Raw genomic sequence first — 57,671 nt, forward strand, 5'->3', positions numbered from 1 at the left:
CGAAATTTTTGTTAAATATAATTTTGAAAAGTGGCGTTTAAACTTTTTCAGGATAAAAACACACTCTCAAACCCGCACAATCAAACTCACCATCAGGTTTTTCATCCTTAACACCAAAAAAGCGAACGCCCCGATCAATAAATCAGGCGTTCGCTTCTTTTTTTGATTGTTTTGATGATGCGATTGTATTGAACACTGTGATTCCAAGTATGAGTGCAATCCCGACGACTTGGAATAGTTCTAATACGTCGCCGAGTACGATTACTGTTGTTAACACGGCCATCACGGGTTCGAGTAGTCCTAGAATTCCCGCTTCTTGTGAAGTGATATATTTTAAACTTCCAATATAGAGTAAGAATGCGAGTGTCGTTCCAATTAATATCGAGAATAATAATATACTAATCTCAAATGCCGACCAGTCGTAACCAAAATCTAATGACCAGATCGGTGTTTTAAAGTTTAATAGTATTCCACCGACGAGCATTGAGCCGCCGACGAGTTCTAACGGGTGCATTCTAAGTAGTAAGTACCCCGCGTGTATTGTGTAGTACGCGAGCGCGACACCAGATAAAATACCCCAAAATAACGCGAGTGGTGATACGATTAGTTGAGTGAGATTACCATTTGTTGCGATTAAAACGACTCCGACGATCATAAAGAGAATGACGAGTACTTCTTTGTAAGTGAAATTTATATATTTCTTAAAGACGTAATATAAAATAATATAAATCGGTCCGGTACATTGTAGCACTGTCGCAATCGCAGCATTCCCGTATCCAATCGTTGCTGTAAATGAATATTGAACGAGCGTCATACCGAAAATACTATATATAACGAAGCGAGTGACTAAATATTTGTCCCATACCGTCGTACTCTTCTTTTTAAAAACAATTAAAAAGAATAAAACGAGTATAATACCACTGATTAAAAGCCTTGCTGTCACGTACCAATCGACATTCACAGGTGTGTTTCTAAATAACCAGTCGGTCGCGGTACCACCGATTCCCCAAAGGCTTGCGCCGAGTATAACTGAAATCAGCCCAAACACTCTTTTATCTGAAGCCATCGTATCACCATCTTTCATATTGATATACTATTGTACTCAATATAATTATGGAATACTAGATACATTTTTCTTGTTACATTCTCTTAACGACTTATAGTATTTAAATAAAAAGTTTTGAGATGGTTTTTCTACTACATATAAAATACAATGCGCGAGTAACACTGAAATGATGACCGGAATTATGATCCATATTTCATGCGTTAAACCGTAATTTTCCATGACGTGAATGAGCGCATATCCGATATTTTGGTGAATTAAATATAACGGGTACGAAATACTTCCTAAATAAAGCAGCAATTTATTATTTAAAATCTTCAATTTATCGTTTAAAGCTAAGGCGAAAATCGATATAAAACTCACTGTAAATAATCCATTCACGACACCTTCGAAGATAAAGTCATACATAACGGCTACGATAATGACAGCCCCGTATTTCAACTTCATGCCTTTTATCCAAATTTCGTGCAGCATAATCCCAATGACGAACAACTGAATATAGTTTGCTGTAGAAAATCTCTCAACAAATTGTGCAGAATCAGTACTCATAATTAGGCTGTAAAGTTGTATCGCCATACCTACGCTGAGCATCGTCACAACTACGGGCATGACTTTTTCTTTATCAATAAGTATGATGAGCGCCATCATCATATAAAACGTAAATTCGACGCGAAGCGACCAGTACGATCCGTCAATATTACGAATACCTATAAATTCTTGAACCATCGTCATATTTACAAACATTTCTTGAATCGTTCGTTGAATGTCAATTGACGATGCGCTTAATACGATAAAAGTAATGACTACAGCTGCAATGTATGCCGGATACAAACGGAACGCTCGTTTAATTAAAAAATCACTTGCAGATCGTCCGCGACTAACTGACATAAAAATCACAAAGCCACTGATGATGAAAAATAGCTGTACACCGTAGTGCCCGAAACTAAATAATTCAGTATTATAATCACTTGCTACGTGTCCAAATCGTCTGTCATAGTGAAATGTATAATGATATAACACGACGAGAAGAGCAGCGATTCCTCGTAGTGCGTCAATTTCAGTAATGCGTTTTTTATTCATACAATCATCCTATTTTTAAGGTTGTATTTCCATTAGCCGTATAATCGACACGATAAACGTTTCAGAAAATATTTAATAATTGTAAACGTATCGTAATATGTGATGTTTAAAAATCTCCAAAAAAGGAATAGTATAAAAAACAGTAAAGCGGGGATATTATGGCAAACAATTTAACAGAGTGGTACGACAAAGCGTTATCAGCTGAAGAGATGCGTCAACAGTTTACGGATTTAAAAGAAGGATTCGATAATATTTACGATAATTTTAGCGTAAAAGAAGATGAGTATAAAGACGAGTTACAAGAAAAGAACTTTAAAGTGCTCGGTATTATCGAGCCGTGGTGTGCGCATTGTATGTTAAATACACCAATTTTACTTCGACTCGCTGAAGCGTATGACTTTGAAGCGAAGTTTGTATTAAGAGATGAAAACCTCGATCTCATGGAGCAATATCAAACAAACGGTAAAAACATCATTCCAATTTACGTTGTTTTAGATGAAAATAATAATGAGATTGGAAAATGGGGACCATTTGCACCAGAAGTGAAGAAAGCTTCAGACGAAGCGAAAAAGCATATCCCAAGTAAAGATGACCCAACTTACGATGAGAAGTTTAAAAAGGTCATCGGTGAACTTAGAGAACAGTTTAAATCTGATGAGGCGCTATGGGAAGCGGCATATAAAGATATTCAAAAAACATTATTAGACGCTTAAAATAAACGAAGTCAGATTCTTATTTAAGAATCTGACTTTTTTCATTTCGTATCGTCTTGTATGCCTAAAAATTGAAGTTTTTCGTTAAATAAAAATGGATAAGATAAAAATCCAACTAAAATTGAAGATAGTGCAGCTGCGTTTAATATAAGAAACAGAATGAGTAATTGATACATCACTGCTTCCATCGGATCTCCACCACCGATAATTAACCCACTCATCATACCTGGGAGTTGCACAAGACCAACAGTTTTTTGAGATTCAATCGTCGGAATCATACTCGTTTTAATTGCGGATTTTAACGTGTGGTGAACCGCTTCTTTCGGTGTCCCGCCAAAAGATAAAATTAACTCGATTGTTTCTTCGTTATGACTGAGTTCAGATTTAAATCGGTCTAAAAATAATAAAGATAAAACCATACAGTTTCCGATAATCATTCCGGAAATTGGGATGACGTATTGTGCTTCGAACGGGATGATTTTAAATAATAGTAACGTCCCCATTGAAAATAGTTCGACAAACACAAGTGTCACGATAATAATGATCTTTATATGCGGAATACCTTTACCTTTTTTAACGATATTTTGACTCGCTGCTGCGATAATTAAAACAATCATTAACAACATAAAAATCGTACTCTTACTATCGAACACGAATTGTAAAATATACCCGATAATAATTAGCTGGATTGTCGCTCGTATTGAAGCAATAATAATATCCTTTTCTAGACCGAGCTTTAAAACGACAGCGAGTATAATAGGGATGATTACAAACACTAATGCGAGCGCTAAACTTGTAAACGACATTTAAAATTCCCCCTCTAAAAATTGTTTTAAAGTATCAGTTTTAGGATGAGCGAACTGTTCAATTGATCCAAACTCAATTAACTCGCCCTTTCTTAAATACCAAAAGTCATCGGACACACGCTTTGCTTGTGAGAGATCATGCGTCACCCAAATAATTGTTAAATCAAACTCTTTTTGATTTTTTACGATTAGTCGTTCGATTTCTTGAGCGACAGTCACATCGACACTCGCCGTGATTTCATCGAGAAGTAAGATATCAGGATTATTTACGAGCGTACGTGCTAGTGCGACACGACTCTTTTCACCACCAGATAATTTACGAACCGGTCGGTCGATGAAGTCTTTTGTTAAATCGACTTTTTCTAGAAATTCAATTGCTTCATCTTTAGAAAATGTCTCGTTAAATAAATCTTTTGGAAATTTTAAGTTGTCATATACAGTGCCTTCAAGCATGGGTGACGACTGAAATGCAAATCCAATATTACGTCGTAACTTAATAATATCCATTGCTTTAATGTTTTCTTCTCCAATATATATGTCGCCATTAGTTGGAGATAAAAGACCGTTAATATGTTTTAATGTCGTTGATTTCCCAGCGCCACTTGGTCCGATTAATGCTGTAATACGATTCTTTTTAAACGTTCCGGAAATGTTTTTTAAAATATGTTTATGAGATACGTCTTTAAACGAAATAGACATCATCATTCTCCTTTAGTTTCTATTTTCAAATAAAAATAGTTTCTGTGGTAAAATAAATCTAGGTGATACTATGATTTATATCGGATTAACTGGATGGGGCGATCACGATTCACTTTATACTGATGTCACAAAAGTGAATCAAAAACTTGAGACATACGCCGGTACATTTCCAGTCGTTGAAGTCGATTCGACATATTATGCAATATTACAACAATCGACGATTGAAAAGTGGTGCCGTGAAACACCAGAAGATTTTAAGTTTATCGTCAAAACACACCAGTTTATGACAGGTCATGGTGACTTTAGAACATCTTATTCAAACATAAATGAATTATATAAAGACTATAAAGAAATGTTACAACCTATGGTGAATCATGGCAAACTTGCTTATATATTAATGCAGTTTCCACCTTGGTATGAATGCAATGAGAAAAACATTAACTACGTTCGACTCGCTAAAAAGATGCTTCACCCATTAAAAGTTGCGGTTGAATTTCGTCATGCGTCTTGGCTTACTGATGACAAAAAAGAACAAACGCTACAATTTCTCCACGACAATCGTCTCATCCATACGATTGTCGATGCCCCTCAAATTGGTGAGGGGACGGTTCCATTTGTCAGTCGTGTGACTGATGATATCGGGTTTATTCGTCTTCACGGTAGAAATGCACACGGATGGATGCAGATGAACCGAACGAGAGAAGAGTGGCGAAATGTGCGTTACTTATATAATTATAACCGAGAAGAACTTGAAGCACTGAAAAAACATATAGAAATTTTATCGTTTAAAACAAAAGATATTTACGTTATTTTCAACAATAACTCTGGTGGACATGCTGCCGGGAACGCAGAAACCTTAATCGATATGCTCGGTATTAAATATAAAACTCTCGCTCCAAAACAACTCAAACTATTTTAAAGTAAAGGAGGATAATCATGATCTTAACAATAATTATATTAATATGTATCGGATTATTCTCCTCAATTTTAGGTGCACTCGTCGGAATGGGTGGTGGGGTCATCATCGTTCCAGCACTCGTATTTTTCGGTATTAAACTCGGTATGATCGAAGGTATGACGCCGCAACTTGCGATCGGAACGTCGAGTATGATTTTAGTCATTACGGGATTCTCTGCGATGGTTCAGTATAACAAAAGTAACCAAGTTGACAGATATAGCGGCTCTATTTTTTTAATCGGTCTCGTACCTGGTGCGTTCGTCGGATCATATGCGAGCGCGTCTTTAACTCTAGATTCATTTAATTTATACTTCGGATCATTTTTAATCATCATTAGTATTATACTGATGGTGCGAGATAAAATACCGCCTTTAAAAGTGTTTCAAAACCCTAAATACTTAAGACCGCATATCGATGCTGATGGGGTTGTTCATCAGTATGGATTCCCGGTATGGATTGCGGTAGCGATCACTTTCTTAGTTGGATTTACCACAGGGTTATTTGGAATCGGTGGGGGCGTACTGATGACGCCGTTAATGATTATCGTCTTTAGAATTCCACCGACGATTGCGATCGGAACGTCGATGATGTTAATATTCTTTTCGAGTTTTTCAAGTGCAATCGGGCACGCATTACAATCTCACGTTCAATATTTCTCGCTTATATTTTTAGCGGTGAGTTCGTATTTTGGAGCGAGAATTGGTGTAAAGTTAGCCAGTCGATTTACGAGCGATGGTTTAGTCAAAATACTTCGCACAGTGCTACTGTTAATCGGTTTATATTTAATTTTAGAAGCGATACTTTAAAGGAAAGTGTGTTGTTATGAAAAAGCAAATTCGCATTTACCATACGAATGATATCCATAGTCATTTTGATAATTATCATGCGATTGTCGAGTACATAAAACCGCGTAAAGATGAAAATACACTTTACGTTGATATCGGAGATCACGTCGATAGAAGTCATCCGTATACAGATGCAACGATTGGTAGAGGTAACGTCGAACGTCTAAATGACGCACTCTGTGACGTCGCAACGATCGGTAACAACGAAGGTATAACGTTAACTAAAAGTGAATTAAAAAATTTATATAATGAAGCGGATTTCGAAGTGATTTGTGCGAATCTTCGCGATGAACATGGGTTATTATTCCCACCGTACACGATTAAAAGAATCGGCGATATCCGTATTGGCTTTATTGCCGCAACTGTTGAGTTTACACCGTTTTATAAAGCACTCGCGTTAGATGTTGAAGGCGCGTTTTATTACATTAAAGAATACTTAAAAGAAATGAAACGTCACTGTGACGCCGTTGTGATGTTGTCACACTTAGGTAAATATGACGACGAGAGACTTGCAGAAGAATGTCCAGAAATTGATGTAATTATCGGTGGACATACGCATCACACACTCCCAGAAAATTATAAAGTAAACAAGACGACGTTAACTGCAGCCGGACGATTCGGAGAGTATTTCGGTTGTGTCGATTTAGAATTTACGGATTATAATTTAACAGACGTTTCAACGCGTTTAATTGAAACGGATCTATTATCAAACCGCTACGACGAATTTTATGACGTCGGAAAAGAGATGCTAAATACAACTGTAAAGCACGATGTACTAGCAATTGAACGGACACTATATACGATGAACTGGTTTACGTACACGTTATTACAGATGATTCAAAAGTATACACAGACTGACATTTCTATCATTCACGCAGGGTTAATCGCTGCAGAATTTAGAGGCGGGGAAATGACGAAATACCACGTTCATAAAGTATTACCCCATGCTATTAATCTAATTAAAGTAGAGATGACAGGGCGCGACTTAAAAGATATGTACTATACGGCAAGCGCTCAAGAATATAAAGATGAAATTATAAAAGGACTCGGTTTTAGAGGCGACGTGATGGGTGTGTTTTTAATTGATGGATTATCAGTCGTTGAAAGCAGACGTGAATTTTACGTGAACGGTGAACTAGTAGAAGATGAAAACATATATGAAGTTGGGACGCTCGACATGTATTCATTTGGTCGATTCTTCCCACACTTTAATTCGTTAAATAAGACGTATTACATTCCAGAATTTTTAAGAGATATCGTCGACATTTATAAAGATGATTTAATAATTTCAAAAGAATTTTGACTTTTTAAAACATAAAGTCTATAATGAAATGCAATTCGAAAATAAAGCAATTAAATACAAGTAGAGGTGCACATGACACTGGTAAAAGTTGGAGTAGCCATACTGTGAAGACTTTGAAGAGGGATTGTGCCGAAATGGTAAAGCTGGACACTTTGCTGTTGGGACTTCGTTTAATAGATGAAGTACTGTCATGATTATCATGGTGCGCTACATTTGTTAAACACAAGTGGAAAGCACTTGTGTTTTTTTGTTATATAAGATTAGGAGTAGATTTGAATGGATTTAATTTTAAACTGGACGTATATTTCACTTATCCCACCACTCATTACGTTAATACTCGTCCTATTTACGCGACGTGTAGATTTAAGTTTAGGTGTTGGGATCATTACTTCAGCAATTGTCATAACACAAGGTAACGTCGGAGAAATGGTTGCTAAGATTTGGCAAACGTTTATCGATTTAATTATCGAAGACGGCTGGTTAAATACGTGGAGTGCGTATATTTTAATCTTCTTAGCATTGCTTGGAATTATGAGTGCATTTATGAGTATGTCAGGCGGAGCGAGAGCATTTACGAGCTACGCGATGACAAAAGTTAAAACGCGTACTGGAGCACTTTTATTAAGCGGTATACTCGGCATTATTATTTTTATTGATGACTATTTTAGTGCGATTATTACACCTCAAGTATCTAAGCCGTTAACGGACAAATATAAAGTATCACGCGCGAAACTTGCGTACGTTGTCGACACGACAGCATCCCCAATTGCAGTGATCATGCCAGTATCGAGCTGGGGTGCAACAATTATGGGGCTGACTGCGCCACTACTTATCGCAGCAGGACTCAGTCACATCACACCGTTCGAAGCGTTTTTATATATGATTCCACTAAACTTTTATAGTTTAAGTGCAATTATTTTAATGTTTATCGTCATCCTTACGAATTTTGATATATTCGGTATGAAACGTGAAGAGTCACGTGCTATAAACGACGGAATATTATACGATAAAAAGGTTGAAGACGATGAATTACAAGTCGCGTATCACTCATCTAAAAGCGCGTTAATTGTTCCACTTGTTGGTCTAGTAGCGGGTGTACTTATTGGAATGATTTACACAGGGATAAAAGAAAGTGGATCATTAAATCCAATCGTCATTCTCGAAAATAACTCGATTACGCATTCATTAATTTTTGGTGGTATCATCGGGGTTGTTTTATCGTTAATTTACTATTATAAATTCACTAGGCAAGATGAAAACTTCTCAAGTCGCGACACGTGGATTGGATTTAAAACAGGGCTTCAAGCGATGATTGGCCCGATTATCGTGTTAATACTTGCATGGATGACAGGTGAACTAATAAGTGAACTAGGGACTGGTGAATTACTCGGTCAAATGGTGAAAGATTCGAAAATTTCAGCAGCATTCCTACCGGCAATCGTGTTTGTCGTTGCATGTATTATGGCATTAACAACAGGTACATCTTGGGGATCATTTGGTATACTCGTTCCGATTGCAGGAAATATTATCATTACGTTAGAAGTACCTGAACTATTACTCGCATCAATCGCAGCAGTACTAGCGGGTGGTGTGTTCGGGGACCACTGTTCACCGATTTCAGATTCGACGATACTTTCAAGTACAGGATCTGGATCTGACCATATCGTCCACGTCATGACGCAAATACCATATGCAGTAATTGCAGCCGTTGTTTCATTAGTATCATTTGTAGTCGTTGGGTTTACAACTTCAACTGGATTAGGATTACTCGTGATGATCGGGTTATTCATCGCATTAACACTCGTTATTAAACTCGTGTATACACCGATTCAAGCTAAAAGATAATAGTGAAATTATTCACTTACGATATAAGTATACTCGCTCTTCAAAGTTGTGTTATTATAAAATCAAATACACCACAAAGGTAGGGATTCGAGTGGCAACAAAGAACGAGGAGATTTTAAGAAAACCTGAATGGCTTAAAATTAAATTAAATACAAATGAGAACTATATCGGTCTCAAAAAAATGATGCGTGCAGAAAATTTACATACAGTGTGCGAAGAGGCGCGTTGTCCAAACATCCACGAATGTTGGGCGGAACGTCGTACAGCAACATTTATGATTTTAGGGTCTGTATGTACGAGAGCGTGTCGTTTCTGTGCAATTAAAACTGGGCTTCCAAGTGAAGTAGACTGGGACGAGCCAAGACGTATTGCAGAATCAGTTCAAAAAATGGATTTAAAGCACTGTGTAATAACTACAGTTGCACGTGATGATTTACGTGACGGTGGTGCGAAAGTTTACGCTGAAACAATCCGTAAAGTACGTGAAGTGAACCCATATACGACAGTAGAAGTACTACCTTTTGATTTTAACGGTAACAAAGAAAACATTAAAATTTTAATGGATGCAAAACCAGACATTTTAAACCATAATATTGAGACGGTCGAACGTTTAACAAAGCGTGTACGTGCAAAAGCAACATACCGTCGTTCATTAGAAATGCTCAGATATTGTAAAGAGCTTCAACCGGATATCCCGACGAAATCATCGATCATGATTGGTCTCGGTGAGACGCATGAAGAAATTTTACAAACGATGGATGACCTTCTAGAGCACGGTGTTGATATTTTAACAATCGGTCAATATCTACAACCGACACGTAAACACTTAACAGTGAAAAAGTATTATACGCCGCTCGAGTTCGGTAAGCTACGTAAAATCGCAATGGAAAAAGGTTTTAAACATTGCCAAGCTGGACCGATGGTACGTTCAAGCTACCATGCTGATGAGCAAGTAAATGCAGCAGCACGTCGCCGTCAAGAAGAAGGAGACAGAATTCGTCAAGGTGAATAAAATAACGACAGTCGGTCACATGCATTTTGAACTGATCAAAGAGTACCGAGATGCATTTGACGAAGAGCAGTTTAAAGAAAAATATAGCGACGTTTTAAATAAATACGATTATATCGTCGGAGATATCGGTTATGAAAAACTACGTCTCGTCGGATTTTATAGAGACGATAAGAAAAAAGTAGAATTCGATAAGCGCTATAGTTTAATTCAAGATTATTTACTCGAGTATTGTAATTTTGGATGTGCGTATTTTATCTTACGCAAAATTACTAAAGAAGAACAAAAAGAACTCGGTTTAAAACCAGAAGAAAAGCCTTCAGAATAACATTTCTGAAGGCTTTTAATAATCCATGAACCAGCCGGGTGATATAATATCTTTTAAAAATTCGATGACTTCATCGGCTTGGTCATCAGAAAACTGAAGAGCGTGTGCAATATACCCCGGTTCGTTTAAGTCATCAGTACCAACGATACTAAACGTATTATTTTGCATATTTAACACTAAACTTTTCCCGAAGAATTTAGACGTTTGTATAATCGCAAGGTCATAACGCCCAAAGTCACCGGCAAAGCCGACGTATCGTGCGTTCGGTGTTTCATTATCATCGTATAAGTAATGTTTTAACATAGTTCCCTCCATAAAGGACTTTCTATTTATGATATTATAGATGTATTAGTAATTAAATTAAAGGAGTTTACTATGTTATTTGTAGACAAGAATTTAATATTAAAACGTTTAGACTACATTAAAGGGTTAACAGAAGAGATTGACACGGATAATTCACTCGCATTAGAGCGCGTGTGTGAGATGTTAATTGAAGCGTCTGTCGACGTTGGAAACATGATTATCGATGGATTTGTGTTACGCGATCCAGGAAACTATTTAGACGTAATGGATATTATGAAAACAGAAGGTGTAATTCCAGAAGACGATTTTACAAAATTTGAAGAAACGTTTAAATTTAGAAATGTTCTCGTACGTGAATATGAAGACGTGGACCATGAGGCAATGAGAAAAGTATTTAGGGATAATTTATCTGCATATGCCAACTTTAAAGAAAACGTCTTACATTTCTTTGAAACAGATCCTCAAGCAGTGACCGCTTTTATGGGGGATCAACATGTATAAAGGTTATTTAATCGACTTAGACGGTACGATGTTTAATGGAGACGAGCGTATCGAAGGGGCGGCAGATTTTATTCATCGCTTAAATGATGCTAAAATTCCGTATATGTTTGTGACGAATAGTGGTGCACGAACACCGGAAGAGACGCTTAAAAAGTTTAAGTCACATGGCATCGAGACGTCCATTGAACATATTTACACGTCAGCACTCGCTGCTGTCGACTACGTAAAAGAAAATGATAAAACAAATATTTACGCCGTTGGATCAGATTCATTTAAAGAAACTTTAATGAACAATGAGTTAACACTTGTTGATTATCATGCAGATGCTGTATTATTCTCATATGACACTCATATCAATTATGAAAAGTACGTGAACGCTGTACAAAACGTGTTAGAAGGTGCAGAGTTAATTTTAACGAATCCAGATAAAGTGATTCGTCATAAAGATAAGTTTATACCGGGCAACGGATCCCTCGCTTCCGTCGTAGTAAGCGCGACAGGAGTAGAGCCTATCGTTGTCGGGAAACCAAACACATATATTTTACAAAAAGCACTTGAAAAAATCGGTGTCGATCAAAAAGACGTCGCAATGATTGGTGATAATTACGACACAGATATCATGACAGGCATCCAAGGTAGTATTGACACGATTCACGTCAATACAGGAGTTCATCGTACTGAAGATGTCATGAAAAAAGAAGTGCCTCCAACTCATGCAGTAGAAAACTTACTAGATTGGGCACTTTAAAATTAAAGGAGATTTCTATGAAAACGAAAGATCTTGTACTTTGTGCAGTATTCGTTGCACTCGTAGCAATCAGTGCGATGATTACAATTCCAATCGGACCCGTTCCGATAACACTTCAAACACCTATGGTCATTTTAACAGGCGCACTACTTGGTAGTCGTCTTGGGGTAATGACGATGGTCGTATACTTAATCGCTGGACTTATCGGGATTCCAGTATTTGCTGGTGGCTCTGGTGGATTCGGATCATTACTATCACCAAGTTTTGGTTTCGTCATCGGATTTATACCACTCGCATACTTTGCAGGACTCGGTAACCGTGAAGGACAGTCTGTACTAAAAGCAATACTTACAACAGCAGTTGGCATGGTGATCTTATTCACATTCGGATTCTTATACTTCTACTTCATCATGAACAACGTATTAGAATCACCAAAAGGACTCGCAGAATCAATCATGCTAACAGTTGCGCCTTTCATAGTGAAAGACTTAATCGTAACAGTTGTGACAGTGTTATTTGCACAAACACTCGTCAGACGTGGTATTACAGCGCACGCTTAAAAGATGAAACACTTCCTAGCTGATGTTAGGAAGTGTATTTTTATAGGTTTTTTTATCATTAATTAACAAAAAAATGGTGAAAGTGTTAAATATATGCGGATAATTAACAAAAACTCGGCATTTAGGGTCATTTTTGTTAGATAAAAAAATATAATGAACAAAAAACGGGTCGACGACTCGATATTTGTTAAATAAATCCGGATATCTAACAAAATCACGAAATTATTGTTAAATATAATTTTGAGAAGTGGTTTTATTACTGATTTGGGATAAAAAGACCCAAAATGCCTGCCGGAAATCCGATCTAAACTAGGTTTTTCATCTTAATTAACAAAAAAATGGTGAAAGTGTTAAATAAATCGGGATAATTAACAAAAGCTCGGAATTCAGGGGCGTTTTTGTTAGATAAAAAAATATAATTAACAAAAAACGGGTCGACAACTCGATATTTGTTAAATAAATCGAGATATATAACAAAGTCACGAAATTATTGTTAAATAAAATCTTAAGAAGAAGTCTTATCTCTGTTTTAGGATAAAAAAACACAAACCACGCCACAAAAAAACGCTCACCGAAGTGAGCGTCTCGTCCCACACGACACAGTCTTATTCAACACCATTTTTTTCAAACCATTTTGTGATTGGTTTTAATTGGACGTAACCGTCTTGAATGACTTCGTCGTTGATTGTGACGAGTGGATAAAATAACTCGTCGTTGTTGATTTGTTCTATTAACTCTTCGTCGTAGTCTGAAAAGTTTTCGTCGCGGTCGATGTCGATGTAGTTTACACGAATGTCCGCGTCTGGATATTTTTTACTGAATAATGCTTCTAACCACTGATACGTATCTTTTGAACTCGGTGCGTTTACACAGCTCGCGCAAATGACGTCTCTTCCGTAGACATTTACTGAATAGCTCATATACGAATCCTCCTATATACCGATAGATTTTTATCTTTTAATCTATTATAATATATTTACAGAGTGATTTCTCTATAAACGTTTTTGGAGTGATATATATGGCAACAACAAAAGACACTATGTATGAACAAGTTGATGCGGTTTTAGATAAATTACGTCCGTTCTTATTAAGAGATGGCGGAGACGTTGAACTCGTTGACGTTGAAGATGGCGTCGTTATGTTACGTTTACTCGGTGCATGTGGTACATGCCCAAGTTCAACGATTACACTTAAAGCGGGTATCGAACGCGCATTACTAGAAGAAGTACCTGGTTTCGTTGAAATTGAACAAGTATTCTAAAACTAGAGAGTCAATTCTCTAGTTTTTATTTTTATGGTGATCATATGAAACTCGTAGAATTTTGCCGATCAAACATTGAAAAAACGTCTAAACACACCTACGAACACTTAATGGATAAAGACGATGTGGACGTTATGGATTACGAATGCACGAATGATTGTGGTGTATGTAGTCGGACTGCGTTTTGTATCGTAGAAGGAAAACGCGTTGCGGCAAAGACAGATGAACAACTACTCGTTCGTGTATTAGAACAATTAAAAAAAGATGACGAGCCAGATATTTTTGATTATATCAAAGATTCATTATAATAAAGATAAGTGAATTAGAGAGGTGACAAAAATGAGTCGAGTGACATTAACAAAAGCTGCTGCAGATAAAGTAAGAACGATGTTAGAAGATAATAACATGCAAGACGGCTATTTACGTTTTAAAGTTGAGGGTGGCGGTTGTACGGGTCTAACGTATGGTATGGCTGCTGAAGAAGAACCTACTGAGCGTGATTTAGTATTTACACATCACGGAGTGAGCGTGTTAGTGGATAAGTTTGATATCGGTGTCGTCGATGGTACGACAATCGATTTTAAAGAGTCGTTACTCGGTGGTGGATTCACGATTGATAACCCTCTAGCGAGCGTTGCATGTGGATGCGGAGCATCATTTAGAACAAAAACAAATAAAGGCACTCCAGAACAATGTTAAATTGTTAGGGAATGCTTGAAATATATGCTTGGAAACGCTAATATTATGTTATATATATTAGCGTTTTTATATTATAAAAATTTAGGAGATGTAGTGATGAGTTTCGAAAGAAAGAAAATTGTAATCCTCGGTGGAGGATACGCGGGTCTTAGCGCATTAGTTGGTCTTCAAAAAGAATTAGGTTTATCTGAAGCAGATATTACTTTAATCAATAAAAATGAGTACCACTACGAAGCAACATGGTTACATGAAACAGCTGCAGGTACGATTAACTGGGAAGACGGCGTTTACCCAATTAATAAAGTTGTAGACAACATGAAAACAAACTTCGTTGTTGCTGAAGTAACAAAAATCGATAAAGACAGCCAAGTAGTTGAAACGACAAAAGGAAATGTCGAGTATGACATTTTAATCGTTGCATTAGGTTTCGAATCAGAAACATTCGGAATTGAAGGAATGGCTGAACATGCCGAATCAATTACGAGCCCACAAACTGCACTTAAAGCACGTGCATTAGTTGAAAAGAACTTCAACAACTACTTAGAGTCTAAAGATAAAAATGACTTAGCAATCGTAGTTGGTGGTGCAGGATTCACAGGTATTGAGTACCTCGGTGAATTAGTAGATTCACTTCCAATCTTATGTGACAACTTAGGTATTAACTACGACGACGTAAGCATTACGTGTGTAGAAGCAATGCCTTCAATGTTACCGATGTTCAGTGAAGATCTCAGCGGTTACGCTAAAAAGTACTTAGAAAGTAAAGGCGTTAAGTTCTTACTCGGAACACCAATCGTTGCTGCAAACGAAGAAGGATTCGTCGTTAAAATTAACGATAAAGAAGAAACAGTTAAAGCAAACAACAGAATCTGGACTGCAGGGGTTCGTGGTAACAAGTTAATGGAAGAAAACTTCGACGGCGTTATGCGCGGTAGAATCATCGTTAACGATGACTTAACAATCGAAGGATACGACAACGTATACGCAATCGGTGACGTTTCAGCGGTTATGAACGGAACAGGCGAAAACGCACGTCCATATCCAACGACAGCACAAATTGCGATGCAACTTGGTGAACACACTGCAAAAATTATCGCTGCAAAATTACGTGGTAAAAAAGTTGAACCATTCGTATATGACGATAAAGGAACAGTTTGTTCATTAGGTGCTAAAAACGGTATCGGTGTCGTTTATGGTAAAGAAATTAAAGGTAAATCAGCTGCATTTATGAAGAAAGTAATCGATACACGTGCAGTCGCTAAAATTGGTGGACCAGTACTAGGATTCACAAAAGGTAAATTCTTGTAAGAAAATTTTAAGCATGAGTATTGATCATACCCATGCTTTTTTAATAGAGGTGTAACGGTGAATATCGTTCAAGTATTTATATCTATCATTTTATATTTCGTACTCTTTTACGGTATTAGTTTTATATTAAATATGATTTTAAAAATGACGTGGATTATGGCTGTTGTTTATCCTGTTATCGTTGTTTTAATCATCGACAGAATTGATACGGTAGAGTACATAAAATCGCCAAACACTGCATTTAAAGAAGCGTGGAGTAATATTATTAACGTCCAAATTTTTGACGTGATTATATTATTAAGTGGTTTTATCGGTATTATATTAGCCGGATTAACAATACGCTACTTACGTAAGCTTGGCTATCAAATGTTCTAGGAGTGAGTATATGAAGTACAATTTTGAAAGTAATTTAAACGACAACAACAAAGCAATAATCATCGGTGTAAAAGAAGACTTTGAAAACGACTCAAACTTCGAAGAACTCGATGCATTATTTAATGGGAACTTTAAATCCTACGTCGATGCTGGAGTCATCCAGTCAAAATTCAAAAAAATCGAATCATCGAGTGCAGTGTTACAAACAAACGTAAGAAAAGTATATACAGTTGGTCTCGGTAAATCAGAAGACTTAACACAATTAAAGCTTCAAGAAGCGTTCGGTACAGTATTACAAGCACTTAAAAAAGATAAAGTAACAGATGCGTATCTATACGTTGACTCATTTAGTTCAGACGACGATTTTTTATACGACGTCGGCTTAATGGGTGAAATTAGTGTATACGAGCCGTTCAACTATAAAAAAGATTTTAAACCTTATGAGTTAACGTTATCTTTTAATAAAGACGTAAATGAAGACAAACTGAAAGAAGGTCAACAAGCTGGAGAGGCGATGAACTTCAGTCGTAACTTAAGCGAAATGCCTCCAAACGTACTATATCCAGAATCACTTGTCGAGTTAATTGAAAAAGAATTTTCTGGAAAAGACAACGTTACAATTTCAGTAAAAGACGACAAAACACTTAAAGAAGAAGGCTATGGTCTCCTTCATTCAGTCGGTGACGGTTCTGAGAGAAAACCAAGACTCGTTACGATTGAGTATAAAAATAGTGATAAAGCGCCTGTTGCACTTGTCGGTAAAGGAATCACTTACGATTCAGGTGGTTATTCATTAAAACCACGTACAGGCATGGTGTCGATGAAATACGATATGAGTGGAGCAGCAAACGTACTTGGTATGATGAAGACACTCGTCGATCAAAAACGTGAAGTGAATGTTGTAGCGGTACTTGCGCTCGCTGAAAATATGGTAAAAGGCAATGCAAACCGTCCAGATGACGTCGTCATCGCTAAAAACGGGTTAAGCGTTGAAATTACAAATACAGATGCAGAAGGACGTCTCGTTCTTGGGGATGCGGTTACTGAAGCAATTACACATAAACCAGTTGTAATTATGGACTTTGCGACACTCACTGGAGCTGTAATCGGAGCACTCGGAGAGTCACGTACAGGTTTATTTACAAACCAAAGTAGACAATACTTAGAAGACGTTTTAAAATCATCAGAAAAAGTCGGCGAAAAGTTATGGCACTTACCGATGGATGAATCCGATGAAGCGGCAGTAAAAGAAACAGAAGTTGCAGATATTTTAAACAGTAACTTACGTCCATACGGCGGTGCATCGTTTGCAGCGGCATTTATTAATCAGTTTACTGAAGATTATCCGTGGTTACACTTTGATATCGCTGGTACATCGCAGTTTGCAAAACAAAATGCATATGGTCCAAAAGCTGCGAGTGGTGTAATGATCCGTACAGTCGTTGACTACATTTTAGACGGTTCTATGTATGACTAATTTACTAGAAGCATTTAACATCGAAATCATTGAGTTAAATAAGAAACGTGCGGTCATTGAAGTCGATATTACTGAAGAAATGCACCAACCATTTGGTATCGTACACGGTGGTATGAATGCTGTCTTAATCGAAACAGCAGCGTCACTTGGTGGTACTGAAAACGTTGAAGAAGGATATGCAGCTGGCGTTGAAATCAACGTCAACCATATTCGACCTGTATCATCAGGTAAACTGACAACAACAGCAGTACCAGTTCATATCGGTAGAACAACACAAGTTTGGACAGCAGAAATTATAAACGATGAAGGAAAAATCACAGCAGTTGGACGAATGACTTTGACGAATATGAAGTAAACTTATACCTCTCTAAATCAAAAATAGGTTTAGGGAGGTATTTTGTAAGGTGAAATTAATTAATAATAATTATCTTCATGGTATAATATTAAAACAACATTTTTATATAAATAGAACATGAGGTGATTTGTATGAAAGTTTTAAGCGAACTCAAAATTAATAATAAAGTTATTAATGTAGAAATCCCAGAGAATGTTTTAAAAGCCTTAGATGTTAATGTAAATGATACAATTCAATTCATTGAAGATAACGATAAAATATCATTAGAAGTTAAGAAAAACAATTTAGATTTAAACTTGATAAATGAAATTTTAACTGAAGATGATGAAATTTTTAAAGAATTGGTAGCTCGATGAGATATTTAACAGAAATGATATAAACCCAAAATTCAATCCACAAAAATACGCCCATTCTAGCCTTCTAGAATGGGCGTTTTGTTATTCATCAAGTTCTTGCTCTTTTTTACGTTGTTCAATTTTTAATTTATCTTCTTCTGTGAGTTCTTCGTATCCAAGTTCGTCACGTCGTAATTCGTTTAAGATTGTTAGTTTATACGGCTCTACATCTGAGTGGAAGGCACTTCTTGCAAGCATATGTGCACCTGTTGGTGCAATGATGTAAATGAATACGAGTGCGAGTAGCAATGTGATTTCAAATCGCTCTTCAAAATACCAAAAGTATAAGAAAACAGCGAGTAGAACGAGTGATACACCGAGTGTTGAACTTTTACTTGCTGCGTGGAGTCGTGAGTACATGTCCGGAAGTCTCACGATACCGATTCCTGCAACGATTGAAAAGAATACCCCACTTAATACGAGTATCGTTACGATACTAGTCATCAGGATCTCTATCATGATCGATCACCCATCCTTTCTCTAAAAACTTCGCCATTGCGATTGTACCGACAGCACCGAGCATACCGATAATCATAATTACAACGATTAAGTACGGAGTGTCAAGTAGGACTGAGAAAATCCCGATTGTTCCCATTAACATAACTCCAAACGCATCTAACGCTACGATTTTATCGTGTAACGTCGGTCCTTTAATAATTCTATACGATGCGATAACGAGCGCGACTGCCATTCCAATAATTGCGATAATGAATATGACTTGTAAAAATGAAATCATGGACGACCCACCTCTTTAATGAGACGTTCAAATGAGTTTTTAATAGCCTCGATTTCTTTATCGGCATCGACTAAGTTTACCCCGTGGATATATAGCGTCTTAAAGTCATCACTAATTGCAACGACGACTGTACCTGGTGTTAACGTGATAAGAGAAGATAGAAGTACGACTTCCCAATCCTTTTGTAAATCACACGGATACGCATAGAATCCAGGGTATACGTTCATTTTTGGTTGAAGGACGATTTTTACAACTTCGATGTTTGCAACGAGTAACTCATAAACGAATACGAAGAATAACTTAACAATTCTCCATACGCGGATGAGGTAAAACGTACCTGGTAAGAAGTTACGTAATATGGATACGGCAATTAGCCCCATTAAATACCCCATCACGAGAGTGCTCACTGTAAAACTGTTGTTCATAAACGCCCAAAGGAATGCGAGTAAGAAATTGAGTAATACTTGTATTGCCATTTACTCCACCCCCATAATATATTCTGAGTAAACAAACGGATCTGCGAGTGCTTGTGCAGCCATTTCAAAGTATGGATATAAGAAATCTGCACTTAAACCGAATACGATGGATACGATAACGAGTCCAACCGCACTAAAGAGCAGTTTATCAGTCTTCATTGGTTTTAACTCTTCTTCTACAGCGTGTTCACCGAAGAACACGTGTATAAATACTCTCATAATACTGTATAGAATCACTAAACTAGAGAATAAAATAATGACGCCTGAAATATAGTGTTCATTTATAAATAATGATTTCACGATATACACTTTACCGAAAAAACCAGGGAATGGTGGAACTCCTGCAAGTGATAATCCTGCTAAGAAGAATGTCCAACCAACGACTGGGTGAACTGACATTAAGCCGTGTATATCTTTTGCGTTATGTTTACCAGTTCTATAAATGATAAAACCAACGAGTAAGAATAACGCTGTTTTAATAATCATGTCATGAATGAGGTAGTAAATACTACCGATCATACCATCTAAATCGAGCATTGCGACAGCTGAGATAATAAACCCAATCGCAATCATAATGTTATAGATGATGACCATCTTCATGTCGTACGTTGAAATCGCACCAATACATCCGATAATAATCGTTAAGATCGATAAGACGAGTAAAACAGTACTAATATAGCTATAGTCTAAATTGAAAAATAGACTGTACGTACGCATGAGTGCGTACACACCGACTTTTGTCAGTAATGCACCGAACGCTGCAAGTATTGGGATTGGTGGTGCGTTATATGAATCTGGTAACCAGAAGTAGAGCGGGAATACCGCTGCTTTAGTTAAGAATACAAACATAATAACGACACCGATTAACGTAATGACCGTTAAATTACCGTCATAATTAGATAGCTTCACGTGGATATCTGCCATGTTTAAACTACCAACAACAGAATATAAAAATCCAATTCCAAGTACTAAAAAGTTCGATGAAATAATATTAACGACTAAATATTTAAAGCCTTCTCGTAACTGAATCGTACTACTACCAATTGTAAGTAATACATATGACGCGATTAAAAACACTTCGAAGAATACAAACATGTTGAAAATATCTCCAGTAGTAAACGCGCCGTTTACACCCATGATCATAAATAACATCATTGGATAATAGAAATAACGTTCGTTATTAACGCCAATCGATTGGAACGAATAGACTGTAACGAAAAACAGTATGATCGATGTCGTTAATACGAGTAAAGCACTTAACATATCGTAAACGACTGTAATTCCAAATGGTGCAGGCCAGTTACCAATATTTGTAACTAACACACCATCTGTATATATACGCTGTACAATTACTATTGAAAAAATTACCATTAAGATACTTGCGAGTGTTGTGATTGCTCGGTGTAACACAGGGTTTCTACCGACGAGTAACATAATCACCGCAGCAAGACCTGGAATGACTAATGGCAATATAAGTAATAAGTTAATAACCATCGTCTCTTCCTTTCATGTCTTCAGTATCATCTGTACCGAGTACTTTATAGTTGTTTAACGCAAGCACTAGACTATAAGCAGTCAGTGCAAACGATATAACGATTGCTGTAAGAATCATCGCTTGTGGTAACGGATCGGTATACACTTCGACACGTTCATCTAGAATAGGAACGTTTCCGCGCTTTAACTGTCCCATCGTGAGTAACATAAGGTGAACACCGTGGGATAATACCGAAATACCGATAATAATTCTTAACACACCTTTAGAGAGGATTAAGTACGTCGCACATCCGATGAGTACACCTGAAAGAATAATCATTAAAAATTCCATTAATCCTTCACCCCTCCAACTGCGATTAAAATGAGTATCGTTGCCCCGAATACGACTAAAAAGACACCGAGGTCAAAGAACACTGCAGAGTGGATATGCACGTCACCTAATAATGGAATGTAAACATCTGTTAAAGCATGTGTAAAGAACGGATTACCGAACATCATTAATAAGAACGGGACTCCAATAGCGAACAGTAACCCGAGTGATATTAATAATTTTAACGGAATCGGTAGCATCTTCTTTAACGTCTTTACATCATAAGCAATCAGTAAGAGTAGCACTGCTGAACTCATGAGTAATCCACCGACGAATCCTCCACCTGGCGTATAGTGCCCTGCAAAGAATAAGTTCAAACTAAACATCGTGATGATGAAAAACGCAACTTTAGAGATGTACTGTAAATGCACATCGTTCATTTGTCGATGGAGTGCCTTATAGCCGGCTCTTTTAAGTGTGCTCTTCATTTTCATCATCCTTTCTTAGGCTTGTCATTCTCATTAAAATGTAAATACCGATTCCGGCGATTGCGAATACCACTGTTTCAAACACAGTATCGTAACCACGGAAGTCAACGAGAATAACGTTTACCATATTTTTACCTGCAGCTAAGTCATATACGTGTTCGATATGATATTCAGAAATCGATTCGAATATACGATGACTGTATGCAGATAACCCAATTAAAATCGAAACTGCTCCGACCATTACTGCAACGATTAAGTTCGTTAATTTAAACTGACGTGTTTCTGGTAACTTACTCACTTTAGGTAAGTGATAGAAACATACTAAGAATAGAGTCGTCGTTACAGTTTCAATCGCGAGTTGAGTTAATGCTAAGTCCGGCGCTCTAAAGAATACGAAGAATAACGCCATACTAAATCCAACTGCACCGAGCATAATAATACTGACCATACGAGATTTTGTAATCATAATAATTCCGAGTGAGACTAATATAACAACAATTAGAATCACTTCTTGAATTCCTATAGGTGCAAGATCTGTAAGACTTAAATTTAAACCAGTTCTAAACATCGTAACGATACTAAAAATTGTTAAGAAGCCGAATATATACAGTAGGTATGTTCTTAAAAATCCTGTAGATAATGTATTCGTTACTTTGTTAGAGTATTTTGTACTGTTTACGAGTGACTGGTCATAGAAGTTATTTAACGTAAAACGCTCCTTAATATAATCGTAAATAAACATCCAGCTTTCTCTAAAGTAGTAGAGTAGTGCTCCGACTAAGACGATTAAAATCGTAGAGAGTAAAGCAGGTGTTACACCGTGCCAAAAACTAATCGATACGTCGACAAAATTTTGACGATCTAAAATTGCACTGGCCGCTGGACTAATAATCGTATTCGATAAAATGTTCGGGAATAAGCCGATAATGACGACGAGCGAAGCTAAAATAACTGGTGAAATTAACATCAGCATCGGTGCTTCAGAAGGTTCTTTTGGAGTATCAAATGATTCTCCAGTAAATACCCCAAATATTAATTTCATCGAATAGACGAAAGTAAATATACTTCCGAGAATCGCAAGTAATGGGAATAAAACACTAATCGTACTTAATATAGTGATGTTCGACTGAGAAATTTCAAACATCGCTTCTAAGAACATTTCTTTAGATAAAAATCCATTAAATGGCGGAAGTCCTGCCATAGAAAATGCAGTAATTAACGTAATTGTAAAACTGATTGGCATAATCGTCATCAACGCACCGAGTCGTTTAATGCTACGCGTACCTGTTTGGTGATCGACAATCCCTGTCACCATGAATAGCGCACCTTTAAACGTCGCGTGGTTAATAATATGAAATACTGCAGCAATGACTGCGACTGTAAATATTTCTTCATTAAAACCAGCAGTGACAGCTAAAGCTCCAAGCCCGAGTAATGACATAATTAAACCGAGTTGAGACACGGTAGAAAATGCGAGTACTGCTTTCATATCATCTTTAACGACTGCGTTAAATGATGCCCATGCGAGTGTAATGAGTCCGATAATTAAAATCGTATTGACCCACGTTAAGCTCCACATAAACACTGGTGTAAAGCGCGCAACTAAATATAGCCCTGCTTTAACCATCGTTGCAGAGTGTAAATAAGCACTGACTGGAGTTGGTGCTTCCATTGCATCAGGTAACCAAATATAAAACGGAAACTGAGCTGATTTTGTAAATGCACCGAGTAAAATTAACACGAGTGCAATGACTCCAACACCACTTGATGCGATCACATCTGATGAAGCAATCATTTCTCGAATGCTAAATGTTTCCGTAATAATGCTAAGTAAAATGAAACCACCGAGCATCATAAAACCACCGAACATCGTAATTAACATCGATTTTTGAGCGCCGTAAGTTGAACGTTCTTTTGTCGTCCAAAACGCGATGAGTAAGAAACTCGAGATCGACGTCAACTCCCAAAACATATATAACATTAAAACGTTATCAATTGTCACAACACCGAGCATCGCTGCCATGAACATTAAGAGGTAGACGTAAAAGTTACCGAGTTTTTCATCTTTTGAAAGATATCCAATCGAATATAGAACGACTAACGTTCCAATTCCAGATATCAAAATGGCAAAAAGTAATCCAAGGCCATCTATGTATACATCGAAGTTCATGCCGATTTTTGGCATAAAGTTTAACGTGTAGTAGATGTTTGACCCACTTTTTACAGTTGGTATTAACGTAAATAAATAAGACACGATAACGAATGGTACTGGTAGTACAAACCATCCGAGATGGATGTCTTTTTGATATTTATACACTACCGGTATAATAACAGCTGCTATTAATGGTAGTAATATTAAAAAATGTAATAACGTCACACCATAACCTCCTTCTCACAATTATATGACTTTATTATACATGAATTAATATCGGTTTTAAATGAACACGATATGTTCTATAATGACTGTTGGAACAAAATGAAGTTTAATCATACAACAATTTAAGTAATGTTGAAATATTGGAGGAAAGATCAATGGCATTTTCACAAATGGACAAAACAGTATTAGAAAACGAACAAAGTGTCGTTATTAAAACAAATAAAGGTGACATTACAGTTCGACTATTTGCAGATAAAGCACCGAAAACTGTAGAAAACTTCGTCACACATGCTAAAAACGGCTATTACGATGGTCAAATTTTCCACAGAATTATTAAAGATTTCATGATTCAAGGTGGAGACCCTACAGGTACTGGTATGGGTGGAGTAAGTATTTGGGATGAGGACTTCGAAGATGAGTTCCACGAAGAGTTATTTAACTTCCGTGGTGCGTTATCAATGGCAAACCGTGGACCAAACACGAACGGCTCACAGTTTTTCATCGTAGAAGCGATTCGTGTTCCGATGAACATGCTCGGTCAATTAGAAGGTGCTGGATATCCTGAAGAGGTAATTAAAACGTATGCTGACCTCGGTGGAACACCATGGTTAGATAACCGCCACACTGTTTTCGGTCAAGTGATCGAAGGAATGAACGTTGTCGATGATATCGCAAGTGTAACAACTGGTCCAATGGATAAACCAGTAGAGGACATCGTTATCGAAACGATTGAAGTTTTATAATTCAGTCGACAAATAATTGTCAGAATTTCATCGTAGGAAAATCCGCATAATTTGTTATACTAATAAGGTAAAGGTGTGTGAATGACTTATGATGGAATTTCTTTATTTCCCTGAAGATAAAACTGAATATATTCCTGGAATTATTACGCTCGTTGTTTGTATCGTATTAGCGTATGTAGCGTTCGTATTAATTCGAAAATATTCAAAAAAGCAAGAACAACGTGCACAAGAGTTCGAACAAGAAGTTTTAAATAAAATAAATTCAGACGTGCATGACGATCATCATAAATAGATAGAATAAATGGAAGCCTCACTTAAAATATGCTATTATACAATAGTGTTATAGAAGTGGGGTTTTTTCGTGACAAAACACTACCGAGCAGGTCAATTTGTTAAAGTAAAAGTAACAAACGTTCGGCCATACGGTGCTTTTGTCAAAACGATGGATGGTGTAGAAGGACTTATCCATATTTCAGAAGTGATGGACAACTTCGTACAAAATATCCATCATTATCTTTCAAAAGGGCAGATTGTAAAGTGCAAAATTTTAGCAGTGAACGATAGGGATGGGAAATTAAATCTGACCTTAAAAGAGAATGAATACTTCAAGCAAAAGTGTAAGAAAAAGGCAGAAAAATCGATATTAGATACGATTGAACAAACCGAAAAATACGGTTTTGACTCCCTACGACAACGTATGCCTATTTGGATTAAAGAGGCAAAAGAACAAATGTATGACCGGTAAAAGACTTAGCAAGCGCTAAGTCTTTTATTTTTTTAGTTTACAAAAAACGAACTAATAATACATAGATTTGTAAGTTTATACAAAACTATCTAATAGCTTGAATACTCATATAGTAATGTGAGATTATAATAGAAGATAAACTATTTTTAGGAGGATACTTTTTTATGGATTACTCTATGAATCACTATAGACACGAACCATTCGTGGACTATACGAAAGAAGAAAACAAAGCATGGGTTAAAGAGGGAATTAAAGAAGCTCAAAAGATCTTCGGTCAAGAATTCCCATTAGTTATTAACGGTGAAAGAATTTTCACTGAAGATAAAAGTGAGGTATACAACCCAGCAAACAAATCAGAAATCATCGGATACGTTTCACAAGCGACACGTAAAGAAGCAGACCAAGCGATGGAAGTTGCAAAAGAAACATTTGAATCATGGAGAAAAACTTCATTCTCAATGCGTTCAGATATTCTTTTCAAAGCAGCACAAATCGTACGCGACAGAAAAGCAGAATTTACTGGTCACTTAGTGAAAGAAGCGGGTAAACCATGGAAAGAAGCGGACGGAGAAGTTGCTGAAGCAATCGACTTCTTAAACTACTACGGACGTCAAAACTTAGAATTAGCGAACGGTAAAACAGTACAATCACGTGCAAATGAATACAACCGTTTCGATTACATTCCTTTAGGTGTTGGATATGTTATCTCACCTTGGAACTTCTCATTTGCAATCATGGCAGGTACTGCAGCTGCAGCACTTGTTTCAGGTAACACAGTATTATTAAAACCTTCTTCAAACACGCCAGTTGTTGCGTACAAATTTGTTGAAGTTCTTGAAGAAGCTGGATTACCAAAAGGTGCAATCAACTTCATCCCAGGTTCATCAAGAGAAATTGGTGACTACTTAGTTGACCATAAAGATACTGCATTCGTATCATTCACTGGTTCACGTGACGTTGGTGTACGTATTTATGAACGTGCAGCAGTTGTTCACGAAGGACAAGTAAACTTAAAACGTGTAATCGCTGAGATGGGTGGTAAAGACACAATCGTTGTAGACAGCGGTGTAGATCTAGACGAAGCAGCAGATGCAATTGTAAACTCTGCATTCGGATTCTCTGGACAAAAATGTTCAGCATGTTCACGTGTAATTGCACTTGAAGACGTACATGATGAATTACTTGCAAAAGTAGTAGAAAAAACAAAAGAATTAACAGTTGGTGACCCATCTGAAGATATCTTCATGGGACCAGTTATTGACCAAGCGTCATTAGATAAAATCGAGAAGTACATCGAAATCGGTAAACAAGAAGGTAAACTTGAAATCGGTGGTAAAATCGAAAATGAAACAGGTCACTTCGTTTATCCAACAGTATTCTCTGGACTTAAACACGATGACCAAGTGATGAGAGAAGAAATCTTTGGACCAGTTGTCGGATTCGCAACAGCTAAAGACTTCACTGAAGCAATCAAATTTGCAAACAACACAGACTACGGTTTAACAGGTGCAGTATTCACTAACAACCGTGAACATTTAGAAGAAGCACGTCGTGACTTCCACGTTGGTAACTTATACTTCAACCGTGGTTGTACGGCAGCAATCGTTGGATACCAGCCATTTGGTGGATTCAAGATGTCAGGTACAGACTCTAAAGCAGGTGGACCAGACTACTTATTACTCCACATGCAAGGTAAAACAACTTCAGAAATGTTCTAATATAATTCATTTCTATAATAGGAGGTGTCAGTATGACACAATCAAAAGATATCATTCAACTTGCTGATAAAGTAGCAGCACCAACATATAAACCTCTGCCAATCGTCGTTGACGTGGCAGAAGGTGTATGGGTAAAAGACCCAGAAGGTAACAAGTATTTAGATATGCTTTCAGCATATTCAGCAGTAAACCAAGGTCACCGTCACCCTAAAATTATCGAAGCACTTAAAGAACAAGCAGATAAAGTAACACTTGGATCTCGTGCGTTCTATTCAAGCAACTTAGGTGAATGGTTAGATAAACTTAACGAAATTTCTGGAAAAGAAATGGGTATTCCTATGAACACTGGTGCTGAGGCAGTTGAATCTGCAATTAAAGCAGCACGTCGTTGGGGTAAAGAAGTGAAAGGTATCGAAGATGGTAAACAAGAAATCATCGGTATGAATGGTAACTTCCATGGCCGTACGTTAGGTGCGATTTCACTTTCAAGTGAAGAAGCATATAAAGACGGCTTCCACCCATTAGTACCAGGTTTCCCACTTGTACCTTATGGTGATATTGACGCATTAAAAGCGGCAATTAATGAAAATACAGTTGCTGTAATCTTAGAACCGATTCAAGGTGAATCAGGTATTAACATCCCACGTGACGGCTTCTTAAAAGAAGTTCGTGAGTTATGTGATGAGAACAACGTTCTCATGATCGCTGACGAAATCCAATGTGGACTTGGCCGTAGTGGTAAATTATTCGCATGTGACTGGGAAGACGTTAAACCAGACATGTACATCTTAGGAAAAGCACTCGGTGGTGGAGTATTACCAGTATCAGTTGTGCTTGGAGACAAAGAAGTACTTGAGTTAATGACTCCTGGATCACACGGTTCAACATTCGGTGGTAACCCACTTGCAGCAGCAGTATCTATTGCAGCAATCGACGTTTTACTCGATGAAAAACTTGCAGAGCGCTCAAACGAACTCGGTGAGTACATGAAATCAGAACTTAAAACTATCGATAACCCAATCATAAAAGAGGTACGTGGACGCGGATTATTCATCGGTATGGAACTAACAGAAGATGCGAGACCATACTGTGAAGCGTTAAAAGAGCGTGGACTATTATGTAAAGAAACACATGACACAGTCATTCGTTTTGCACCACCTCTAATTATCGAAAAAGAAGATTTGGACTGGGCAATCGGACAAATTAAAGAAGTACTTTCTAAATAATACTAGAAGCCGAAACTCTCATACATATATGTGTATGGGAGTTTTTTTGTTGCCTCTCTACGGCTTCATCATTTAAAAGGTGTTATAATATAACAAACGATAATCGGTAGGTGAAACGATGCAGAAATATATCGAATTGTTTACAACTAAAGAAGGGCTGGAGCAGATATTTGAAGCGTTCGATGGCTTAGGTATCTTCGTCGGCTTATTACTCGTCTTTATAGAATCGTTTTTACCGTTTTTACCACTGATCGTTATCGTCATATTAAATACGAACGCGTATGGCTTTTTTATTGGATTTTTGATGAGTTATTTAGGAAGTGTAATCGGGAGTTATTCAGTATTTCTAGTCGTTAGAAACTTCTTAAAAACACCCGCAACGCGCTATATTAATAAACATAAAACGTTAATTAAGATGCGAGAATTCATTGACAAAAGAGGGTTTACGTTTTTATTTATATTAATGTCATTACCATTTACTCCCTCATCTGTTATCAACGTGATAGCTGGAGTATCTAACGTAAAAAAACGCGTCTATTTGTATATATTGATCGGTGCAAAATTTATAATGATACTATCGATTTCAATTGTCGGTCACGATGTAACGACATTTTTTACATCACCAACGAGACTTATATTATCAGTTGTATTTTTAGTCGTATTATATGTGATATCAAAATTATATGAACGTTATTTAAATAGAAAAATGAACAGTAATTAGGAGTGGCAGTATGTTAAAGGAAATTAGAGAATGGGTTGTGACGATAGTCGTCGCCCTTGTCGTCGTATTTTTAGTGAGACAATTTTTACTCACACAATTTGTCGTTGATGGTGCAAGCATGGCGCCAACATTTATAGATGGAGATAGAGTATTTGTAAGTAAAGTATCTTACAAGATGCATGACGTTGAACATGGGGACATTGTCGTATTTGATAATAAGGAAGGCGAAGCGTACATTAAACGCGTCATCGGTGTACCAGGGGACGACGTTAAAATGGTCGACAAAGAAGTTTATGTCAACGGTGAACGTATCGATGAAAGTTATGTTTCGTACAAAGGAGATTCTTATCTAGATAACTTTGAGTTATCAGACCTCGGTGTCAATGGTGAAATTCCTGAAGGCCAATATTTAGTATTAGGAGACAACCGACCAGTAAGTAAAGACTCAAGGCAATTTGGTCTCATAGAGGATGATCAAATTATCGGAAAAGTATTCTTAAGATTTTGGCCATTTTCTGAAATATCGAATGATTTCTCTGATTAATTAGGAGGTATACGATGATTAAAGTATGGACAGGTATAAGTGGTGCCGGTAAATCTAAAGAGATGTTTAGACAAATTAATGAGAAAACGGATAATGATCCACTTGGACATCGAATTTATATCATAACACCAACGCAAAACACTTTAACGTATGAAGAAATATTAACGACAGATGAAGATAAAACGTACAAAGGAAGTTTAAGAACGACAGTCTTAAGCTTCTCTCGTTTTATTTGGCATGTTTTTAATGAAATTGGACATCGAGAAAAAAATCATATTAGTGAAGTCGGACATATTATGCTTATACATAAAATCCTTGAGCAGTTCGAACCCGACACGTTAAAGTACTATAAAGATTCAAGGCAATATATAAAATTCTCGCAAAAGCTTTTAAAGACGATTCAAGAGTTTATTAACTATGATATTAGTGCTGAGGATATTGAAAGCTTAACGTTTAAAGATAACCGTACGAAAGAGAAGTATGAAGACCTCGTAAAAGTCTATCGCGCTTGGATCGATACAATTGAAGACTATTCAATTGAAAACATTAACTTAATGCCACATTTTTTAGAAGTACTACAGACAATTGATGTGAATGAAGTTGAAAGTTTAAATCATGCGACGATTTATATCGATGGGTTCCATAACTTTACAGAACTAGAACTTCAACTTATTAAGACGCTCACTCGATTTACTGATGACATTACACTTTTACTGATGCATAGCGGGGATAATTTAGAGCTCTTTAGAAAGACAGAAAACGTCATCGATAGTTTAAAAAGAGAGGAATTGTTTGGTAGCGATGGAGTTAAAGTCATCGAATTTTCTCATGAAAACTATCGTGCAAACAGTGAGGGGTTATATGAAGTTGAACGTTTTCTACGTAAAGGTACACCGATAAATAGTAATGACGGCGTTAAACTTATAAAAGCACCAAATATGAGAGTCGAAGTCGAAGAAGTGATGCGACAAATCGAAACGCTCGTCCGTACAAAAAATGTTCGATATAAAGATATCGGTATTTTATATCGAGATAGTAGTTATATTGAAGTACTTCGATATTACTTTGAGAAATTCGATATCGCATATTCAGTCGATCAAAAGTATAAAATGGTGCAGCATCCATTTATACAATTTATGATGAGTGTATTTAACGCCTATCGTCAAAATTTTAAGCGTGAATCGATCATTAACATTATGAAAAGTGGTTATTTAAATTATAAAAATGACGACGATGCATTATACTTTTTTGAAAACGTCATATTAGAATCTGGAATCGATTATAAATCCGGACTATTTAATGATGATTTATTTAGACGCTTTCTAGAAACACGAGACGACGGTAAAGAATTAAAACTCACTGAAGATGATGAACTAAAAATCAAAGCGATGCTCGACTATAAAAACAGAGTGCTCGGCGCATTAGAAAATCTTTACGCTAAATTGAACGACGGTGCAAAAGCGATTGATTACATCCGTACTATATATCGCTTTTTAGAAGAAAATGGTGTATTAGAGCGACTCGAACGACATATCGATGATATTGATAACAAAAATCGTCAAAACGAAACTGAAGATGCATACAATCACTTTATCGGTCTTCTAGATGACGCGAATATCGTATATGGAGAAGAAACGGTTGAGTTTAACATCTTTGTCGATAACTTAATGGAAGGTCTACTTGAAGCGGAATTTAACTTATTACCAGCAACGCTCGATGAAGTCACTGTTGGATTACTGGACCTTGCGAAAGTTGAAAATAAAAAATATATATTTATGATCGGTATGAACAACAACGTCATGCCAATGGATATGAGTCATAACGATATTATCACAGACGAAGAAAAAGAAGCGTTTGAATTGAACGACATTCAAATCTCTCCTAGAGATGAAGTACTTCGTCAAGATGAGCGCTTTGTATTTTATCATGGTGTGACGCGTCCAACGGATGGACTATTCATTAGCTATGCGGTGAGTAATTTAAAAAATGAGCCGACAAAAATTAGCCCGTTTGTTGAGGAGTTAAAAAACGCTTCAAACATGCCGGTTATCAATCCGTCTTTATATGGTACTCGAGATGTCGAATATAATATCTCCAGCATCAATAGTATGCGTGATTTACTCCTTGAGCATTTAAGAAATATATTAAATACACCGAAACAATATAAAGATACATTGACAAAAGGTGTTAAGGATAAAGTGTTTTTAGAAGCACTTCAAGCGCTTAAAAATGACGTTAATCATAAAGACATATTTAATCAGTTAGTGAGACAGTTATCGTATAAAAACGAAAGTGAAAAAATCGATACATCAGTCGCGACAGAATTATACGGTGACACTTTAAATGGGTCTGTATCGAGGTTTCAAAGCTTTTATAACTGTCAGTTCCAACACTTTATGGACTATGGTTTAAAAATCGATAAGCGTGAAGAATTTAAACTTGAAGCGGTAGACCTCGGTAACTTATACCACTCAGTTATAGAAGATGTGTTGAAAAATCATTTTAACTATGAACTTCGTGAAAAAACACCATCTGATATTAACAAAGCAGTAACAGAGTCTGTGAATACGGCAGTTAAAAATATTTCTCACGGTATATTTGAACATACGGGATACTATAGAATATTAAAACTAAAAAGTATTGAGACAATCACAGATGTCGTGATTAACTTACAACGTTATTTAGAGGCATCGAATTTTAACATTCAATATTTAGAAGAAAAATTCGGTCACGAAAGCGATTTGTTTGGTGCGTATCAACTCGAGACTGAAAAGAAAAACATAGTAAATCTACGAGGAGTTATCGACCGAATTGATACAAATGTACGTGAAGATGGTACTTATATCTCTTTAATCGATTATAAATCAAGTAAAACTAAAGATCTCGATTTAAAAGACGTATATCTCGGAACAGAACTTCAACAATTTATTTATATGAATATTATTGAGTCAAATGCTGATAAATTCGGAGAAAATGTACTGCCGTTAACGATGATGTTCTATCCAGTCGTAACTACAAAAACGAGTGCTAACAATCAAACGCAAAATAAATTATTGACTGCGAAAACACCTGAAAAGTATGAAGAGATGTTAAAAGAACTAAAAGAAGATCAGTTAAAACCAAAAGGGTTAATAGTTGTTAATGAAAACGACGTGGATTATTTAGAAGCATCGACTCTTGATAGTCTATCACCACTTTTAAAAGCGGAAGCTGATCCTAGAGGTTATTATAAAGGGTTTAAATCAAAAGGTAAGGTAAGTGGCCAATCAGAATCACGATTCTTATCCATTGATATGTATGAACGTTTTAAGGACTATGCGGTTGAGAAAGTAAAACATGCGGTTGATGATATATACGACGGCAATGTTAAAATAAACCCTATTTTAGAGAAAGGCGTGCTTGAACCTTGTCGTTATTGTAAATTTAAATCTGCATGTAACATCGACTATATGATGAACCAACGTGATTTTGTTGATAAAGATGCGCAAGAAATAACTGAAGCAGTAGAGAAAATTAAGCGAGGAGGCGAGGCAGTTGAGTAAACAATTTACGATAGATCAGCAACGTGCGATTGATACAAGAGGTAGCGACGTATTAGTGTCTGCAGCAGCAGGGAGTGGTAAAACAGCTGTCCTCGTCGAGCGTATTATTACGAATATATTAAACGATACATATTCTATCGATGAAATATTCGTATCGACATTTACAAACGCAAGTGCGAAAGATATGAAATCAAAGCTCGAAGAAGCATTAATTGATCGCTTAAAAAACTCGACAAACGATAGCGAAAAGAAACGTTTAGAAAGTCAGATATTAAAAGTAAATGATGCACATATTAGTACGCTACATAGCTTTTGTCAGTTTTTAATTCAAAACCATTACAATACGATTGGTATTTCTCCAGACATGCGCACGTTATCTAACGAAGAAACGACCACGTTAAAAAATGATGTATTAGATCAAATTCTTGAAACACATTATCAAGATAACGATGAAAATTTTGTAATGCTTGAGGAGTTTTTATCTACAGATAAACAAAACGATTATTTAAAAAGAGCAGTATTAAAGTTATATAACGAAGCGATTGCGACAGAACATCCACTTTCATTTTTAGAAGGGTTAATGGACGAGTGGTTAGATGTCGAAATGTTAACGGAAATTTACGACCGCTATAAAGACAAAAACTTAAAAATAATCGAAGAAGCACTTGAAGCGGTAGACCAGCTGCTAGAAGGTTTATTTTCAGTACATGTGGACTTAGATTATAACGATGCACAAATTAAAAAATTACAAAACCTCGCGGATGAATTTAAAGCCATCCATTTAAAAGTTAGAAATAACACTGCATCTTCAACAGAAGTAAATCAAAAAGTGCTTCCTAGAAGTACTAAAGTATATAAGAGTATCGAAGATGAAGCGGATAAAAACTATATTAGTCAACTGATTGATCAAACGAGTGAAAAGCGAAAAGCTGTTATAGGATTAAGCGTTATGACGTTAGATTCATTTTTAGAAGAAATGGCAAATATGAACGGTGTACGGAATACTTTTATACAGCTCGGAGTGGAATTAATTGAAGCGTATGGTAAACGTAAACGTGAATCGAACACGATGGACTTTAACGATTACGAACACTTTGCGATTAATATTTTATCTTGTAACGATGGAGAGATTAGTAAACTGTATCAGAATAAGTTTAAAGAAGTGATGATTGATGAGTACCAAGATACAAACAGAGTACAAGAATCGATTATTATGCGTTTAAAATCTGGTGATGCGCATGACGGAAACTTATTTATGGTTGGAGACGTTAAACAATCGATTTACAGATTCCGTCAAGCAGAACCTAAACTCTTTTTAGAAAAGATGGATGCGTTCCAACAAGAAGATTCTGGTACGTTAATTACGCTAAATAAAAACTTCCGTTCGAATATCGGCGTGTTAGAAACGACGAACTTTATCTTTAAGCATCTCATGGACCGAGAGGTCGGTGAAATCGACTATACGGATAACGAAGCGTTACACGTTGGTCTTGAGAAAAATAAAACGCCAGTACAAACGGAAATTGAAGGCATCGTATATTTAAAAGGTGCACTGTCTAAAGAAGAAGCAGAAATCAATTACGTCATCAAGAAAATTTTGGAGTTACGCGAACAAAACGTCGACTATAAAGATATCGTAATTTTAACACCAGCACGACAAGCCATCGATACGTATCATAGTAAATTTAAAGAATATAACATACCGTTAGTATACGAAAATAATACGGGGTATTTTGACACGCTTGAAATACGCACGATGGTGAACTTTATTTCAGTGATTGATAACCCGCTTCAAGACGATCATTTAGTTGGTCTGTGTCGTATGCCTTTCTTTAACTTTACAAATACAGATATCGCTAAAATACGAGTGAACGATGAAAATAAACGTGGATATTTCTATGAGTCTTTAAAAAATTATGATGTAGACGATGAAACAAAAGAAAAAATTGAGTTTCTTTTATCAGAATTACAGTTGTTACAAGAAGAAGCGAAATATCGTTCAGTCACATCACTATTAAAATATATGTACGACAGATACGATATTATAGAATTCTTTGCGGGACTTCCGAGCGGCGATACACGTAAGGCAAATTTAAACGGATTAATGATTTACAGTATGGAATTTATGAAAAGAAACTACCATTCACTGTATGAATTTATAAACTATATTCAGTACTTATCAGATCGTAATGTTGATTTTGGAGAGGAGCAAGTCGTGAGTGAGGAAGAAGATGTCGTTCGAGTGATGACGATTCACTCATCTAAAGGATTAGAATTTAAACACGTCTTTTTAGTGAATAATCAGCGCAGTTTAAGAAGTCGTGATTTAAATAATTCGATACTCGTTCACCCAATGTATGGTGTGTCGATGAAAACTTATGACGCGACACATAAACTTATACAGTCTAACTTACATTATGAATATATGAAAGATATGCTTCATAAAGAAGATATTTCAGAAAGACTTCGCTTATTATATGTTGCATTAACACGAGCAGAGGAATGTTTATACATCCCGTTATTAAAAGACGAACCGTTAGATAAGTTCGAATCGTATCAAGAAGAAAACGCATCGTTTTTAGACGTGTTTGAAATTAAAGACATTGACATCGATTCAATAGAACCGAACGTACCACTACCAAAAGAATTCAGGTTAAACGCTAGTGATTACAGAACATTACTCGCTCCAATTTTATTTGCAAATAAAGATAATCCATACTTTAAGACATCTATGTATTACGATAATGGAGAAGAGACTGCTGAAGTGACAGAACGTCTATCGCTTGATGACTTATTTGATTTAACGGATAGCGTGTATCCTTCACCAGAAATTATTGAACGACTCAATTATCAATATAAAGGTGGAGACGACTATTTAGAAAGTGTCAAAGACTCTGTCACTGAAATTAAACGCAGAAACGAAACGATCGATGAAACCGCAGAGTTAAGAACGGACATTTACAAAAAAGAAGTTCGACTTAGAAAGCCTGCATTTTTAGATGACACAAAAGACGCACCGATTTTTGGGACGATTATGCATGAAGTGATGGTACAAATCGTTCATCGAATAGACTCGATTATTCAAAGTGACAATAAAGAAAGTTTAGTGCGTGCAATCGTTCATAACTACACAAAAGATTTAGAATATGTAACTGAAGAGAATAGAGCACGAATGACGGAGTATGGATTACGATTTGTTGAAGATAAAACAATACAATCTATATTTAAAGAGTCTCTACAAAACTATACAGAATTACCATTTATAATGAGTCAAAAAACGATCGATATTAGTGATGTAAATGGTAAGATGGTACAAGGTATTGTAGACTGCTTAGTGAAACATGATGATCGTTATATTATTATTGACTACAAAACGGATCGAGTTACAAATGAATCAGAAAGAGATTTAATTGAGCGATACAGTGTTCAGATGGATATTTATAGACGTTCAATTGAACACGCATTAAACGCACAAGTAGATGTGTACTTATATTATTTCAATTATGGAGTGTTAAATGTCTATGACTGTCAAAAAGGATAATGCACTCATTGGTTTTACAATTATTTTTACAATGTTTGCCGTCGGGATTTATTATTTACTTCCGATTATTTACGTAAATCCTTACGAGTATTTATATGGTAGAGAGCTGAGATCTTTTCAGCTCTACCATTTAATATTTAGTGGGGTAATGATACCACTTCTGTCTCTTGTGACAGGGTTAATCATTTCAAGGCAAGAATATGATAAGGTAACTGTCTTAAAACGGTTATCTCTTGTATTTTTAGTATTACTTGGATGTAGTGTATTATTTAATGGTTTTATTATATTATTTGTCATCCCATTAAGTGGTATGGTCGTTTTATTTTTTAGAGAAAATTCATTAATAATAAGCTTAATTACAGCTGTTATATTATTAGTTTTATATTTAGTCGTTTGGACAATTATACCAGCGTTAACGTCCGTTTCAACGAACGATATTATATACTCAAGCATCCAACAACTGAATAATTATCTTGGAGTATACCGTGAAAAAGATATCATTTCGATGATTGAATTAAACGTATCTTCCATCCGTGCAATGGATTTCTTTAGTCTGTTTATGTTCGTCTCACTACCATTCACTTTTATCGGTAGTATATTAGAACGTATCGATATCGAGACGTACTTTAAAACAAAAGGGTATATTTTAACACTTGTTGTATTAACGAGTGCACTTCTTATAAAAATGATCGAAGTGTTAAGTTTAGGCAGTAGAAGTGGAAAACTAATCGGCGAAAATATCGGGGGTATGATGCTCGGATTTGCATTATTCTTAACGATAATATTACTGGTCGAGCAAGCACCAAAATTAACGACACTACTGTTTGAAATTCCTGGGAAATACGTGTTGTTATTATTTATCGTATTTAACTTTTTAATGAGTATAATTTTTTACGGGATAGGATTTAATTATTACGGAGAAGTCACAGTAGCAACGCTCGTTTTAATTATATTTATAATACTCATCGTATTATATGCGATCATGCTTATATTAAATAAATTCAAAATTACACTTTTAGAAATTTTTAAAAGTAATCGTTAGTTAATTTTAAAGATATTAAAGCGATGTTTTGTTATACTAATTAAAAGGGATAAAGGAGTCGTCTCATGAAATTTTTATCATTTACTTATAAAGGCAATCCGACTTACGGAGTGAAAGTGAAAAGAGAAGATAGTGCTTGGAACTTACCAAAACTATTTGAACAATTTGGAGAAGAAAAAGATTATCCAAAAACTTTACTAGAAGGAATTACGACGTATAATACGTTAGATTTCCAAGAAATCGTTCGTACTTTAGTTGAAAAAGCTGAAGCGGACGATAATAACCATTTATACAAAGCACCGTTTAACGAAATCGAATTTTTACCACCAGTTGCACCTCCAAACAACCTGATTTGTTTTGGTCGTAACTATAAAAAACACGCAGATGAGTTAAATAATGAAGTATCACTGACTGTGTTTACTAAAGCAAATTCAAGCTTAGTTGGTGATGAAGGTACAATCGACTCATTTAGTGACGTCACTGAAGAGTTAGATTATGAAGGTGAACTTGGTATTGTAATCGGTAAAGAAGCGCATAACGTTCAACCACACTTAGCCCTAGATTACGTGTACGGTTATACGATTGTAAACGACATCACAGCACGTGATTTACAAAAATCATTCAAACAATTTTTCTTAGGGAAAAGTTTAGCAGCACCAGTTGGTCCATATATCGTGACTAAAGATGAATTACCGAACTTAAATAACGTATCGATCGTTACAAAAGTGAACGATGAGATTCGTCAAGACGGTAATACGCGTGATATGATTCTGTCTGTTGAAAATATTATTGCAGAAGTTTCTAAGTACGTGAAACTGTTACCTGGAGATATTATCGCTACAGGAACTCCAGAAGGTGTAGCTGCAGGAATGGAGCACCCTGATTTCTTAGAGTCAGGCGATGCGGTTCGCGTATCAATTAATGGAATTGGTACATTAACAACTTATATTAAATAAAGGAGACACATGATGTTACATTTACACTTAACAGCAATTGCGCTCGCTTTTGTATTATTTCTAATTACGTATTTTTCATACAAAGGAAATCCTACATCTGAAAATCGTAGAGCGTTTATTTTACACATGACACTAAGACTGTTTTACATTATCGTACTATTTAGTGGTGTAATGATTTTCATTCAAAACTTAAGTATCATTGGTAACGTAAGCAACGGTCATATGATGTATGGTCTAAAAGCATTACTCGGACTTGGAGCGATTGCTCTAATGGAAATGACGCTCGTTCGTGAGAAAAAAGAAACGAACGTACAAATGCTTTTAATCATCGCGATTGTCGTAATTATCGTTACAGTTCTACTTGGTTCTTACTTACCACTAGGTGTTTTATAATATTAAAACTGCAGAGCAATCTGCAGTTTTTTTATGTAGAATCAGTGAACTTACTATTTTTCTATACATAAAAAATTAAAATCCAGTATAATTGAAAGTACATAATTGAAAGGTGGACGTAGATTGAAGAAGTTTTTATATGTCACGTTATTTATCTTAATGTTTTCATCTATACATATAAGTGACGTCTATGCAGAGTCTGACGATACGTCACGTGTATATACCATTGTAATCGATAGATTTTTAAATAAAAATAAAGATAATGATTCGTTTGATAACCAAAATAGTGATTATTACTTACCGTACGGTGGAGACTTAGAAGGTATTCTGAATCAGTTAGACTACATAAAAGAGATGGGGTTTGACACGATTCAATTAAGTCCAGTATTTGAAATGGACGATTCTGACATCCTCGGGTATAGTGTCACGGACTACACAAAAATAGCTGAACGTTTCGGTGGAGAAGAGAAGTTTAAAGACTTTATAAGAAAAGCTCACGATAAAAATTTAAAAGTGATCGTAGATCTTCCAACGACAGCGACAGATGAGTTTACAGCATTAGATCGTCCAAATATGACGCCGATTATGGAAGAATATTTCGATTTAATCGACCGTCAATTTATTGATTTTAACAATGAAGAAAATCGTCAAAAATACAAAAAATTGATGACAGAATTCGTTAATAACTTTGATATTGATGGCGTCAGTATGTACGTCGTACAAAATGTCGATCGAACAGAAATTTTACCAGACGATATTAAAACATATGCGGTCGTCTTAAGTGAAAATGTCGATGCTACTAACTTTGATTACACTGCTTACGATTCTAAACGAAAAAGTATTGCAGAAGCATTCGGTGGACTCGATAAAGATATTCCTGAGTATACGAATAGCGAAGAAATTTTAATGGCGGATCACTTCTTTAGTGCACGTTTTACGTCATATTCAGTTAAAAACAATCTATTCCCTGGGACTCGTGTAAAAATGTTATATCCGTATTTAATCGCGCATGATGGACCAGTGTTTGTAACTTACGGAACTGAAATTGCACAAAACGGGGATAATTTCGAAACGATTCATCCACAAATGAATTTATGGACAGATAAAGAAGTTCATGAGTTTATGAAAACAACTGCTGAAGTATTTACTCAACATCCTAATTTATTTAATCGTGACACTGAAACGATTGTAAATGATCACGGTCTATATACTGTGTTATTTAAAACAGACGACGTTGATTTTATATTAGAAATTAACAACACGAGTGAGACGCAAAAATTAGAGATTACTAATGAATATGTAAAAGATGGAAAAGAACTGAGTGGGTTATTACTTGGTGAGCGTGTGCAACCGCACGGAAATTCATTATACCCTGTCATTGACAGAGAGTTAACAGAATTATTTGCAGTCATTGAATCACCTGGTCTAAACCATTGGTACTTAATTTCAAGTCTATTAATATTCGGTGGATTTGCGATATTTATATTTATCGTTGCAAAACGTAGTAAAAGAAAAGAGAATGCATAAAATAATCGGGAAGCTATTATAGCTTCCCGATTGCTTTATATCCGAGCATATTGACGATATCTTTTGGACTACTAAATGGAGGTGCATATGCAACCTCAATGTTAATTAGATCATCAACAGTCCCACCGAGACGTGTGAGTGTTGAGAGTATATCTAAACGTTTGTCGAGTCCTTCTTCGCCTATACCGGAGGCTCTTAAAATTTTACGTGTGTTTTTGTCGACGTAAATTTTTAAAGATAAAGGCTTTGCACCTGGCATATATCCTGCTTTATTGTTTTGTGTTTGCTCAACGATGATGTAGTCTTCGTCTTCTAAGTCTTTTAATGATAATCCCATTTTACCAACAGCAACATCGAAATATCTTAAAATAGATACCGAAAGTAATCCGTCGTGTTTGTACTGATCGTTTTCAGCAAGGTGATTTGCGATAATGTACGCGAGTCGATGTGCTGGCCAAGCGAGCGCCACAGATACTTTTTTATGTGGTACGTGCTGATAATGCGTTTCTATTGCGTCACCAATAGCGTAAATATTATCGATGTTTGTTAATCCATATTCATCGACTGGTATACAGCCGTCATTCATGACGACGTTAGACGATTTTAAAAAGTCTGTGCGTGGTGTAATACCAATTGCCTGAATGATGAGTTCTGCATCGATGACTTCACCACTATTTAATGTTAACTTTGTTTCATCTAACTTTACAGGTTCACTGTTAAGAACTAATCGAATCCCATTTTTATCCATCTCTTCTTTAATCGGTTCGCTAAACTCTTCTTCAATTGTGCGGTATACTCTATAGTTATGTTGGAGGATTGTTACTTCAAGACCTCGCTTACGTAACTGTTCAGACACTTCAAGACCAACAAATCCTGTACCGATTACAACTGCATGTTTGACATCATGTTCAGTAATATATTGTTCGATAAGATCTAAATGATGTAAGTGCTGAAGTACAAATGATTGTGGTGCGTGTTTTACTGCGTCTATTTCATTCGCTTGTGCGCCAGGAGATACTATTAGTTTGTCGTATGGATCGTCAAATGTTTCTCCTGTTTTTAAATTTTTAACTGTAACATAATTTTCCTTATCGTTTACTGAAATGACTTCATGTTCAGTATGCACATCGATGCCTTGATTTTTTAATTGTTCAGGAGTACGCGCGATTAAATCAGATCTCTCGCTCACTTCACGGGATAAATAATACGGTAAGCCGCAGTTTGCGAAACTTACAAATGGATTTTTATCGTATACAACGATTTCGCTCGTTGTATCGAGTCGTCTAAATTGACTTGCCACCGTCATTCCACCTGATAATCCACCGATTATGACAAGTTTCATATATTACACTCCTTCAGTAAAGTAAAATAGTGCAATTGTTCCGTTCCCAGTATGTGAGATAATCGTTGGACCGATACTAGAAATTTGAACGTTCGTTAAATCCGTCTCTTTTAAAATTAGATTTCTTAACGCTTCTGCATCTTTTAAGTTGTCAGCATGAGTAATGTGTACTTCAGTCGCTGCACCTTCTTCTTTCATAAGTTCAACCATACGTTTTAAAACGCGTTTCACTCCGCGATACTTTTCAATCGGTACGAGTTTTCCGTCTTCTACATGGAGAAGCGGGCGAATGTTTAAAAGGCTACCTAAAAATGCTTGCCCTTTAGAGAGACGACCACCTTTTGCGAGATAATCTAAATCAGATACTGTAAATAAATGACGAATGTGTGCTTTATCTCTTTCAATATTTTTAACAACCTCTTCTTTAGGCAAACTATCATTTACATATTTTGTAGCGCGTTCAACGAGTAGTCCATAACCGTAACTGGCACTTAACGAGTCGATGACAGTAATATCAACGTCGTCACGCTCTTCTAAAATCATATCGCGCGCGATGTTCGCACTTTGATACGTTCCAGATAATTGACTTGAAAACGATAAATAAATAATCGTCGAGTCTTCTTTTAAAGCTTCGTTAAAATGGTTGTATAACTCCTCAGGGTTTGCTTGACTCGTCAGTGGACGAATGCCATCATCGACTGCTTTTGATATTTCTTCACTTGAAATTTCGTATTTGTCGAGATACTCTTTACCGTCGACGTTGATTGTTAGTGGTATAAAAAATAACTGATGTTCTTTAGCGAAATCTAAACTGATGTCTGAACAGCTATCTACTAATAATTTCATATTATAACTCCTTATATTCAATATTTAAGTTAAAGTAATCATTTAAATATCGACCGACACCGTCGTTGTTGTTATCAAACGGCGTGACGTCTTTAGCGATATCTTTTAATTCATCGATGGCGTTTTTCATAGCGACACCATGACTGACGTACTCGATCATTTGAAGATCGTTGTCTTCATCTCCAAATGCGATTGTACGAGACTCATCTAAGTTTAAAGCATCTAATACATATTTGATACCTGTCGCTTTTGAGACACCTTTTTTGATAATCTCGATGATCGCAAGTTGTGGTGCCCACTGCCTATGTGCAAGTGTTTCAGCATACACATTATCAAATGCGTGACGAATATAATCGATGCGGTCTTCAGTTGTTTTAATGAGAAGTGACGTTGCTTCTTCTGGCATATTATCACGTAAGTCACCTGCGACTTTTTTAGGGTCTCCCATATAAAACTCATCCATTAAGACGCTGTCGTGATATTGGAAGTATAAATCATCACGAACTTCTGCGACAATGTTTTTAATGTCGTATTTATCGATATGTACGACGATATCCTCGATAACATCTTGAGGTAATGTTTCTTGTAATGTTTTAAATTCAAAATCTAATGGGTGGTGCACGAATGCACCGTTAAAGTTAACGATTGGTGTGTTTAATCGTAACTCTTTATAGTAAGGAACTGACGCACGATACGGTCGCCCCGTAGTAATCATGACGTAGTGTCCTTGTCTTTTTAATTCTTGAACGACACGATTTGTATAGTCTCCAATTGTATTTTCATCAGTGAGTAACGTGCCGTCTAAATCTAAACATATAAGATACGGTTTCATGAAAATCATCCTTTCGACTACTTTAATAATAGCATTATTATTCACTAGTTGTTTAATATTTGTTATATTGAATATACGATAATATATGCGAGGTGACAGAATATGGATAAAGCGATGGAAGAAAGCATGCTCGGTGCGTTAGAAAACGTTATTGACCCAGAGCTCGGTATAGATATTGTAAACTTAGGTTTAGTTTACGGTGTGTTTTTAGATGAAGACGGTAATGCAGGCGTGGAAATGACACTCACGTCGATGGGATGCCCGATGGGCCCAGAAATCGTACAAATGGTTGAAGAATCATTATTAGAATTACCGGAAGTTAAAAACGTGAACGTTCAAATTGTTTGGAATCCACCTTGGACAAAAGATAATATGTCACGTTATGCGAAGATCGCTTTAGGCGTATCATAACATTTAAGCGCTCAACATATGTTGAGCGCTTTTTAATTTCTAAAAGAGAGTTGATAGGAAAGTGTGTTTACAATATACTATTAATTGCTATGAATCATAAGGGGTGCATAATTGCTGAGATTATACCCTTGAACCTGTTGAGGTAATTCTCGCGAAGGAATATGATACGCGGTTGATTCATAAGTAAACTTTTAGGAAGTGTATTTATGACAAGGTCTAATGACAAGCTAGTCGTGATGATGGAGATTGCGATATTAGCTGCATTAAGTATGGGAATCGACTGGATCGATTCTGCATTTAAAATTGGTCCGTACAGTTTTAGTTTTTCAATGGTACCAATTTTAATTCTTGCGATCAGACGTGGAGTCGGCGCAGGTGTGCTCGGAGGTTTAATCTGGGCGATTTTACAAATTGTAACAGGAGACGCGGCAGGGAACTACATACATCCAGTGCAGTTCATTTTAGAATATCCACTCGCATTCGGTATTCTCGGAGTTGCTGGAGTGGCATCTAAGTATAGAAACTTAGTATCAATTGTTGCATTTTCATTTTTAGCGATTCTGTTACGTTACACGATGCACTTTTTTGCAGGGTGGATTTTCTGGGGGATTTACGCACCAGAAGGCCAACCAGCTTGGTTATATAGCTTAATTGCTAATGGTACAACGTTCTTAATTAATACGACAGTATGTATAGCAATTGTTATTATTTTATACTCAGTCGCAAAGCGATTATTTGTACCAGAAGAAAGATAAAAAAATACCAGTCGAACTTAAAAAGTTCGGCTGGTTTTTTATTTTAACGTAAATTAGATTTACATGAACGACTTTTATTTTTCGTTGACGTTTAGATTCTTTTTGTTCATGAAATGATTAAGATGTTTACATAAAGTCATTTTGCGTAAACGCGTGCTTCATCTTGTTAACGAATAGGTAAAATGCATGAACGAAATAGAGTTCTCGTTAACAGAAAAACGAATTGCGTTAAATTAAATGTGCTAACGGCGCCTTCAGCACATCTCCGACCTATCTTCAGATGAAAAACCTCGTGAATTTTGATTTGCGTAAAATTAATTGCATGGTCGTTTACGTAATTACGTGTTGTGTAAAATTGTTTTTCATCTTTTAACTTAAATTCGATTTGCGTTAAACGAACCTCTGTTTTATTAACACAAATCGCGTAATTGTCAAACTAATCGAGTGGTCGTTTACACAAAAACATTTTGCGTTAAATTAAGCAATCACTCGTTTACGATAACACGATAAATTGGTACATAATCGCAAATATACCTGCTGCGAAGCAGTAGTAACTGAAATATATGAGGCGACCACTCGTTAATGCACCTTCTAGTAATTTAAACCCGATATACGTCGCGATTATTGTAACGACGAATGATGCAAGGTAAGGAACGAGTAGTGTGTCGAGCATCGGATCAGTCGCGATATCTGAAATCGATAATATTGCCGTACCAAGTGACACTGGTATATATAGTAAGAATACAAATCTTAATGCGTTTTTCTTCTCAAGTCCAACTGCCATCGAACCGACGAGTGTCGCACCGCTTCGGCTAATTCCTGGAATTAACGCCACACATTGTGAGAGACCGACGATGATGGAATCTTTAACAGTTAATTCACCGTCACGTTTAACACCTGATTTATTTTTTATAAACCATAGAGCAGTCCCTGTAACGAGAAGCATTAACCCTACAAAACCAATCGATACATTATCTCCAATAACATCTTTTAGTAAAAATCCTAAAACTCCAACAGGTATTGTTGCGATAATTAAGTAAATAACATATTTAAAATCCGTCGTTGCTTCTATATCTCTATCTTTTTTAAATACGTATCGTAAAAAGTTTTTCGCAATCTCAAAAATATCTTTCCAATATATGAACAACACCGCAATGAGTGAAGCAGTGTTTAAAAATATTTCAAACGATAAACCACTCGCTTCAATTCCAAAAAGTTCACGCGCCATTACTAAATGACCACTCGAAGAGACAGGAATTGGTTCGGTTAACCCTTGTAATATCCCTAAGAATATATATTTAATCAGTTCTATTATATCGATATCCATGATTTAAAGTCCTCCTAATCAATATTACAACTATAGTACAAAGTGATATATAAATAAAGCGAAAATAAATAGTCAAAAAAGGTCAAAAACTTGAGTGAAACGCTTGAAATTAAAATATAACGATGTATAATATAAGTATAGTCAAAATTGGTCAAACACTTGAGGTGAGGAAATGGATATCAATAAAATGACTTTCAAAGTGCAGTCGATTATCGAACGTGCACAGCAAATTTCAGTTGAACATAAAATTCAAACAATCGAACTCGCTGCTGTATTAAAAGCATTATTTACAGTCAGTGATTCAATGGCAAAAGATATTTTACAACGCGCAAATATTAATGTAGATGAATTGATTAAACAATATGATGAAAAACTCAAAAGTTTTAACAAAGTAGAAGGAGACAACGTTCAGTATGGGCAATATATGTCTCAAGGATTTAGTCGCTTAATTAGTGAAGCAGAAAAAGCAATGGGAGATATGAACGATGAATATATCTCTCAAGAACATCTTTTACTCGCTGCATTAAATGTAGACGACACATTAAAAGCACAAATTGGAAATAAAGATACAATCGTAAAAGAAATCATTAAAAAGATTAGAGGAGGAAAACACGTGACGACTCAAAATCCAGAAGTTCAATATGAAGTATTACAAAAATACGGTCGTGACCTTGTCGAAGAAGTACGTAAAGGTAATATGGATCCTGTGATCGGTAGAGATGAGGAAATCCGTAACACGATTCGTATATTAAGTAGAAAACGTAAAAACAACCCAGTATTAATCGGTGAACCGGGTGTCGGTAAAACTGCAATCGTTGAAGGGCTCGCACAGCGTATCGTTCGTGGAGACGTACCAGATTCATTAAAGGATAAAACAATTTTTGAATTAGATTTAGCAGCACTCGTTGCAGGAGCAAAATTCCGTGGTGAATTTGAAGAGCGCTTAAAAGCAGTATTAGAAGAAATCAAAGAAGCAGACGGTAGAATTTTATTATTCATCGACGAAGTACACATGCTCGTTGGCGCAGGTAAAACAGATGGGGCAATGGACGCTGGTAACATGCTTAAACCGATGTTATCACGTGGTGAACTCCATATGATCGGCGCGACAACGTTAAATGAGTACCGTGAATATATCGAAAAAGATTCAGCATTAGAGCGTCGTTTCCAAAGAGTACTCGTTAGCGAACCGACAGTCGACGACACAATTTCAATTTTACGTGGACTGAAAGAACGCTATGAAGTACACCACGGAGTGAGAATCACAGACCGTGCGTTAGTTGCTGCTGCAGAATTATCAGACCGCTATATTACAGAGAGATTTTTACCAGATAAAGCAATCGACTTAGTCGACCAGGCGAGTGCAACAATTCGTACAGAAATGGGATCTAACCCAACTGAACTCGACCAAATCAATCGTAAAGTTATGCAGATGGAAATCGAAGAACAAGCATTATTAAAAGAAGACGACTCAGTATCTAAAGCACGTTTAGAAGAACTTCAAAAAGAACTTGCTGAAGCGAGAGAAGAACAACAATCTCTATCTAGAAGAGTAGAGCGTGAACGTGAGCAAATTAGCGGAGTATCTCGTAAACGTGAAGAAATCGATAAAGCTCGTCAAGAATTAGAAGAAGCAGAAAGTAACTATCAATTAGAACGTGCAGCTGAACTTCAGCACGGTATTATACCGAAACTTCAAGCAGAGTTAAATGCACTTGAAGCAGAACTTCACGATGAAACAGACGGTAAAGACCGTATTATCCGTGAAGTTGTTACAGATGAAGAAATCGGTATGATCGTATCTCAATGGACAGGCATTCCAGTGACAAAACTCGTCGAAACAGAGAAAGATCGTCTGCTTAATTTACCGAAATTACTTCATCAGCGTGTCGTTGGTCAAGACGAAGCGGTAGAACTCGTTTCTAATGCAGTTATTCGTGCAAGAGCAGGTATTAAAGATCCAAACCGTCCAATAGGTAGCTTCCTATTCTTAGGACCGACAGGTGTCGGTAAAACAGAACTCGCAAAAGCACTTGCTGAAACGATGTTTGATAGTGAAGATAATATCATTCGTATCGACATGAGTGAGTATATGGAAAAACACGCAGTGTCTAGATTAATCGGAGCGCCTCCAGGATACGTTGGATACGAAGAAGGTGGACAATTAACTGAACAAGTGAGAAGACATCCGTATTCGGTGATTCTATTAGATGAAGTTGAAAAAGCACATACAGATGTGTTTAATATCTTACTTCAAATTATGGATGATGGTAGACTGACAGATTCTCAAGGACGTACAGTTGATTTTAAAAATACGATTCTCATCATGACATCGAACTTGGGTTCACATTACCTACTCGATACGATGATACAAGGTGGAGAAATTAACGATAAAACGAGAGAAGTCGTTATGAGTGAAGTGTTAACACACTTTAAACCAGAAATCGTAAACCGTATGGATGACATCGTTATGTTTAGTCCGTTAACTGAAGAAAATATGACAGGTATCGTCGATAAGTTAATCGATGAGTTAAATGTACGATTAAGTGACCAACATATGAGTATTTCAGTATCACAAGACGCTAAAAAATATATCGTTAAAGAAGCGTACGAACCAGAGTTTGGTGCACGACCATTAAAACGTTACATTCAACGTGAAATTGAAACACCACTCGCAATTAAAATGATTGAATCGAACTTAGAAGAAGGTCTGCACGTCGATATCGACGTAAAAGACGGCACATTTACATTTGACTTACAATAAAAATAAAACTCTATTGAGAAAAATCTCAATAGAGTTTTTTTAGTTTGAAAATAGTTCTGTCGCTTTAACCGCGCGTTTCCATCCGTCGTACTTCTTGTTGATTTTTTCTTTATTTTCTTGAGGATGAAACGCCTGATCAATTGACTTTAAATCTTTTAACGCTTCTTTAGATTCAAAGAAGTTAACCGCGAGTCCTGCTAAAAATGCTGCTCCGAGTGCTGTGGACTCTAAATATTTTGGTCTTTCAACAGTACATTCTAGTAAATCCGACTGGAACTGTATTAAAAAGTCATTTGCAGAAGCACCGCCGTCGACGTTTAACTGTTTGATTTCTGTCTTACTATCTTTACGCATCGCATTTAGAACGTCATACGTTTGGTATGCGAGCGATTCTAATGTTGCGCGAATTATGTCTTTTCTTGATGTGCCACGAGTAATACCAAACATCGCCCCGCGTGCGTGCATGTTCCAATATGGCGCACCGAGTCCTGTAAACGCGGGAACGACATAGACGTCTGTGTCTTCAATTTCAGTTGCGAGTTGTTCGCTTTTTGCCGCATCATCAAAAAACATCATTTCATCTCTTAGCCACTGAACGGCACTCCCCGCGACAAATATAGATCCTTCCAGTGCGTATTTAACAGGTTCATCTTTTAATTGATATGCGATTGTCGATATTAACCCATAGTTTGAAGCGGGCACTTCCTCGCCTGTATTTAATAGTAGGAAACAACCTGTACCATAAGTATTTTTTGCTTCTCCTTCTTCAAAACATGTCTGACCAAATAGTGCCGCTTGCTGATCACCAGCGATTCCTGCGATTGGAATTGAAGCGCCGAAGAAATGATCTGTATCGGTATACGCATAAATTTCACTTGAAGATTTTACCTCAGGTAACATTTTCTTAGGGATATTTAAGATGTCTAATATCTCATCATCCCACTCGAGCGTATGAATATTAAATAACATCGTACGACTTGCATTTGTGACATCTGTAATATGTGTTTTACCAGATGTTAATTTCCACACAATCCAACTATCGATCGTTCCAAATAGTAAATCACCATTTTCTGCCATTTCTTGTGCGCCTTCAATGTTATCGAGTATAAAACGAACTTTTGTCGCTGAAAAATACGGGTCCAATATAAGACCGGTTTTATCTTTAAATAGTTCCTCATGGCCAGTCTCTCTTAATTCTTCTGTAATTTCATCAGTTTGTCTTGATTGCCATACAATTGCATTATAAATTGGAAGACCAGTGTGTTTGTTCCACACGACGGTCGTTTCACGTTGGTTTGTTATACCAATTGCTTTTATCATATCGGCTGTTAAATTGTTATCTCCGAGTACTTGAGCGATCACAGATAACACAGAACTCCAAATTTCGTTTGCGTTATGTTCTACCCAGCCAGATTTAGGGAAATATTGTTTAAATTCCATTTGGGATGTCGCTTTAATGTCTCCCTTTTTATCGACGAGGATTGCACGTGTAGATGTCGTTCCTTGATCGATTGATAATATGTAACTCATTCGGTCACCTCTTTTAAATAATGATAGAAAAAAAAGACTCTATCTATTAATAGAGCCTTCTAGTAAGTATAGATTACTGCTTGTCCTCAGTGTAATTATGGCGAGGCTTCATGACGATATCTAAGAAGAATACGACTAATGTAATAAGCACAGCAAATAATAATCCAATCTCAGGATATAGCTGTCCGCCACCACTTAAACTGTTTAGGATAAAGTTAATCATTTGAGTGAGCAAAAATGCCCAAATGAACGTGATTACAAATCTCAAATCAGACACTCCTAATAATTTAATTCTCTTTTCAATATTTATTTTACAATAAATCATTCAAAAAGTATACAACATAGAGTATAATATGTGTATGCGTTTACATGAAAGACAATTTTTTTAAAAAACGTATCAGAATTTATTAAATTTTATGATAATATTGATTTATCTTACAATTGTCTTTACAATTAAAAACAACTTATTTGCATATCCTTTAAAATCATGAAAGGAAGTTTGGTGAACAATATGGATGAAAAATTACTATCAGTAAAGAACTTAACGACATCATTTAAAATTAATGGGGAATACTACCCGGCTGTTGATAATGTTTCGTTCGATATTAAGAAAAACGAAGTACTCGCTCTCGTAGGTGAGTCAGGTTCAGGGAAAAGTGCGACAGCATTTTCTCTTATGAAATTACATAGACACGCGCGTGTTGAAGGTGAAGTATTCTTTGAAGATAAGAATATTTTGAAAGCAAGCGAGAAAGAAATGAATAACATTCGTGGTGGCGAATTCTCTATGGTTTTCCAAGACCCGATGACAGCGCTCAATCCTTTAATGAGAATAAAGGATCAAATTATAGAAACTTTAACAATTCATAAAACGAAAGAGAAAAACGAAAGAGAAGCTTATGCAATCGAGTTATTAAAACGTGTTGGTATTGCGAGAGCAGAACAAGTCGCTGAAGCATATCCGCATGAATTATCTGGTGGGATGAGACAGCGTGTCGTTATTGCGATTGCAATCGCAAACAAGCCAAAGCTATTAATCGCTGACGAACCGACAACTGCTCTTGACGTTACGATTCAAGCACAAATTTTAGATTTAATTCGTGAACTAAAAGACGACTTAGGTTCAGGTGTACTTCTAATTACTCACGACTTAGGTGTCGTTGCAGAAATGGCAGACAAAGTTGCTGTTATGTATGCAGGTCAAATTGTGGAGATGGCACCTGTTAAAGAATTGTTTAAAAACCCACTTCATCCGTATACGAGAAGTTTACTCAACTCGTTACCATCTGAAGGTATGTTAGGGGATAAATTACACGTCATTCAAGGTGTAGTTCCAGCACTTGATAAGATGGATCGTACAGGTTGCCGATTTGCACCACGTATTCCATGGATTGACGAGTCGGCTCACGAAGAGAATCCTCAGTTACGTGAAGTTGAAGACGGACATTTTGTAAGATGTACGTGCTATAAACACTTCTACTTAGATTCTTCAGCTGAATTAACTCAAGAAGTAGAAGAGGAACAGTTTGGAGCGTTGCACCAAGGAGGTAATGAGTAATGGCGGAATACTTATTAGAAATTAACGACCTAAAGGTCTATTACCCAATTAAAGGTGGGTTCTTTAATACGACAAAGGATTACGTCCGTGCAGTTGACGGCGTAACGATTAAAATTCCAAAAGGAAAAACATACGGCTTAGTTGGAGAATCCGGTTCAGGTAAAACGACAACTGGTAAAGCTGTTATGGGACTAAATAAAGTTAGTGGTGGGGACATTTACTTCGAAGGTAAACACTTAAACAGTGGTAAAAAAGTAGACGTCAGTCGTGACGTTCAAATGATCTTCCAAGACCCGTACTCATCATTAAACCCACGTAAACGTGTATTTGATATCGTTGCTGAACCTCTTAAAAACTACGAGAAGTTATCAAAAGACGAGTTAATTAAAGAAGTGCTCCGACTGCTTTCTCGTGTTGGCTTACCACCAGGTTCAATTTACAAGTACCCACACGAATTCTCTGGTGGTCAACGTCAGCGTATCGGTGTTGCGCGTGCAATCGCGTTAAATCCGAAATTAATTATCGCTGATGAGCCGGTATCGGCATTAGACGTATCGGTACAAGCACAAGTACTTAACTTCATGCAGGAAATCCAGCAAGATATGGATTTAACGATGTTATTCATTGCCCATGACTTAGGGGTAGTGAGACATATGTGTGAGTGGATTGGAATTATGTATCAAGGCCGACTTGTAGAAGAAGGTCCAGCCGAAGTGATCTTTAAAAATCCACAACATATTTACACGAAAAAATTAATTGCTGCAATTCCGGATGTAAACGTGGATAATATCGAAGAGAACTTACGTAAACGTAAAGAAGTTCAAGAAGAATATGAGAATCATTTCCAAGATTATTTAGATGAAGATGGTAAGCCTTTCCCTCTCGTTGAAATTTCTGAGAATCATAGAGTCGCTTTACCACCAGAAGGAGGTAAAAATTAAATGATCAAATTTACTATTAGACGATTCTTAATTGCATTACCACAATTATTCTTGCTGAGTTTATTAATTTTCTTCCTCGCAAGTTTAATGCCAGGGGATGCGTTAAGTGGGGTGTTAGACCCGAATATTTCTGCAGAAGCATTAGAGAGACAACGTGAGGCAATGGGGCTAAATAACCCATGGTATATTCAATATAGAGACTGGGTATTCAACATGCTTCAAGGAGACTTTGGTCGTTCGTACTTTAAACAACAGCCAGTATTAGATGTTATTGGTGACCGTTTAATGAACACAGTTTGGTTATCATTATTCTCTACAATTTTAATTTACTTACTCGGTATTCCATTAGGAATGTTATCAGGTCGTTATAACGACTCATTATTAGACAACGTTATTACTGGTTACACATACTTAGGTTTCGCAACACCAACATTCATGTTCGCTTTACTTATGGTATTAGTATTCGGATTTAATTTAGGTTGGTTCCCAACTTCAGGTTCAGTGAACCCGAATGTAGAACCATGGACGATAGAATACTTCATTAGTAAAATACACCACTTAATATTACCGTCCCTATCGATCGCGTTAATTGGACTCGTTGGTACGGTTCAGTACTTACGTGGTGGTATTATTGAAACGAAACAAAAAGATTACGTTACACTTGCACGTGCAAAAGGTTTATCTGAAAGTAAAGTGTATAGAAGACATATTTTCAGAAACGCGATTATCCCAATCGCTGCATTCTTTGGTTATGAAATTGCGGGATTACTTGGTGGTTCGATTTTCATCGAGATGATTTACGCGTATCCAGGAATGGGTCGTTTATTCTTAGAATCAATTTCAACGCGTGACTTCAGTGTTGCGAACGTATTAATTTTATTCTATGGATTCTTAACAATTGTTGGTACATTATTATCTGACATTATTTTAAGTATTATCGATCCAAGGATTCGTATTAAATAAGGAGGGTGTCACATGACAAAGGATAATAAAAATTTAAATGATGAAAACCGTGAGTTAAAAGATGTCAATCCAGACAACACAGGTTTTGAGAATGACAAAAATGATGCACACCCGACGAATATCGATACACATAATCAAGCAGGTGTGTACGGAATTGAATCACACGATTCAATCGACGTAGAGAACTTGCCGAGATCGACACCGGGGTGGAAAGTTTTACTTCAAGAAATTTTAGTAGATAAAGTTGCGCTTTTCAGCTTAATTATTATGATTGCAATTACGTCATACGTTTTCGGACTAACGATGTTCTTAAAACAATCAGAAATCGTTGCAGTAGATTTATTATCACTGAACCAACCACCAAATGAAGAATTTAGACTTGGTACGGACTACGGTGGACGTGATATTTTTGGACAATTAATTATCGGTACGAGAAACTCGTTACTAATTGGTTTCCTCGTTACAGTAATATCAGTATCATTCGGTACAGCTTATGGAGTAATCTCTGGTTACTTTGGAGGACAAGTGGACAATATCCTCATGCGTATCGTAGACTTTATGATGGTTTTACCGTTCATCATGATCATCGTTGTGTACGTTACAATTTCACCAAGCTATAATGTCATAAGTTTCTCACTCATCATGAGTGCGTTCTTATGGACAGGTACAGCGAGATTAATACGTTCACTAGCGATTCAAGAGAAAGAACAGGACTACATTAACGCTTCGAGAACGTTAGGCAGTTCTCACGTTAAAATTATATTTACACAGTTATTACCGAACTTAATCGGTATTATCATTGTTAACTCAACGCTATCACTCGCTTCGAATATCGGTATTGAGTCGGGACTCTCATTCATTGGATTTGGATTCCCTGAAGATACACCGTCACTCGGAACGTTATTATCTTATGCAACACAAACGCAAACACTACGCTTAAGACCATGGATCTGGGCGCCAGCTGCGATATTAATCTTAATATTAATGCTTTGTGTACGTAACGTTGGTGAGGCGTTACGCCGAGCAGGAGATGCGAGACAACGTAATGCATAAAATTACATTTAAGACCAAGCGAATGCTTGGTCTTTTTTGTTTTATTTAATAAATACAAAAAAATTTAAAAAAATATTCGAAAACGATTTCACATTTTTTAAAAATAGGGTATAATATTGGTATAGATTTAAAACGGTTTCAATTTTTTGAAAAGAAATTCAATTTTGATATTGATTAATCTGAATTTTATGATAATATCAAAATTAGATAACATTTCTATACCGTTATCTTTTATATCTAAAGGGGGAAACAAAGATGAAGAAACACAATTGGTCTCGCGTACTTTTCGGTATGGGATCATCTCTAGCACTTGTTCTTGCTGCTTGTAGTGGCGGCGGAAGCGATGACGCTGCTGACGGCGATAAGGACAAAAAAGATGACGGCGGCGGTACAAGTAACGCAGAGCCTAGCGAAGAGGGAGTCTATAATTACGAAGACTTCAGCAAAACAGTTTCAAACACAGGTGAACCTTCTGGTTCAGGTACGTTAAAAGTAGGTTACACTTCAGATACTCCATTTGAAGGTACACTTAACTGGGCGTTCTACAAAGGTACTCCAGATGCTACTATGATTGGTTACTTCGATGAAGCTGCCTTCAAAATGGACGCAGACTTCCAGTATACTCAAGATGGATTACTCGGGTTTGAGTTAAACGAAGAAGACAACACAGTAACATTCAAATTACAAGCAGATGCTAAATGGCACGATGGTACACCAGTTACTATCCAAGACTATGTTGCATCATACGAAGTAATCGGTCACCCTGACTACGACGGTGTTCGTGGATCAAGCGACGGATTTACATTAATTGAAGGATACGAAGAGTATCAAGCTGGTGAAGCTGATGAAATCTCTGGTATCGAAGTTGTAGACGATAAAACAGCTGTATTTACATACAAAGAACTTGCACCATCATTAACGGCTGGTGGATTCTGGGCATACTTATTCCCTGAAAAATACTACGAAGGTGTAGAAGTTAAAGATATGGCAGCAGCAGATCAAACACGTCAAAACCCAATTGGTATTGGACCTTATAAAGTTAAATCAATCACTTCAGGTGAAGCGATTATCCTAGAGAAAAACGAAGATTACTGGCAAGGTGAACCAGGAATGGACGGAATCGAAATCAAAGTTATTCCTTCATCATCTGTAGCTGATGCGGTTCAAAAAGGTGATATCGACGTAGCGTTATCATTCCCAACTGACCAATATCCAGACGTTGCTGAAATGGATAATGTTGAATGGTTAGGTCAAATTGACGGAGCATACACTTACATTGGTTTCAAACTTGGTGAGTGGGATGCAGACAAAAACGAAGTTAACTACAAGCCAGACGAAATGAAAATGGGTGACAAAGAATTACGTCGAGCAATGTGGCACGCAGTTGACAACGATGCTGTCGGTAATAAGTTCTATAAAGGTCTACGTTGGGGAGCGAACTCATTAATCACTCCTTACCACAAAGACTGGTATAAAGAAGACTTAGAAACTCCTAAGTACGATCCAGAAAAAGCAAAACAAATCTTAGCTGACGCTGGATATGAAGACACAGACGGAGACGGATTCGTTGAAACACCAGACGGTGAAAAACTACAAATCAACTTCGCTTCTATGTCAGGTGGAGACATTGCTGAACCATTAGCAAACTACTACATCCAATCTTGGAAAGAAATTGGACTTAACGTAGAAAAAACTAACGGTCGTTTAATCGAATTCAACACATTCTACGACATGCTTAAAAACGATGACAAAGACATTGACATCTACCAAGGTGCATGGGGTGTAGGTTCTGACGTTGACCCTTCAGGATTATACGGAAGAAAAGCTGCATTCAACTACCCACGTTACGCTTCTGAGAAAAACGATGAATTACTTAAAAAAGGTAACTCACAAGAAGCACTTGACGTAGAATACAGAAAAGAAGTATACAATGAGTGGCAAGAGTTAATGGCTGAAGAAATTCCAGTATTCCCAACTCTTTACCGTTCATACGTAGTACCAGTTAACAAACGTGTTAAAAACTGGACTGAAGAGTACGGTTTCAACCCTGATTTCCAATTATACAAAGTCGGTGTAGATGAAGAGTAATTCGCTACTCACTAAAGCTTAAGTACATGAGTACTTAAGCTTTTTTTGTTT

The 57,671-nt window shown here is 36.5% G+C and carries 58 protein-coding genes and 2 riboswitches; of the genes, 39 read left to right on the forward strand and 19 right to left on the reverse strand.

The annotated features are described in order from the left end of the window. Window positions 1-142 precede the first annotated feature (142 nt). Complete coding sequence (locus HMPREF3177_RS04860; RefSeq protein WP_083286874.1) at window positions 143-1,084, reverse strand: EamA family transporter; 942 nt, start codon at window positions 1,082-1,084, stop codon at window positions 143-145. Window positions 1,085-1,111: 27 nt separating this feature from the next. Next, the gene (locus HMPREF3177_RS04865) at window positions 1,112-2,143 is read right to left on the reverse strand and encodes an acyltransferase family protein (protein ID WP_070457375.1); all 1,032 of its coding nucleotides are present in this window, start codon (window positions 2,141-2,143) and stop codon (window positions 1,112-1,114) included. Window positions 2,144-2,301: 158 nt separating this feature from the next. Between HMPREF3177_RS04865 and HMPREF3177_RS04870 the strand changes: the two genes are divergently transcribed. Continuing rightward, a complete protein-coding gene (locus HMPREF3177_RS04870) occupies window positions 2,302-2,856 on the forward strand; it encodes a thioredoxin family protein (RefSeq protein WP_068130800.1) in 555 nt (184 codons plus the stop codon). 41 nt (window positions 2,857-2,897) lie between these two features. On the opposite strand, the gene fetB is transcribed toward HMPREF3177_RS04870, so the two are convergent. Together fetB and HMPREF3177_RS04880 are read right to left on the reverse strand one after the other, a co-directional pair. Then, window positions 2,898-3,662, reverse strand: coding sequence for an ABC transporter permease (gene fetB / locus HMPREF3177_RS04875; RefSeq protein ID WP_070457377.1), 765 nt, complete (start codon window positions 3,660-3,662; stop codon window positions 2,898-2,900). Continuing rightward, entirely contained in the window at window positions 3,663-4,361 is a 699-nt protein-coding gene (locus HMPREF3177_RS04880) for an ABC transporter ATP-binding protein (RefSeq protein WP_246827384.1), read from the reverse strand. 70 nt (window positions 4,362-4,431) lie between these two features. Here HMPREF3177_RS04880 and HMPREF3177_RS04885 point away from each other — a divergent pair, with 70 nt between their 5' ends. The 6 genes from HMPREF3177_RS04885 (at window position 4,432) to HMPREF3177_RS04910 (ending at window position 10,649) form a co-directional block, all read left to right on the forward strand. After that, window positions 4,432-5,280 (forward strand): DUF72 domain-containing protein, encoded by an 849-nt coding sequence (locus HMPREF3177_RS04885; RefSeq protein ID WP_070457381.1) that lies wholly within the window; start codon window positions 4,432-4,434, stop codon window positions 5,278-5,280. A 17-nt stretch (window positions 5,281-5,297) separates the two neighbouring features. Continuing rightward, the gene (locus HMPREF3177_RS04890) at window positions 5,298-6,125 is read left to right on the forward strand and encodes a sulfite exporter TauE/SafE family protein (RefSeq protein WP_068130788.1); all 828 of its coding nucleotides are present in this window, start codon (window positions 5,298-5,300) and stop codon (window positions 6,123-6,125) included. Window positions 6,126-6,141: 16 nt separating this feature from the next. Beyond that, entirely contained in the window at window positions 6,142-7,467 is a 1,326-nt protein-coding gene (locus HMPREF3177_RS04895; protein WP_070457384.1) for a bifunctional metallophosphatase/5'-nucleotidase, read from the forward strand. 53 nt (window positions 7,468-7,520) lie between these two features. Next, window positions 7,521-7,685, forward strand: a riboswitch (Lysine riboswitch). A 58-nt stretch (window positions 7,686-7,743) separates the two neighbouring features. Further along, complete coding sequence (locus HMPREF3177_RS04900) at window positions 7,744-9,312, forward strand: Na+/H+ antiporter NhaC family protein (RefSeq protein ID WP_070457386.1); 1,569 nt, start codon at window positions 7,744-7,746, stop codon at window positions 9,310-9,312. Window positions 9,313-9,403: 91 nt separating this feature from the next. After that, a complete protein-coding gene (gene lipA / locus HMPREF3177_RS04905; RefSeq protein ID WP_040929387.1) occupies window positions 9,404-10,324 on the forward strand; it encodes a lipoyl synthase in 921 nt (306 codons plus the stop codon). Next, entirely contained in the window at window positions 10,317-10,649 is a 333-nt protein-coding gene (locus HMPREF3177_RS04910) for a YutD family protein (RefSeq protein WP_371327355.1), read from the forward strand. The genes lipA and HMPREF3177_RS04910 overlap by 8 nt, the downstream gene beginning before the upstream one ends. Window positions 10,650-10,664: 15 nt before the next feature. Here the strand turns inward: HMPREF3177_RS04910 and HMPREF3177_RS04915 are convergent, their stop codons facing one another. Further along, window positions 10,665-10,952 (reverse strand): DUF3055 domain-containing protein, encoded by a 288-nt coding sequence (locus HMPREF3177_RS04915; RefSeq protein WP_068130779.1) that lies wholly within the window; start codon window positions 10,950-10,952, stop codon window positions 10,665-10,667. 72 nt (window positions 10,953-11,024) lie between these two features. Between HMPREF3177_RS04915 and HMPREF3177_RS04920 the strand changes: the two genes are divergently transcribed. The 3 genes from HMPREF3177_RS04920 to HMPREF3177_RS04930 are packed head-to-tail and all read left to right on the forward strand — an operon-like array spanning window position 11,025 to window position 12,761. Further along, a complete protein-coding gene (locus HMPREF3177_RS04920; protein WP_068130775.1) occupies window positions 11,025-11,453 on the forward strand; it encodes a type VII toxin-antitoxin system HepT family RNase toxin in 429 nt (142 codons plus the stop codon). Next, a complete protein-coding gene (locus HMPREF3177_RS04925) occupies window positions 11,446-12,201 on the forward strand; it encodes a TIGR01457 family HAD-type hydrolase (RefSeq protein ID WP_070457389.1) in 756 nt (251 codons plus the stop codon). The genes HMPREF3177_RS04920 and HMPREF3177_RS04925 overlap by 8 nt, the downstream gene beginning before the upstream one ends. A gap of 17 nt (window positions 12,202-12,218) precedes the next feature. Further along, window positions 12,219-12,761, forward strand: a complete 543-nt coding sequence (locus HMPREF3177_RS04930; RefSeq protein ID WP_068130770.1) for a biotin transporter BioY — start codon at window positions 12,219-12,221, stop codon at window positions 12,759-12,761. Between the two features lie 605 nt (window positions 12,762-13,366). Here the strand turns inward: HMPREF3177_RS04930 and HMPREF3177_RS04935 are convergent. Beyond that, the gene (locus HMPREF3177_RS04935; protein WP_040929378.1) at window positions 13,367-13,681 is read right to left on the reverse strand and encodes a YuzD family protein; all 315 of its coding nucleotides are present in this window, start codon (window positions 13,679-13,681) and stop codon (window positions 13,367-13,369) included. Window positions 13,682-13,779: 98 nt separating this feature from the next. On the opposite strand from HMPREF3177_RS04935, the gene HMPREF3177_RS04940 reads away from it, so the two are divergent. The 8 genes from HMPREF3177_RS04940 to HMPREF3177_RS04975 all read left to right on the forward strand — a co-directional run bounded on the left by HMPREF3177_RS04940 (window position 13,780) and on the right by HMPREF3177_RS04975 (window position 18,592). Next, entirely contained in the window at window positions 13,780-14,022 is a 243-nt protein-coding gene (locus HMPREF3177_RS04940; RefSeq protein ID WP_040929377.1) for a NifU family protein, read from the forward strand. Between the two features lie 44 nt (window positions 14,023-14,066). Further along, a complete protein-coding gene (locus HMPREF3177_RS04945) occupies window positions 14,067-14,330 on the forward strand; it encodes a DUF1450 domain-containing protein (protein WP_068127732.1) in 264 nt (87 codons plus the stop codon). Window positions 14,331-14,361: 31 nt separating this feature from the next. Then, on the forward strand, window positions 14,362-14,721 hold the full coding sequence (locus HMPREF3177_RS04950; protein ID WP_068127736.1) for a HesB/IscA family protein: 360 nt from the start codon (window positions 14,362-14,364) through the stop codon (window positions 14,719-14,721). A gap of 96 nt (window positions 14,722-14,817) precedes the next feature. Then, entirely contained in the window at window positions 14,818-16,029 is a 1,212-nt protein-coding gene (locus HMPREF3177_RS04955) for an NAD(P)/FAD-dependent oxidoreductase (RefSeq protein WP_070457392.1), read from the forward strand. Window positions 16,030-16,086: 57 nt separating this feature from the next. After that, window positions 16,087-16,404 (forward strand): YuiB family protein, encoded by a 318-nt coding sequence (locus tag HMPREF3177_RS04960; RefSeq protein ID WP_052327367.1) that lies wholly within the window; start codon window positions 16,087-16,089, stop codon window positions 16,402-16,404. Window positions 16,405-16,414: 10 nt separating this feature from the next. Further along, window positions 16,415-17,881 carry a leucyl aminopeptidase family protein gene (locus HMPREF3177_RS04965; RefSeq protein ID WP_070457394.1) on the forward strand — a complete coding sequence of 489 codons (1,467 nt, stop codon included), beginning with the start codon at window positions 16,415-16,417 and terminating at the stop codon, window positions 17,879-17,881. Beyond that, window positions 17,874-18,236, forward strand: coding sequence for a hotdog fold thioesterase (locus tag HMPREF3177_RS04970; RefSeq protein ID WP_068127746.1), 363 nt, complete (start codon window positions 17,874-17,876; stop codon window positions 18,234-18,236). The genes HMPREF3177_RS04965 and HMPREF3177_RS04970 overlap by 8 nt, the downstream gene beginning before the upstream one ends. A gap of 131 nt (window positions 18,237-18,367) precedes the next feature. Further along, window positions 18,368-18,592, forward strand: coding sequence for a hypothetical protein (locus HMPREF3177_RS04975; protein ID WP_070457396.1), 225 nt, complete (start codon window positions 18,368-18,370; stop codon window positions 18,590-18,592). A gap of 81 nt (window positions 18,593-18,673) precedes the next feature. On the opposite strand, the gene mnhG is transcribed toward HMPREF3177_RS04975, so the two are convergent. The 7 genes from mnhG to HMPREF3177_RS05010 are packed head-to-tail and all read right to left on the reverse strand — an operon-like array spanning window position 18,674 to window position 24,512. Further along, window positions 18,674-19,075 (reverse strand): monovalent cation/H(+) antiporter subunit G, encoded by a 402-nt coding sequence (mnhG, locus tag HMPREF3177_RS04980; protein WP_246827393.1) that lies wholly within the window; start codon window positions 19,073-19,075, stop codon window positions 18,674-18,676. After that, on the reverse strand, window positions 19,068-19,367 hold the full coding sequence (locus tag HMPREF3177_RS04985) for a Na(+)/H(+) antiporter subunit F1 (RefSeq protein WP_070457398.1): 300 nt from the start codon (window positions 19,365-19,367) through the stop codon (window positions 19,068-19,070). Before HMPREF3177_RS04985 ends, mnhG begins: the two co-directional genes overlap by 8 nt. Then, the gene (locus HMPREF3177_RS04990; protein ID WP_068127756.1) at window positions 19,364-19,843 is read right to left on the reverse strand and encodes a Na+/H+ antiporter subunit E; all 480 of its coding nucleotides are present in this window, start codon (window positions 19,841-19,843) and stop codon (window positions 19,364-19,366) included. The genes HMPREF3177_RS04985 and HMPREF3177_RS04990 overlap by 4 nt, the downstream gene beginning before the upstream one ends. Beyond that, window positions 19,844-21,337 (reverse strand): Na+/H+ antiporter subunit D, encoded by a 1,494-nt coding sequence (locus tag HMPREF3177_RS04995; protein WP_068127758.1) that lies wholly within the window; start codon window positions 21,335-21,337, stop codon window positions 19,844-19,846. It abuts the gene before it with no gap. Then, on the reverse strand, window positions 21,327-21,668 hold the full coding sequence (locus tag HMPREF3177_RS05000) for a Na(+)/H(+) antiporter subunit C (RefSeq protein ID WP_070457400.1): 342 nt from the start codon (window positions 21,666-21,668) through the stop codon (window positions 21,327-21,329). Before HMPREF3177_RS05000 ends, HMPREF3177_RS04995 begins: the two co-directional genes overlap by 11 nt. Next, window positions 21,668-22,135, reverse strand: coding sequence for a Na(+)/H(+) antiporter subunit B (locus tag HMPREF3177_RS05005; RefSeq protein ID WP_070457402.1), 468 nt, complete (start codon window positions 22,133-22,135; stop codon window positions 21,668-21,670). The genes HMPREF3177_RS05000 and HMPREF3177_RS05005 overlap by 1 nt, the downstream gene beginning before the upstream one ends. Next, window positions 22,119-24,512 (reverse strand): Na+/H+ antiporter subunit A, encoded by a 2,394-nt coding sequence (locus HMPREF3177_RS05010; protein ID WP_070457404.1) that lies wholly within the window; start codon window positions 24,510-24,512, stop codon window positions 22,119-22,121. The genes HMPREF3177_RS05005 and HMPREF3177_RS05010 overlap by 17 nt, the downstream gene beginning before the upstream one ends. A 155-nt stretch (window positions 24,513-24,667) precedes the next feature. Between HMPREF3177_RS05010 and HMPREF3177_RS05015 the strand changes: the two genes are divergently transcribed. The 13 genes from HMPREF3177_RS05015 to HMPREF3177_RS05075 all read left to right on the forward strand — a co-directional run bounded on the left by HMPREF3177_RS05015 (window position 24,668) and on the right by HMPREF3177_RS05075 (window position 41,210). Continuing rightward, window positions 24,668-25,255, forward strand: a complete 588-nt coding sequence (locus HMPREF3177_RS05015; RefSeq protein WP_070457407.1) for a peptidylprolyl isomerase — start codon at window positions 24,668-24,670, stop codon at window positions 25,253-25,255. 91 nt (window positions 25,256-25,346) lie between these two features. Further along, the gene (locus HMPREF3177_RS05020) at window positions 25,347-25,547 is read left to right on the forward strand and encodes a hypothetical protein (protein WP_305778310.1); all 201 of its coding nucleotides are present in this window, start codon (window positions 25,347-25,349) and stop codon (window positions 25,545-25,547) included. Between the two features lie 69 nt (window positions 25,548-25,616). Further along, on the forward strand, window positions 25,617-26,000 hold the full coding sequence (ygs, locus tag HMPREF3177_RS05025) for a S1 domain-containing post-transcriptional regulator Ygs (RefSeq protein WP_040929362.1): 384 nt from the start codon (window positions 25,617-25,619) through the stop codon (window positions 25,998-26,000). A gap of 164 nt (window positions 26,001-26,164) precedes the next feature. After that, the gene (gene pruA / locus HMPREF3177_RS05030; protein WP_371327357.1) at window positions 26,165-27,718 is read left to right on the forward strand and encodes an L-glutamate gamma-semialdehyde dehydrogenase; all 1,554 of its coding nucleotides are present in this window, start codon (window positions 26,165-26,167) and stop codon (window positions 27,716-27,718) included. A 32-nt stretch (window positions 27,719-27,750) separates the two neighbouring features. Continuing rightward, entirely contained in the window at window positions 27,751-28,944 is a 1,194-nt protein-coding gene (locus HMPREF3177_RS05035) for an ornithine--oxo-acid transaminase (protein WP_040929361.1), read from the forward strand. Window positions 28,945-29,062: 118 nt separating this feature from the next. Continuing rightward, on the forward strand, window positions 29,063-29,665 hold the full coding sequence (locus HMPREF3177_RS05040; protein WP_070457409.1) for a TVP38/TMEM64 family protein: 603 nt from the start codon (window positions 29,063-29,065) through the stop codon (window positions 29,663-29,665). A gap of 10 nt (window positions 29,666-29,675) precedes the next feature. Further along, on the forward strand, window positions 29,676-30,209 hold the full coding sequence (gene lepB, locus HMPREF3177_RS05045; protein ID WP_070457411.1) for a signal peptidase I: 534 nt from the start codon (window positions 29,676-29,678) through the stop codon (window positions 30,207-30,209). Window positions 30,210-30,223: 14 nt separating this feature from the next. Continuing rightward, window positions 30,224-33,751, forward strand: coding sequence for a PD-(D/E)XK nuclease family protein (locus HMPREF3177_RS05050; RefSeq protein ID WP_070457414.1), 3,528 nt, complete (start codon window positions 30,224-30,226; stop codon window positions 33,749-33,751). Continuing rightward, window positions 33,744-37,292: a helicase-exonuclease AddAB subunit AddA gene (gene addA / locus HMPREF3177_RS05055; RefSeq protein ID WP_070457416.1), complete on the forward strand. Its 3,549-nt coding sequence runs from the start codon at window positions 33,744-33,746 to the stop codon at window positions 37,290-37,292. Before HMPREF3177_RS05050 ends, addA begins: the two co-directional genes overlap by 8 nt. Next, entirely contained in the window at window positions 37,267-38,334 is a 1,068-nt protein-coding gene (locus HMPREF3177_RS05060) for a DUF418 domain-containing protein (protein ID WP_070457418.1), read from the forward strand. The genes addA and HMPREF3177_RS05060 overlap by 26 nt, the downstream gene beginning before the upstream one ends. A 65-nt stretch (window positions 38,335-38,399) precedes the next feature. Then, entirely contained in the window at window positions 38,400-39,290 is an 891-nt protein-coding gene (locus HMPREF3177_RS05065) for a fumarylacetoacetate hydrolase family protein (protein WP_070457420.1), read from the forward strand. A 12-nt stretch (window positions 39,291-39,302) separates the two neighbouring features. Then, window positions 39,303-39,683: a YisL family protein gene (locus tag HMPREF3177_RS05070; protein WP_068127794.1), complete on the forward strand. Its 381-nt coding sequence runs from the start codon at window positions 39,303-39,305 to the stop codon at window positions 39,681-39,683. Between the two features lie 123 nt (window positions 39,684-39,806). Beyond that, window positions 39,807-41,210 (forward strand): alpha-amylase family glycosyl hydrolase, encoded by a 1,404-nt coding sequence (locus HMPREF3177_RS05075; protein WP_070457421.1) that lies wholly within the window; start codon window positions 39,807-39,809, stop codon window positions 41,208-41,210. Window positions 41,211-41,226: 16 nt separating this feature from the next. On the opposite strand, the gene HMPREF3177_RS05080 is transcribed toward HMPREF3177_RS05075, so the two are convergent. The 3 genes from HMPREF3177_RS05080 to HMPREF3177_RS05090 are packed head-to-tail and all read right to left on the reverse strand — an operon-like array spanning window position 41,227 to window position 44,230. After that, a complete protein-coding gene (locus HMPREF3177_RS05080; protein ID WP_070457423.1) occupies window positions 41,227-42,552 on the reverse strand; it encodes a CoA-disulfide reductase in 1,326 nt (441 codons plus the stop codon). A 3-nt stretch (window positions 42,553-42,555) separates the two neighbouring features. Beyond that, window positions 42,556-43,398 (reverse strand): DegV family protein, encoded by an 843-nt coding sequence (locus HMPREF3177_RS05085; RefSeq protein WP_070457425.1) that lies wholly within the window; start codon window positions 43,396-43,398, stop codon window positions 42,556-42,558. 1 nt (window position 43,399) lies between these two features. Continuing rightward, entirely contained in the window at window positions 43,400-44,230 is an 831-nt protein-coding gene (locus tag HMPREF3177_RS05090) for a Cof-type HAD-IIB family hydrolase (RefSeq protein WP_070457427.1), read from the reverse strand. A gap of 102 nt (window positions 44,231-44,332) precedes the next feature. Between HMPREF3177_RS05090 and HMPREF3177_RS05095 the strand changes: the two genes are divergently transcribed. Together HMPREF3177_RS05095 and thiT are read left to right on the forward strand one after the other, a co-directional pair. Beyond that, window positions 44,333-44,641 (forward strand): metal-sulfur cluster assembly factor, encoded by a 309-nt coding sequence (locus tag HMPREF3177_RS05095; protein ID WP_040929346.1) that lies wholly within the window; start codon window positions 44,333-44,335, stop codon window positions 44,639-44,641. A gap of 89 nt (window positions 44,642-44,730) precedes the next feature. Then, window positions 44,731-44,818, forward strand: a riboswitch (TPP riboswitch). A 29-nt stretch (window positions 44,819-44,847) separates the two neighbouring features. Next, complete coding sequence (thiT, locus tag HMPREF3177_RS05100; protein WP_070457429.1) at window positions 44,848-45,396, forward strand: energy-coupled thiamine transporter ThiT; 549 nt, start codon at window positions 44,848-44,850, stop codon at window positions 45,394-45,396. 493 nt (window positions 45,397-45,889) lie between these two features. Here the strand turns inward: thiT and HMPREF3177_RS05105 are convergent, their stop codons facing one another. Further along, window positions 45,890-46,723 carry an undecaprenyl-diphosphate phosphatase gene (locus tag HMPREF3177_RS05105; RefSeq protein ID WP_070457431.1) on the reverse strand — a complete coding sequence of 278 codons (834 nt, stop codon included), beginning with the start codon at window positions 46,721-46,723 and terminating at the stop codon, window positions 45,890-45,892. Window positions 46,724-46,895: 172 nt separating this feature from the next. Here HMPREF3177_RS05105 and clpB point away from each other — a divergent pair, with 172 nt between their 5' ends. Beyond that, window positions 46,896-49,487, forward strand: a complete 2,592-nt coding sequence (gene clpB, locus HMPREF3177_RS05110; RefSeq protein WP_070457433.1) for an ATP-dependent chaperone ClpB — start codon at window positions 46,896-46,898, stop codon at window positions 49,485-49,487. A 39-nt stretch (window positions 49,488-49,526) separates the two neighbouring features. On the opposite strand, the gene glpK is transcribed toward clpB, so the two are convergent. Further along, a complete protein-coding gene (gene glpK, locus HMPREF3177_RS05115) occupies window positions 49,527-51,017 on the reverse strand; it encodes a glycerol kinase GlpK (RefSeq protein ID WP_070457436.1) in 1,491 nt (496 codons plus the stop codon). Window positions 51,018-51,090: 73 nt separating this feature from the next. Then, window positions 51,091-51,285, reverse strand: a complete 195-nt coding sequence (locus HMPREF3177_RS05120; protein WP_068127819.1) for a DUF2929 family protein — start codon at window positions 51,283-51,285, stop codon at window positions 51,091-51,093. A gap of 243 nt (window positions 51,286-51,528) precedes the next feature. Between HMPREF3177_RS05120 and HMPREF3177_RS05125 the strand changes: the two genes are divergently transcribed. The 5 genes from HMPREF3177_RS05125 (at window position 51,529) to HMPREF3177_RS05145 (ending at window position 57,620) form a co-directional block, all read left to right on the forward strand. Further along, window positions 51,529-52,575, forward strand: a complete 1,047-nt coding sequence (locus tag HMPREF3177_RS05125) for an ABC transporter ATP-binding protein (protein WP_070457437.1) — start codon at window positions 51,529-51,531, stop codon at window positions 52,573-52,575. Then, window positions 52,575-53,516: an ABC transporter ATP-binding protein gene (locus tag HMPREF3177_RS05130; protein WP_068127825.1), complete on the forward strand. Its 942-nt coding sequence runs from the start codon at window positions 52,575-52,577 to the stop codon at window positions 53,514-53,516. Before HMPREF3177_RS05125 ends, HMPREF3177_RS05130 begins: the two co-directional genes overlap by 1 nt. Then, window positions 53,517-54,479 (forward strand): oligopeptide ABC transporter permease, encoded by a 963-nt coding sequence (gene opp4B, locus HMPREF3177_RS05135; RefSeq protein ID WP_068127828.1) that lies wholly within the window; start codon window positions 53,517-53,519, stop codon window positions 54,477-54,479. A 12-nt stretch (window positions 54,480-54,491) separates the two neighbouring features. Continuing rightward, complete coding sequence (locus HMPREF3177_RS05140) at window positions 54,492-55,532, forward strand: ABC transporter permease (RefSeq protein WP_083286876.1); 1,041 nt, start codon at window positions 54,492-54,494, stop codon at window positions 55,530-55,532. 255 nt (window positions 55,533-55,787) lie between these two features. Further along, entirely contained in the window at window positions 55,788-57,620 is a 1,833-nt protein-coding gene (locus tag HMPREF3177_RS05145; protein ID WP_070457440.1) for an oligopeptide ABC transporter substrate-binding protein, read from the forward strand. The last annotated feature ends 51 nt before the right edge of the window (window positions 57,621-57,671 follow it).

Origin of the sequence: Nosocomiicoccus sp. HMSC09A07 (assembly GCF_001808485.1) — a bacterium.
Taxonomy (GTDB): Bacteria; Bacillota; Bacilli; order Staphylococcales; family Salinicoccaceae; genus Nosocomiicoccus; species Nosocomiicoccus ampullae_A.

Coding starts and splice junctions, on each gene's coding strand:
- HMPREF3177_RS04860 (WP_083286874.1), bottom strand. CDS start 1,084: ATGAAAGATGGTGATACGATGGCTTCAGATAAAAGAGTGTTTGGGCTG.
- HMPREF3177_RS04865 (WP_070457375.1), bottom strand. CDS start 2,143: ATGAATAAAAAACGCATTACTGAAATTGACGCACTACGAGGAATCGCT.
- HMPREF3177_RS04870 (WP_068130800.1), top strand. CDS start 2,302: ATGGCAAACAATTTAACAGAGTGGTACGACAAAGCGTTATCAGCTGAA.
- fetB (WP_070457377.1), bottom strand. CDS start 3,662: ATGTCGTTTACAAGTTTAGCGCTCGCATTAGTGTTTGTAATCATCCCT.
- HMPREF3177_RS04880 (WP_246827384.1), bottom strand. CDS start 4,361: ATGTCTATTTCGTTTAAAGACGTATCTCATAAACATATTTTAAAAAAC.
- HMPREF3177_RS04885 (WP_070457381.1), top strand. CDS start 4,432: ATGATTTATATCGGATTAACTGGATGGGGCGATCACGATTCACTTTAT.
- HMPREF3177_RS04890 (WP_068130788.1), top strand. CDS start 5,298: ATGATCTTAACAATAATTATATTAATATGTATCGGATTATTCTCCTCA.
- HMPREF3177_RS04895 (WP_070457384.1), top strand. CDS start 6,142: ATGAAAAAGCAAATTCGCATTTACCATACGAATGATATCCATAGTCAT.
- HMPREF3177_RS04900 (WP_070457386.1), top strand. CDS start 7,744: ATGGATTTAATTTTAAACTGGACGTATATTTCACTTATCCCACCACTC.
- HMPREF3177_RS04915 (WP_068130779.1), bottom strand. CDS start 10,952: ATGTTAAAACATTACTTATACGATGATAATGAAACACCGAACGCACGA.
- HMPREF3177_RS04920 (WP_068130775.1), top strand. CDS start 11,025: ATGTTATTTGTAGACAAGAATTTAATATTAAAACGTTTAGACTACATT.
- HMPREF3177_RS04925 (WP_070457389.1), top strand. CDS start 11,446: ATGTATAAAGGTTATTTAATCGACTTAGACGGTACGATGTTTAATGGA.
- HMPREF3177_RS04930 (WP_068130770.1), top strand. CDS start 12,219: ATGAAAACGAAAGATCTTGTACTTTGTGCAGTATTCGTTGCACTCGTA.
- HMPREF3177_RS04935 (WP_040929378.1), bottom strand. CDS start 13,681: ATGAGCTATTCAGTAAATGTCTACGGAAGAGACGTCATTTGCGCGAGC.
- HMPREF3177_RS04940 (WP_040929377.1), top strand. CDS start 13,780: ATGGCAACAACAAAAGACACTATGTATGAACAAGTTGATGCGGTTTTA.
- HMPREF3177_RS04945 (WP_068127732.1), top strand. CDS start 14,067: ATGAAACTCGTAGAATTTTGCCGATCAAACATTGAAAAAACGTCTAAA.
- HMPREF3177_RS04950 (WP_068127736.1), top strand. CDS start 14,362: ATGAGTCGAGTGACATTAACAAAAGCTGCTGCAGATAAAGTAAGAACG.
- HMPREF3177_RS04955 (WP_070457392.1), top strand. CDS start 14,818: ATGAGTTTCGAAAGAAAGAAAATTGTAATCCTCGGTGGAGGATACGCG.
- HMPREF3177_RS04965 (WP_070457394.1), top strand. CDS start 16,415: ATGAAGTACAATTTTGAAAGTAATTTAAACGACAACAACAAAGCAATA.
- HMPREF3177_RS04970 (WP_068127746.1), top strand. CDS start 17,874: ATGACTAATTTACTAGAAGCATTTAACATCGAAATCATTGAGTTAAAT.
- HMPREF3177_RS04975 (WP_070457396.1), top strand. CDS start 18,368: ATGAAAGTTTTAAGCGAACTCAAAATTAATAATAAAGTTATTAATGTA.
- mnhG (WP_246827393.1), bottom strand. CDS start 19,075: ATGACTAGTATCGTAACGATACTCGTATTAAGTGGGGTATTCTTTTCA.
- HMPREF3177_RS04985 (WP_070457398.1), bottom strand. CDS start 19,367: ATGATTTCATTTTTACAAGTCATATTCATTATCGCAATTATTGGAATG.
- HMPREF3177_RS04990 (WP_068127756.1), bottom strand. CDS start 19,843: ATGGCAATACAAGTATTACTCAATTTCTTACTCGCATTCCTTTGGGCG.
- HMPREF3177_RS04995 (WP_068127758.1), bottom strand. CDS start 21,337: ATGGTTATTAACTTATTACTTATATTGCCATTAGTCATTCCAGGTCTT.
- HMPREF3177_RS05000 (WP_070457400.1), bottom strand. CDS start 21,668: ATGGAATTTTTAATGATTATTCTTTCAGGTGTACTCATCGGATGTGCG.
- HMPREF3177_RS05005 (WP_070457402.1), bottom strand. CDS start 22,135: ATGAAGAGCACACTTAAAAGAGCCGGCTATAAGGCACTCCATCGACAA.
- HMPREF3177_RS05015 (WP_070457407.1), top strand. CDS start 24,668: ATGGCATTTTCACAAATGGACAAAACAGTATTAGAAAACGAACAAAGT.
- HMPREF3177_RS05020 (WP_305778310.1), top strand. CDS start 25,347: ATGGAATTTCTTTATTTCCCTGAAGATAAAACTGAATATATTCCTGGA.
- pruA (WP_371327357.1), top strand. CDS start 26,165: ATGGATTACTCTATGAATCACTATAGACACGAACCATTCGTGGACTAT.
- HMPREF3177_RS05035 (WP_040929361.1), top strand. CDS start 27,751: ATGACACAATCAAAAGATATCATTCAACTTGCTGATAAAGTAGCAGCA.
- HMPREF3177_RS05040 (WP_070457409.1), top strand. CDS start 29,063: ATGCAGAAATATATCGAATTGTTTACAACTAAAGAAGGGCTGGAGCAG.
- lepB (WP_070457411.1), top strand. CDS start 29,676: ATGTTAAAGGAAATTAGAGAATGGGTTGTGACGATAGTCGTCGCCCTT.
- HMPREF3177_RS05050 (WP_070457414.1), top strand. CDS start 30,224: ATGATTAAAGTATGGACAGGTATAAGTGGTGCCGGTAAATCTAAAGAG.
- HMPREF3177_RS05060 (WP_070457418.1), top strand. CDS start 37,267: ATGTCTATGACTGTCAAAAAGGATAATGCACTCATTGGTTTTACAATT.
- HMPREF3177_RS05065 (WP_070457420.1), top strand. CDS start 38,400: ATGAAATTTTTATCATTTACTTATAAAGGCAATCCGACTTACGGAGTG.
- HMPREF3177_RS05070 (WP_068127794.1), top strand. CDS start 39,303: ATGTTACATTTACACTTAACAGCAATTGCGCTCGCTTTTGTATTATTT.
- HMPREF3177_RS05080 (WP_070457423.1), bottom strand. CDS start 42,552: ATGAAACTTGTCATAATCGGTGGATTATCAGGTGGAATGACGGTGGCA.
- HMPREF3177_RS05085 (WP_070457425.1), bottom strand. CDS start 43,398: ATGAAATTATTAGTAGATAGCTGTTCAGACATCAGTTTAGATTTCGCT.
- HMPREF3177_RS05090 (WP_070457427.1), bottom strand. CDS start 44,230: ATGAAACCGTATCTTATATGTTTAGATTTAGACGGCACGTTACTCACT.
- HMPREF3177_RS05095 (WP_040929346.1), top strand. CDS start 44,333: ATGGATAAAGCGATGGAAGAAAGCATGCTCGGTGCGTTAGAAAACGTT.
- thiT (WP_070457429.1), top strand. CDS start 44,848: ATGACAAGGTCTAATGACAAGCTAGTCGTGATGATGGAGATTGCGATA.
- HMPREF3177_RS05105 (WP_070457431.1), bottom strand. CDS start 46,723: ATGGATATCGATATAATAGAACTGATTAAATATATATTCTTAGGGATA.
- clpB (WP_070457433.1), top strand. CDS start 46,896: ATGGATATCAATAAAATGACTTTCAAAGTGCAGTCGATTATCGAACGT.
- glpK (WP_070457436.1), bottom strand. CDS start 51,017: ATGAGTTACATATTATCAATCGATCAAGGAACGACATCTACACGTGCA.
- HMPREF3177_RS05125 (WP_070457437.1), top strand. CDS start 51,529: ATGGATGAAAAATTACTATCAGTAAAGAACTTAACGACATCATTTAAA.
- HMPREF3177_RS05130 (WP_068127825.1), top strand. CDS start 52,575: ATGGCGGAATACTTATTAGAAATTAACGACCTAAAGGTCTATTACCCA.
- opp4B (WP_068127828.1), top strand. CDS start 53,517: ATGATCAAATTTACTATTAGACGATTCTTAATTGCATTACCACAATTA.
- HMPREF3177_RS05140 (WP_083286876.1), top strand. CDS start 54,492: ATGACAAAGGATAATAAAAATTTAAATGATGAAAACCGTGAGTTAAAA.
- HMPREF3177_RS05145 (WP_070457440.1), top strand. CDS start 55,788: ATGAAGAAACACAATTGGTCTCGCGTACTTTTCGGTATGGGATCATCT.